General features: G+C 61.3%; 54 protein-coding genes and 1 pseudogene (1 of these 55 running past the window's edge). 24 read left to right on the forward strand and 31 right to left on the reverse strand.

Going from position 1 to position 56153, the window contains the following annotated elements; all coding sequences use genetic code 11:
- Positions 1 to 165: 165 nt before the first annotated feature.
- The gene (locus C6382_RS21445) at positions 166 to 1605 is read right to left on the reverse strand and encodes an aldehyde dehydrogenase family protein (protein ID WP_371919647.1); all 1440 of its coding nucleotides are present in this window, start codon (positions 1603 to 1605) and stop codon (positions 166 to 168) included.
- On the reverse strand, positions 1602 to 3239 hold the full coding sequence (locus C6382_RS21450) for a 5-guanidino-2-oxopentanoate decarboxylase (protein WP_107026328.1): 1638 nt from the start codon (positions 3237 to 3239) through the stop codon (positions 1602 to 1604). Before C6382_RS21450 ends, C6382_RS21445 begins: the two co-directional genes overlap by 4 nt.
- Positions 3240 to 3353: 114 nt before the next feature.
- Between C6382_RS21450 and C6382_RS21455 the strand changes: the two genes are divergently transcribed.
- A complete protein-coding gene (locus tag C6382_RS21455; RefSeq protein WP_107026329.1) occupies positions 3354 to 4241 on the forward strand; it encodes a LysR substrate-binding domain-containing protein in 888 nt (295 codons plus the stop codon).
- Here C6382_RS21455 and C6382_RS21460 read toward each other — a convergent pair.
- Together C6382_RS21460 and C6382_RS21465 are read right to left on the reverse strand one after the other, a co-directional pair.
- Positions 4235 to 4849: an NAD(P)-dependent oxidoreductase gene (locus tag C6382_RS21460; protein WP_107026330.1), complete on the reverse strand. Its 615-nt coding sequence runs from the start codon at positions 4847 to 4849 to the stop codon at positions 4235 to 4237. The two genes, C6382_RS21455 and C6382_RS21460, sit on opposite strands and share 7 nt — an antisense overlap.
- A 30-nt stretch (positions 4850 to 4879) precedes the next feature.
- Positions 4880 to 5764, reverse strand: a complete 885-nt coding sequence (locus tag C6382_RS21465; protein ID WP_107026331.1) for an MBL fold metallo-hydrolase — start codon at positions 5762 to 5764, stop codon at positions 4880 to 4882.
- 105 nt (positions 5765 to 5869) lie between these two features.
- Here C6382_RS21465 and C6382_RS21470 point away from each other — a divergent pair, with 105 nt between their 5' ends.
- Both C6382_RS21470 and C6382_RS24180 read left to right on the forward strand, forming a co-directional pair.
- Complete coding sequence (locus C6382_RS21470) at positions 5870 to 6778, forward strand: LysR family transcriptional regulator (RefSeq protein WP_107026332.1); 909 nt, start codon at positions 5870 to 5872, stop codon at positions 6776 to 6778.
- 72 nt (positions 6779 to 6850) lie between these two features.
- The gene (locus tag C6382_RS24180; RefSeq protein ID WP_178082816.1) at positions 6851 to 7024 is read left to right on the forward strand and encodes a hypothetical protein; all 174 of its coding nucleotides are present in this window, start codon (positions 6851 to 6853) and stop codon (positions 7022 to 7024) included.
- A 224-nt stretch (positions 7025 to 7248) separates the two neighbouring features.
- Here C6382_RS24180 and C6382_RS21475 read toward each other — a convergent pair whose 3' ends face one another.
- Complete coding sequence (locus C6382_RS21475; RefSeq protein WP_107026333.1) at positions 7249 to 7881, reverse strand: TetR family transcriptional regulator; 633 nt, start codon at positions 7879 to 7881, stop codon at positions 7249 to 7251.
- A 261-nt stretch (positions 7882 to 8142) separates the two neighbouring features.
- Here C6382_RS21475 and C6382_RS21480 point away from each other — a divergent pair, with 261 nt between their 5' ends.
- From C6382_RS21480 to C6382_RS21495, 4 genes are all read left to right on the forward strand, one after another.
- On the forward strand, positions 8143 to 9294 hold the full coding sequence (locus C6382_RS21480; protein ID WP_107026334.1) for an efflux RND transporter periplasmic adaptor subunit: 1152 nt from the start codon (positions 8143 to 8145) through the stop codon (positions 9292 to 9294).
- Positions 9295 to 9297: 3 nt separating this feature from the next.
- Positions 9298 to 12453: an efflux RND transporter permease subunit gene (locus C6382_RS21485; RefSeq protein ID WP_107026335.1), complete on the forward strand. Its 3156-nt coding sequence runs from the start codon at positions 9298 to 9300 to the stop codon at positions 12451 to 12453.
- Positions 12450 to 13904, forward strand: a complete 1455-nt coding sequence (locus tag C6382_RS21490) for an AdeC/AdeK/OprM family multidrug efflux complex outer membrane factor (protein WP_107026336.1) — start codon at positions 12450 to 12452, stop codon at positions 13902 to 13904. The genes C6382_RS21485 and C6382_RS21490 overlap by 4 nt, the downstream gene beginning before the upstream one ends.
- A gap of 250 nt (positions 13905 to 14154) precedes the next feature.
- Positions 14155 to 15408 carry an OprD family porin gene (locus tag C6382_RS21495; protein WP_107026337.1) on the forward strand — a complete coding sequence of 418 codons (1254 nt, stop codon included), beginning with the start codon at positions 14155 to 14157 and terminating at the stop codon, positions 15406 to 15408.
- A gap of 4 nt (positions 15409 to 15412) precedes the next feature.
- Here C6382_RS21495 and C6382_RS21500 read toward each other — a convergent pair whose 3' ends face one another.
- Positions 15413 to 16108 carry a Crp/Fnr family transcriptional regulator gene (locus tag C6382_RS21500; RefSeq protein ID WP_107026338.1) on the reverse strand — a complete coding sequence of 232 codons (696 nt, stop codon included), beginning with the start codon at positions 16106 to 16108 and terminating at the stop codon, positions 15413 to 15415.
- Positions 16109 to 16198: 90 nt separating this feature from the next.
- Here C6382_RS21500 and C6382_RS21505 point away from each other — a divergent pair, with 90 nt between their 5' ends.
- The gene (locus C6382_RS21505; protein WP_107026339.1) at positions 16199 to 16705 is read left to right on the forward strand and encodes a DUF962 domain-containing protein; all 507 of its coding nucleotides are present in this window, start codon (positions 16199 to 16201) and stop codon (positions 16703 to 16705) included.
- 68 nt (positions 16706 to 16773) lie between these two features.
- Here C6382_RS21505 and pcaC read toward each other — a convergent pair whose 3' ends face one another.
- The 8 genes from pcaC to pcaR form a co-directional block, all read right to left on the reverse strand.
- Entirely contained in the window at positions 16774 to 17166 is a 393-nt protein-coding gene (gene pcaC, locus C6382_RS21510) for a 4-carboxymuconolactone decarboxylase (protein ID WP_038607433.1), read from the reverse strand.
- A 10-nt stretch (positions 17167 to 17176) separates the two neighbouring features.
- On the reverse strand, positions 17177 to 17968 hold the full coding sequence (gene pcaD, locus C6382_RS21515; RefSeq protein ID WP_107026340.1) for a 3-oxoadipate enol-lactonase: 792 nt from the start codon (positions 17966 to 17968) through the stop codon (positions 17177 to 17179).
- An 11-nt stretch (positions 17969 to 17979) separates the two neighbouring features.
- Positions 17980 to 19344, reverse strand: coding sequence for a 3-carboxy-cis,cis-muconate cycloisomerase (locus C6382_RS21520; RefSeq protein WP_107026341.1), 1365 nt, complete (start codon positions 19342 to 19344; stop codon positions 17980 to 17982).
- 160 nt (positions 19345 to 19504) lie between these two features.
- Positions 19505 to 20710 (reverse strand): 3-oxoadipyl-CoA thiolase, encoded by a 1206-nt coding sequence (gene pcaF / locus C6382_RS21525; protein ID WP_178082819.1) that lies wholly within the window; start codon positions 20708 to 20710, stop codon positions 19505 to 19507.
- Positions 20707 to 21486, reverse strand: a complete 780-nt coding sequence (locus C6382_RS21530; RefSeq protein ID WP_107026343.1) for a CoA-transferase subunit beta — start codon at positions 21484 to 21486, stop codon at positions 20707 to 20709. The genes pcaF and C6382_RS21530 overlap by 4 nt, the downstream gene beginning before the upstream one ends.
- On the reverse strand, positions 21483 to 22343 hold the full coding sequence (locus C6382_RS21535) for a CoA transferase subunit A (protein ID WP_107026344.1): 861 nt from the start codon (positions 22341 to 22343) through the stop codon (positions 21483 to 21485). Before C6382_RS21535 ends, C6382_RS21530 begins: the two co-directional genes overlap by 4 nt.
- A 234-nt stretch (positions 22344 to 22577) precedes the next feature.
- The gene (locus C6382_RS21540; RefSeq protein ID WP_107026345.1) at positions 22578 to 23924 is read right to left on the reverse strand and encodes an MFS transporter; all 1347 of its coding nucleotides are present in this window, start codon (positions 23922 to 23924) and stop codon (positions 22578 to 22580) included.
- A 160-nt stretch (positions 23925 to 24084) separates the two neighbouring features.
- Positions 24085 to 24960, reverse strand: a complete 876-nt coding sequence (gene pcaR, locus C6382_RS21545; protein WP_178082817.1) for a pca regulon transcriptional regulator PcaR — start codon at positions 24958 to 24960, stop codon at positions 24085 to 24087.
- Between the two features lie 609 nt (positions 24961 to 25569).
- Here pcaR and C6382_RS21550 point away from each other — a divergent pair.
- Together C6382_RS21550 and C6382_RS21555 are read left to right on the forward strand one after the other, a co-directional pair.
- The gene (locus C6382_RS21550) at positions 25570 to 25770 is read left to right on the forward strand and encodes a hypothetical protein (RefSeq protein ID WP_107026347.1); all 201 of its coding nucleotides are present in this window, start codon (positions 25570 to 25572) and stop codon (positions 25768 to 25770) included.
- A gap of 333 nt (positions 25771 to 26103) precedes the next feature.
- A complete protein-coding gene (locus tag C6382_RS21555) occupies positions 26104 to 27576 on the forward strand; it encodes an inorganic phosphate transporter (protein ID WP_107026348.1) in 1473 nt (490 codons plus the stop codon).
- Positions 27577 to 27640: 64 nt separating this feature from the next.
- On the opposite strand, the gene C6382_RS21560 is transcribed toward C6382_RS21555, so the two are convergent.
- The gene (locus C6382_RS21560) at positions 27641 to 29119 is read right to left on the reverse strand and encodes a helicase HerA-like domain-containing protein (RefSeq protein ID WP_107026349.1); all 1479 of its coding nucleotides are present in this window, start codon (positions 29117 to 29119) and stop codon (positions 27641 to 27643) included.
- 226 nt (positions 29120 to 29345) lie between these two features.
- On the opposite strand from C6382_RS21560, the pseudogene C6382_RS24785 reads away from it, so the two are divergent.
- From C6382_RS24785 to C6382_RS21575, 4 genes and pseudogenes are all read left to right on the forward strand, one after another.
- Positions 29346 to 30311 (forward strand): annotated as a pseudogene (locus tag C6382_RS24785) (cache domain-containing protein); the annotation flags it as partial.
- A gap of 93 nt (positions 30312 to 30404) precedes the next feature.
- Positions 30405 to 31169 (forward strand): methyl-accepting chemotaxis protein, encoded by a 765-nt coding sequence (locus tag C6382_RS24790; protein WP_371919649.1) that lies wholly within the window; start codon positions 30405 to 30407, stop codon positions 31167 to 31169.
- A gap of 144 nt (positions 31170 to 31313) precedes the next feature.
- Entirely contained in the window at positions 31314 to 32435 is a 1122-nt protein-coding gene (locus tag C6382_RS21570; RefSeq protein ID WP_107026351.1) for a glycosyltransferase family 1 protein, read from the forward strand.
- Complete coding sequence (locus C6382_RS21575) at positions 32428 to 33195, forward strand: DUF2334 domain-containing protein (protein WP_107026352.1); 768 nt, start codon at positions 32428 to 32430, stop codon at positions 33193 to 33195. The genes C6382_RS21570 and C6382_RS21575 overlap by 8 nt, the downstream gene beginning before the upstream one ends.
- A gap of 83 nt (positions 33196 to 33278) precedes the next feature.
- Here C6382_RS21575 and C6382_RS24185 read toward each other — a convergent pair whose 3' ends face one another.
- Both C6382_RS24185 and purU read right to left on the reverse strand, forming a co-directional pair.
- The gene (locus C6382_RS24185; protein ID WP_178082818.1) at positions 33279 to 33452 is read right to left on the reverse strand and encodes a hypothetical protein; all 174 of its coding nucleotides are present in this window, start codon (positions 33450 to 33452) and stop codon (positions 33279 to 33281) included.
- Between the two features lie 26 nt (positions 33453 to 33478).
- Complete coding sequence (gene purU / locus C6382_RS21580) at positions 33479 to 34330, reverse strand: formyltetrahydrofolate deformylase (RefSeq protein WP_107026353.1); 852 nt, start codon at positions 34328 to 34330, stop codon at positions 33479 to 33481.
- A gap of 314 nt (positions 34331 to 34644) precedes the next feature.
- Here purU and mvaT point away from each other — a divergent pair, with 314 nt between their 5' ends.
- Entirely contained in the window at positions 34645 to 35022 is a 378-nt protein-coding gene (mvaT, locus tag C6382_RS21585) for a histone-like nucleoid-structuring protein MvaT (RefSeq protein ID WP_107026354.1), read from the forward strand.
- An 82-nt stretch (positions 35023 to 35104) separates the two neighbouring features.
- Here the strand turns inward: mvaT and sbcB are convergent, their stop codons facing one another.
- The 3 genes from sbcB to C6382_RS21600 all read right to left on the reverse strand — a co-directional run bounded on the left by sbcB (position 35105) and on the right by C6382_RS21600 (position 37468).
- The gene (gene sbcB, locus C6382_RS21590) at positions 35105 to 36535 is read right to left on the reverse strand and encodes an exodeoxyribonuclease I (RefSeq protein ID WP_107026355.1); all 1431 of its coding nucleotides are present in this window, start codon (positions 36533 to 36535) and stop codon (positions 35105 to 35107) included.
- Between the two features lie 61 nt (positions 36536 to 36596).
- Positions 36597 to 36956, reverse strand: coding sequence for a PilZ domain-containing protein (locus C6382_RS21595; protein WP_107026356.1), 360 nt, complete (start codon positions 36954 to 36956; stop codon positions 36597 to 36599).
- 125 nt (positions 36957 to 37081) lie between these two features.
- A complete protein-coding gene (locus tag C6382_RS21600) occupies positions 37082 to 37468 on the reverse strand; it encodes a hypothetical protein (protein WP_107026357.1) in 387 nt (128 codons plus the stop codon).
- A 233-nt stretch (positions 37469 to 37701) separates the two neighbouring features.
- On the opposite strand from C6382_RS21600, the gene pyk reads away from it, so the two are divergent.
- Complete coding sequence (gene pyk / locus C6382_RS21605) at positions 37702 to 39153, forward strand: pyruvate kinase (RefSeq protein ID WP_107026358.1); 1452 nt, start codon at positions 37702 to 37704, stop codon at positions 39151 to 39153.
- A gap of 43 nt (positions 39154 to 39196) precedes the next feature.
- On the opposite strand, the gene C6382_RS21610 is transcribed toward pyk, so the two are convergent.
- A complete protein-coding gene (locus tag C6382_RS21610; RefSeq protein ID WP_107026359.1) occupies positions 39197 to 40135 on the reverse strand; it encodes an iron-sulfur-binding ferredoxin reductase in 939 nt (312 codons plus the stop codon).
- Between the two features lie 251 nt (positions 40136 to 40386).
- Between C6382_RS21610 and C6382_RS21615 the strand changes: the two genes are divergently transcribed.
- Positions 40387 to 41910: a fumarate hydratase gene (locus tag C6382_RS21615; RefSeq protein ID WP_107026360.1), complete on the forward strand. Its 1524-nt coding sequence runs from the start codon at positions 40387 to 40389 to the stop codon at positions 41908 to 41910.
- Positions 41911 to 41982: 72 nt separating this feature from the next.
- On the opposite strand, the gene C6382_RS21620 is transcribed toward C6382_RS21615, so the two are convergent.
- From C6382_RS21620 to C6382_RS21645, 6 genes are all read right to left on the reverse strand, one after another.
- Positions 41983 to 42564, reverse strand: a complete 582-nt coding sequence (locus C6382_RS21620) for a DJ-1/PfpI family protein (protein ID WP_107026361.1) — start codon at positions 42562 to 42564, stop codon at positions 41983 to 41985.
- A 66-nt stretch (positions 42565 to 42630) separates the two neighbouring features.
- Entirely contained in the window at positions 42631 to 43788 is a 1158-nt protein-coding gene (locus C6382_RS21625; protein WP_107026362.1) for a phosphatidylserine/phosphatidylglycerophosphate/cardiolipin synthase family protein, read from the reverse strand.
- 1 nt (position 43789) lies between these two features.
- Positions 43790 to 44371: a YceI family protein gene (locus tag C6382_RS21630; RefSeq protein ID WP_107026363.1), complete on the reverse strand. Its 582-nt coding sequence runs from the start codon at positions 44369 to 44371 to the stop codon at positions 43790 to 43792.
- Between the two features lie 45 nt (positions 44372 to 44416).
- Complete coding sequence (locus tag C6382_RS21635) at positions 44417 to 44713, reverse strand: amidase (RefSeq protein ID WP_107026364.1); 297 nt, start codon at positions 44711 to 44713, stop codon at positions 44417 to 44419.
- Positions 44710 to 45810, reverse strand: a complete 1101-nt coding sequence (locus tag C6382_RS21640) for a serine hydrolase (RefSeq protein ID WP_107026365.1) — start codon at positions 45808 to 45810, stop codon at positions 44710 to 44712. The genes C6382_RS21635 and C6382_RS21640 overlap by 4 nt, the downstream gene beginning before the upstream one ends.
- 43 nt (positions 45811 to 45853) lie before the next feature.
- Positions 45854 to 46741 (reverse strand): acyl-CoA dehydrogenase, encoded by an 888-nt coding sequence (locus C6382_RS21645; protein WP_107026366.1) that lies wholly within the window; start codon positions 46739 to 46741, stop codon positions 45854 to 45856.
- Positions 46742 to 46874: 133 nt separating this feature from the next.
- Here C6382_RS21645 and olsB point away from each other — a divergent pair, with 133 nt between their 5' ends.
- A complete protein-coding gene (olsB, locus tag C6382_RS21650) occupies positions 46875 to 47630 on the forward strand; it encodes an L-ornithine N(alpha)-acyltransferase (RefSeq protein WP_107026367.1) in 756 nt (251 codons plus the stop codon).
- Positions 47630 to 48418 carry a 1-acyl-sn-glycerol-3-phosphate acyltransferase gene (locus C6382_RS21655; RefSeq protein ID WP_107026368.1) on the forward strand — a complete coding sequence of 263 codons (789 nt, stop codon included), beginning with the start codon at positions 47630 to 47632 and terminating at the stop codon, positions 48416 to 48418. Before olsB ends, C6382_RS21655 begins: the two co-directional genes overlap by 1 nt.
- Here the strand turns inward: C6382_RS21655 and C6382_RS21660 are convergent.
- Positions 48415 to 48996 carry an ACP phosphodiesterase gene (locus tag C6382_RS21660; RefSeq protein WP_107026369.1) on the reverse strand — a complete coding sequence of 194 codons (582 nt, stop codon included), beginning with the start codon at positions 48994 to 48996 and terminating at the stop codon, positions 48415 to 48417. The genes C6382_RS21655 and C6382_RS21660 overlap by 4 nt on opposite strands.
- A gap of 153 nt (positions 48997 to 49149) precedes the next feature.
- Here C6382_RS21660 and C6382_RS21665 point away from each other — a divergent pair, with 153 nt between their 5' ends.
- The 3 genes from C6382_RS21665 to C6382_RS21675 are packed head-to-tail and all read left to right on the forward strand — an operon-like array spanning position 49150 to position 51702.
- The gene (locus C6382_RS21665) at positions 49150 to 49452 is read left to right on the forward strand and encodes a helix-turn-helix transcriptional regulator (protein WP_038607345.1); all 303 of its coding nucleotides are present in this window, start codon (positions 49150 to 49152) and stop codon (positions 49450 to 49452) included.
- Between the two features lie 13 nt (positions 49453 to 49465).
- Positions 49466 to 50635, forward strand: a complete 1170-nt coding sequence (locus C6382_RS21670; RefSeq protein ID WP_107026370.1) for an MFS transporter — start codon at positions 49466 to 49468, stop codon at positions 50633 to 50635.
- Between the two features lie 17 nt (positions 50636 to 50652).
- Positions 50653 to 51702: an alkene reductase gene (locus tag C6382_RS21675; RefSeq protein ID WP_107026371.1), complete on the forward strand. Its 1050-nt coding sequence runs from the start codon at positions 50653 to 50655 to the stop codon at positions 51700 to 51702.
- An 85-nt stretch (positions 51703 to 51787) separates the two neighbouring features.
- Here the strand turns inward: C6382_RS21675 and C6382_RS21680 are convergent, their stop codons facing one another.
- From C6382_RS21680 to C6382_RS21690, 3 genes are all read right to left on the reverse strand, one after another.
- Positions 51788 to 52630: an ATPase gene (locus tag C6382_RS21680; protein ID WP_107026372.1), complete on the reverse strand. Its 843-nt coding sequence runs from the start codon at positions 52628 to 52630 to the stop codon at positions 51788 to 51790.
- Positions 52631 to 52718: 88 nt separating this feature from the next.
- Positions 52719 to 53714 carry an NAD(P)-dependent oxidoreductase gene (locus tag C6382_RS21685; RefSeq protein WP_107026373.1) on the reverse strand — a complete coding sequence of 332 codons (996 nt, stop codon included), beginning with the start codon at positions 53712 to 53714 and terminating at the stop codon, positions 52719 to 52721.
- A 49-nt stretch (positions 53715 to 53763) separates the two neighbouring features.
- Positions 53764 to 54654, reverse strand: a complete 891-nt coding sequence (locus tag C6382_RS21690; protein ID WP_107026374.1) for a LysR family transcriptional regulator ArgP — start codon at positions 54652 to 54654, stop codon at positions 53764 to 53766.
- A 123-nt stretch (positions 54655 to 54777) separates the two neighbouring features.
- Here C6382_RS21690 and C6382_RS21695 point away from each other — a divergent pair, with 123 nt between their 5' ends.
- Entirely contained in the window at positions 54778 to 55377 is a 600-nt protein-coding gene (locus C6382_RS21695; RefSeq protein ID WP_107026375.1) for a LysE/ArgO family amino acid transporter, read from the forward strand.
- A 188-nt stretch (positions 55378 to 55565) separates the two neighbouring features.
- Positions 55566 to 56153: the 5' portion of a superoxide dismutase gene (locus tag C6382_RS21700; RefSeq protein WP_107026376.1), read on the forward strand. It continues 9 nt past the right edge of the window; the window shows 588 of its 597 coding nt (coding positions 1–588); its start codon is at positions 55566 to 55568; the stop codon falls past the right edge of the window.

Consider the following 56153-nt stretch of genomic DNA (forward strand, 5'->3'; position numbering starts at 1 on the left):
CAGAACGCGATGTCCAGGCGAACGCCTGGGCACGCTCAAATTTCAGCGCACGCTACCAAGGCAGCAAAGGATTTGATGCAGGAAGCATCCCAAGCAATCGTGGGAATTTTCGTTTTCTCGCACGATCAGTGACCAGCGACGAGTGAGCTTGCCCCGCGAAAAGGGCTATACCGCCCTCACCACATGCTTGATCTCTTGAAAGGCACTCAAGCCCCAAGGCCCGAGCTCGCGCCCGATGCTGCTCTGCTTGTAACCACCCCAGGCCGTCTGCGGGAAGATCACCTGCGGGGCATTGATCCACACCAGCCCGGCCTCAAGGGCGTTGGCCACGCGCTCGGCGGCGCTCAAGTCGCGACTGACCACACTGGCCACCAGACCGAATTCGCTGTCGTTAGCCAAAGCCACCGCTTCTGCTTCGCTGGCCACCGGCCGCACGCACAGCACCGGCCCAAAGATTTCCTCACGCCATAGCGCACTGTCCAACGGCACTTCAGTGAATACCGTGGGGCTAATGAAATACCCGCACGGCAGCTGCGCTGGCCGTGAACCACCGCACAGCAGTCGTGCGCCGGCTTTCAGACCTGCAGCGATGTGATTGTGCACACGCTGGTACTGCGTCTGGTTGACCAGTGCGCCCATTTCACTGTCGCCAGCAAACGGATCGCCGACGCGGATCGCCTCGGCCCGGGTCTTCAGTCGCGCGATGAAGTCCGGATACAAGGCTTCAGCAACCAGTACCCGGCTGGTCGCCGAGCACATCTGCCCGGCATTGAAGAAACCGCCCATACAGGCCAGTTCCACAGCCAGTTCCAGGTCTGCCGCTTCCAGCACCAGCAAGGAGGATTTGCCGCCCAGCTCCAGGCTCACGCCTTTGACGGTTTCCGCCGCCCGCTGCATGACCTGCACACCCACCGCATTGCTGCCGGTGAAGGACACCTTGGCGATGCGTGGATCGGCCGCCAGGGCGGCGCCCACTGCAATCCCGGTACCGCAGACCAGGTTGAACACCCCCTCCGGCAATCCGGCCTCGGCAATCACGCAGGCCAGCTCCAGCTCCGCCAGCGGCGTCACTTCCGAAGGCTTGAGCACCACACAACAGCCGGCGGCCAATGCTGGCGCCAGTTTCCACGCGGTGGTGACCATGGGGAAATTCCACGGCACGATCAGCCCGACCACGCCACAAGGCTCACGCCGCAGCCGCGCGACGAAATCGTCAATGGGCAGTGCCACCGGGCAGTCCTGCCCGGCATCCAGCTGATCGGCAAGCTCGGCGTAATAGCGAAAGGTAGCGATGACATCGTCCACATCCATTTGCGCTTCGGCGAGCGGCTTGCCGTTGTTGCTGGCCTGCAGGAAGACCAGGCGCTCGCGACGCGCCTCGACCCCCTCGGCAATTGTCCGCAGTACTGATGCACGCTCGGCACCGGTGGTGTTCGACCAGCCCGCCAATGCAGCCCGCGCCGCCAGGGTCGCACGCTCTACCGCCGCACCGTCGCCACCGGCCACTTGCGCCAGTTGCTGCTCATTGCTGGGATTGACCACCATCAGCGCTTGTGGACCGTGCTGCCAAACGCCTGCAATGTAGACACCAGGAAGTTTCATCATGCTGGCACCGCCTGCATCCAGCGATGCTGATCGATTTCGATCAGGCTTGGACCTTGGCGGTCGCACGCCTGGCGCAGCGCCTCACGCAATTGCTCGACATTGCCTACGGCCTCGGCTGCACAGCCCAGGGCCTTGGCCACGCCGATGAAGTCCGGAGTGTGAATGTCCACACCCACCGGCTCGATGGCACGGTTGACCATGTATTTCTTGATTTCTTCGTAGCCCTGGTTGTTCCACAGCAAAACGATCAGCGGCACCTGCGCCTCGGTAGCGCTGGCCAGCTCCGGGAGGGTGAACTGCAGGCCACCGTCACCGATCAGGCAGATCACTGGTGCGCGCGCCTCGATGGCTTCGGCGCTGCCCAACCAGGCGCCCATGGCGGCAGGCAAGGCGTAACCGAGGGTGCCGTAACCGGTGGAGGCGTTGAACCAGCGCCGCGGCTGATCCATGTCCAAGGTCAGGTTGCCGGTGTACACCGGTTGTGTCGAGTCGCCAACCAACACCGCATTCGGCAAGGTCTCAAGCAGGGTTTTGAGCATGCGCGTCTGGCTGTGCATCGGCAGATCCCAGTCGGCCAGCAGCCGCTCACGCAAGCGTACGGCGCGGCTGGCGCCCCATTCGCCAGCGCGTACCGGTGCAGGCTGTTCGGCCAGGGCTACCAGCAGGGCTTCGGTTGCCACTGTGGCGTCGGCCACCAGGGCAATCTCTGGCGGATAGTTGCGCACAGTCTGGTCCGGGTCGATATCGATGCGCAGCAAACGCCCCGGAATCTCGAAGCCACCTTTGAAGGTTACGTCGTAGTCGGTTTCGGCAAGCTCAGTACCGATCGCCAGCACCACGTCGGCTTCGGCTACCAGCTCTCGGGTCGCCACCAGCGACTGGGTCGAACCGATCTGCAGCACATGGCTGGCAGGCAGCACGCCTTTGGCGTTGATGGTCAGCGCCACCGGTGCCTGCAGGTACTCGGCCAGGCGGGTCAGCACGGCACTGGCAGCAATCGCCCCACCACCGGCAAGAATCAGCGGACGCCGGGCGCTGGCCAGCAACGCGGCCATTTGCGCCACCGGTGCCGGAGCGGCGCCAGCACGGGCAATACGTACAGGGGCACTGGCCAGCAGGTGATCGGCGTCTTCAACCAATACATCCAGCGGAATCTCGATATGCACCGGACGTGGCCGCGCACCGTCGAATACAGCGAAAGCACGGGCCAGGACCATCGGCAGGTCATCGGCACTCATCAGGGTATGAGAGAACGCCGCCACCCCGGCTACCAGGCTACCCTGGGCCGGCAACTCATGCAGCTTGCCGCGCCCGCCACCGAGCTGATTGCGGGACTGCACACTGGAGATCACTAGCATCGGAATCGAGTCGGCATAGGCCTGGCCCATGGCGGTGGTGATGTTGGTCATCCCCGGGCCGGTAATGATGAAGCAGACGCCCGGCTTGCCACGGGTACGCGCATAGCCATCAGCCATGAAGCCTGCGCCTTGCTCGTGACGTGGGGTGATGTGCCGGATAGAGGAACGCGCCAGCCCGCGGTAAAGCTCGACGGTATGCACGCCGGGAATCCCGAAAACATGATCGACGCCGTAGCCTTCAAGGAGTTTGACCAGTACTTCACCGCAAGTTGCCATGTTCGTCTGCCTGTTATTGTGCTGAAAACAGGCTTTATTGGACCGCTGCCCCGCTACCGGCACAATGCAAAAAAGCTCATACTAGCCATGTCTACAGATCATGGCTGATGCTCGATGAAACGCCTGCCGCCGCTGCCCGCCCTGCATACTTTTCTGGTCACCGCCCAGTGCTGCAACTTCACCCGTGCGGCGCAGCTGCTGCACATTACCCAGGGTGCGGTCAGTCGGCAGATTGCCGGCCTCGAGGATCATCTCGGTTATCCCCTGTTCCTGCGCCAGGCCCGTGGCTTGAGCCTGACCCGTGAAGGCCAGGACTGGCTGCCACGGGTGCAGCAGGTGTTCGCCCTGATCGAGGAAGGTGTTCAGCAAGTCGGGGCGCGCAGCACTACCCTGCAACTCAAGGCGCCCACCTGCGTGATGCGCTGGTTGCTACCGCGGCTGATGGAGTGGCAGGCATTGCGCCCGGATGTGCCGGTGGAGTTGACCACTACGGTGCAGCACGGGGTGGACTTTCGGCGCGAAGTGTTTGATGCGGCGGTGGTCTATGGCGCCGCCCCCAACCATGGATTGCACAGGCTCAAGTTGTTCGATGAACAGCTGACACCGGTGTGTGCCCCACAATTGCAAGCGGGCCCGCAGCCCTTGCGCCAGCTGGCGGATCTGGAGCAGCACATGCTGCTGCACCCGACCCGCGACCAGCACGACTGGAACACCTGGCTCAGTGCTGCGGGCGCCAGCCTTCCCCGGCAAGGCAAAGGCCAGCATTTCGAAACCCTGGACATGGCCATGTCGATGGCCTCCCAGGGAACCGGGGTAGCGATCGGTGACTGGTCGCTGATCGGTGATGACCTCAGCTGCGGACGGCTGGTGACACCCTTCCCGCTCAAGGTCAGCACCGGTCAGGGGTATTACCTGGTCCGGCCGCTGGGGGCGACCTCAGCGGCTCTGCTGGAACTGCTCGACTGGTTGTGCGAGCAGGCCCAGGCCCGGGCGGCTCAGTAACCGACGGTAAAACGCTGACGTGAGTGGGCAGGCTTTTCCACTTCATCGAGCATGGCAATGGCGTAGTCGGCAAAGCTGATCCAGCTCTTGCCGTCGGCGCCGATCAACAGGTGATCTTTGCCGGTCTTGTAGCTGCCGCTGCGTGCCCCTTCAACAAACTCGGCCGAAGGTGACAGGAAGGTCCAGTCCAGCTCCTTTTCCTGACGCAGGGTATCGAGGTAATGCCCACCGGCAGTGGCTTCAGCCTTGTAGGCGTCGGGGAAGTCCGGACTGTCGATCACCTTGTGCCCCGACGGCAGCAGCAGGCTGCCCGCCCCGCCCACCACCAGCAGACGCTTGACCCCGGCTTTCTTCACCGGCTCGATAATGGCCTGCGGCTTGATGCTGGAAAAATGCGCCGCGCTGAGCACCACGTCATGCCCCTTCAGCGCATGCTCCAGAGCTGCAGCATCACTGACATCCAATGCCACGCTTGTCACACCTTCACGCCCCTGCAGCTTGGCCGGATTGCGGGCGATGGCGGTAACGCTGTGGCCACGACGCAGCGCTTCTTCCAACAACTGGCTACCGGCACGCCCGGTTGCTCCGATGATTGCGATCTTGCTCATGAAAAACCTCCAGTCAGGATTGAATGTCACTTACCACTTCATCTCGCCCTTGGCGACCTTGGCACTGAGTTCCAGCGAGCTCTCTTCGCCCAGGTCCGGATAGCGTTTTTTCATCGCCGCGATCAACTCGGCGGCGTTACCGGCCTTGGCGGTTTCCTCGTCGAAGGCGCGGATGTAGTCAGCAGTGAAGCGCACCGCTGCAAGCGACTCGCCGGCCTGGCCCAGGTAATGACCAGGCACCACGACCTGCGGCTCAAGCCGTTCGATGCGTTTGAGGGTGGCAAGCCAGTCCTGGTGTGATTGCGCCGTCTGGGTGTCGGCCATCCACACATGCAGGTTGTCCGCGACCACCACACCGCCGACCACCGCCTTGATCGAGGGAATCCAGACAAAACTGCGCTCCGCCTGAGGGCCATCAAGGCCGAGCACTTCCAGGCGCTGGCCTTCGAGGCTCAGCTGATTGCCTTCAAGCACCTGCGGGACCACCAGTTTGCCCGGCTTGTCGGCGCCCATCTGCGGCCCCCAGTAGGCCAGCTTGGCGTCCATGGTCTGCTTGATATGAGCGACCGTCGCCGCGGAAGCGAGCACCTTGGCGTGTGGATAGGCGTCGGTCAGGGTCTGCAGGCCAAAGTAATAATCCGGGTCACCATGGCTGATATAGATAGTGGTCAGTTGCTTACCACTGGCGCGCAATTTCGCCAGCACTTGCTCGGCCTGGGCTTTGCCGAACTGGGCATCGACCAGAATGGCCTCGTGCTTGCCGCTGACAATCACCGAGCTGACCGGAAACAGGGCTTCGGTGCCCGGGTTATAGACATCCAGGTGCAACGGCTGCTCGGCGGCCTGCGCCTGGGCCAGGACACCGAGGGTGGCAAAGGCCAGCAACAAACCGCGCAAGGAGAATGAACGACGCATCAAGGCAATTCCTGTGAGAGAGGCAATGAGCAACAGCTTAGTTGCACGAACCAATGCAAAAAATGCGATGCTTAGGATTAGTTTGTTTCTAAAATCGGTCAAATCATGGATCGTCTAACAGCAATGCGGGTCTTCGTCAGTGTGGTCGACCTGGGCAGCCAGTCGGCTGCCGCCGATCACCTGGACCTCTCGCGCCCGGTGGTATCCCGCTATCTGGCTGAACTGGAAGACTGGGTAGGTGCGCGCCTGATGCAACGCACCACGCGGCGTTTGAGCCTGACCGCTGCTGGTCAGGAAACCCTGCCGCGCTGTCGGCAGATGCTGGAGCTGGCCGGTGACTTGCAGGCGGCAGTCAGTACACCGGATGAGGCGCCAAGGGGGGAGCTGCGGATCAGCGTCAGCACCTCGTTCGGCCAGGCTCAGTTGATGGATGCCATGGCCGAGTACGTCAAGCGCTACCCGGGGGTGAAAATCGACCTGCAGATGCTCGATCGCACCGTCAACCTGGTGGATGAGCGCATCGACCTGGCCATCCGCACCAGCAATGACCTGGACCCCAACCTCATCGCCCGCCGCCTGACCGTCTGCCGCTCGGTGATCTGTGCCTCTCCCGCCTATCTGCGTGAACACCCCACGCCTTTGCAGGTCCAGGACCTGACGGGTCACAACTGCCTGACTCACTCCTATTTCGGCCGCAGCCTCTGGCACTTTGAGGTGCACGGAGAAACGGTCTCGGTCCCGGTGCAGGGCAATATCAGCGCCAATGAAGCCATGACCCTGCAACGCGCAGCCCTGGCCGGCGCCGGGATTGCCATGCTGCCGACCTACCAGGCGGCCCCCGCGCTGCACAGTGGCGAGCTGCTGCGCCTGCTGCCTCAGGCCAAGCCACGCGAACTCAACCTCAACGCCGTCTACACCTCGCGCAAGCACATGCCCGCGACCTTGCGCAGCATGCTCGATTTCCTCGCCGAGCGTTTCACTGCCGAGCCGGAATGGGACCGCGAGCTGCGCTAGCGCGGGCACCCCGCACAGGGCTGGCCTATGCTTTAAATAGCACCTGTGTGCGGCTAGAAAGAGGTGAGCACCATGGGCCTCAAATCCAGAAAATGCGCCATTGTCTGTGCCATCGCCGCTGTGCTCGGGCTTTATGCCGCAGCCGCCTACCGGGTCGAACAGATCCGTCACCAACCGTATTCGGCAGCCAGCTGCAGCCTGGCCCATTGCGTCCCGCACACCGCTACCCTGAGCGCCCTGAAATAATCTTCAGCCAAGCGCGGACAACTGCCACCGCCGATGGAGATCCCGAGTGTGCAGGCGCAGGCCTGGGTTGCTGAGGACCTTCCGCCATTTTTGCTTGGTAGTGCTATGGTGTCTCTATTCGGACTGACAGCCGCGCTGGCCTTACCGGATAGGCAACTGCACGGCCGTATGTAGGACGCTTACGAAGGCCGCGGAAACAATTAATCACAAACCTTCACAAAGTCTCATTTGCGCAAGGAGGGGCTCAAGCGCAGCATATCCAGCCCGGTATCGACCCACAGCTCGGCTTCAGCCAGCAGGTCGAAGCTTTCCGGCAAGAGCAACCAACGGCGAATCAGGCCATCTATATAGGCATAGATCGCCAGCGCCGCACGGTCGGGCTTCATATCCGCGGGCAATTGCCCGCGTTTGACTGCATTGCCCAGCGACAGCACGATGTTGGCGTGACACTCAACCGTAGAGGCTTGCCGTTGCTGGCGAATCTCGCACATATCATCGGTGAACTCGCATTTATGATGCAGTATTTCATTGATACGACGGGTTTTCGGATCAAGCACCATCTGGTGCATCAACTGGACCAGCAGCTTGCGAGTACAACCGAGCGGATCGAGTTCATCTTCGCTTTCACTGGCCCGGGCCAAGGCATCCAGCGGCTCATGCAAGCTTTCCAGCATGGCCTCGACCAGCTCGGCCTTGTCGTTGAAGTGCCAATAGATAGCGCCGCGGGTGACCCCCGCGAGCTTGGCGATATCCGCCAGGGTGGTACGCGCTACCCCGCGCTTATAGAAGGCCTTTTCCGCAGCTTCAAGAATTTGCGTGCGGGTTTCCTGGGCTTCTTCTTTGGTTCGACGGACCATGGCAGTACGACCTCATCAAAACCCGAGTGCACGTTCAGACACCCGGGGGCTGGGCCGGATCAACCTCTGACAGGTTGTTACCGGATGATTAAATTCAAGGCTTGTGGCGGCCTGAGGCTTCATCTGCAAGGTATTTACAAACAGCCATGAATGTAAGTATATTCCTTAGCAAGCTATTTATCCACTCGACAACATTTTTTCTATTCGCACCCTTTCCATTTATTCTTGAGCGTCTTCAGCTCTTGCGACCCGAGGATCTTCATGCAATTCAAGCCAGCTGTTACCGCTCTGGTATCCGCCGTCGCCCTGGCAACTCTGCTCAGTGGCTGTAAAAAGGAAGAGGCTGCGCCTGCTGCGCAAGCGCCTCAGGTCGGCGTAGTTACCCTGCAAACCCAAGCCTATACCCTGACCTCCGACCTGCCGGGGCGCACTACCGCCTACCGCATTGCCGAGGTCCGCCCACAGGTCAACGGCATCATTCTCAAGCGTCTGTTCAAAGAAGGCACCGAGGTCAAGGAAGGTCAGCAGCTGTACCAGATCGATCCTTCGGTGTACGAAGCGACCCTGGCCAGCGCCCAGGCCAACCTGCAGTCGACCCGTTCGCTGTCCGAGCGCTACAAACAGCTGGTCGCCGAGCAAGCTGTCAGCCGTCAGGAATACGACGACGCGCAAGCCAAACGTTTGCAGGCTGAAGCTGCGCTGCGCAGCGCCCAGATCGACCTGCGCTACACCAAGGTTCTGGCCCCACTGAGCGGCCGTATCGGTCGTTCTTCGGTTACCGAAGGCGCCCTGGTCAACAATGGCCAGGCCGACGCCATGGCAGTGATCCAGCAGCTCGACCCGATCTACGTCGACGTCACCCAGTCCTCGGCCGAGCTGCTCAAGCTGCGCCGCGAACTGGAAAGCGGCCAGCTGCAGAAGGTCGGCGACAATGCCGCCAAGGTCACCCTGACCCTGGAAGACGGCAGCACCTATCGCCAGGAAGGTCGCCTGGAGTTCTCCGAAGTCTCGGTTGACCCGACCACAGGCTCGGTAACCCTGCGCGCAGTGTTCCCGAACCCTGAGCACAACCTGCTGCCGGGCATGTTCGTCCACGCGCGGCTGAAGGCCGGGGTCAACGCCCAGGCGATCCTCGCGCCACAGCAAGGGGTCACCCGCGACCTCAAGGGCCAGCCAACTGCACTGGTGGTCACCCCGGACAACAAGGTCGAGCTGCGTCAGCTCAAGGCCAGCCGTACCGTCGGCAGCGACTGGCTGATCGAAGAAGGCCTGAACGCCGGTGACCGCGTGATCACCGAGGGCTTGCAGTTCGTCAAGCCGGGTATCGAGGTCAAGGTCAGCGCAGCCACCAACGTCAAGCCTGCTCAGCCAACCCAGGCCAATGCAACGACTGCAGGGGCCAAAGGGGAGTAAACCATGTCGAGATTCTTTATCGATCGCCCGATCTTTGCCTGGGTGATCGCCTTGGTGATCATGTTGGTCGGCGCTTTGTCGATCCTCAAGTTGCCAATCAACCAGTACCCGAGCATCGCACCGCCGGCCATCGCCATCGCCGTGACCTACCCGGGCGCCTCGGCGCAGACCGTGCAGGACACCGTGGTGCAGGTGATCGAGCAGCAGCTCAACGGTATCGACAACCTGCGTTATGTGTCCTCGGAAAGTAACTCCGACGGCACCATGACCATCACCGCGACCTTCGAGCAGGGGACCAACCCCGATACCGCGCAGGTCCAGGTGCAGAACAAGCTGAACCTGGCGACCCCGCTGCTGCCGCAAGAAGTGCAGCAGCAGGGTATCCGCGTGACCAAGGCAGTGAAGAACTTCCTGCTGGTGATCGGCCTGGTGTCTGAAGACGGCAGCATGACCAAGGACGACCTGGCCAACTATATCGTCTCCAACATGCAGGACCCGATCTCGCGCACCGCGGGTGTCGGTGACTTCCAGGTCTTCGGTGCCCAGTACGCGATGCGCATCTGGCTCGACCCGGCCAAGCTGAACAAGTACCAGTTGACCCCGATCGACGTGCGTACCGCTGTGGCGGCGCAGAACGTGCAGATCTCCTCCGGTCAGCTCGGCGGCTTGCCGGCCCTGCCCGGCCAGCAGCTGAACGCCACCATCATCGGCAAGACCCGCCTGCAGACTGCCGAGCAGTTCGAGAAGATCCTGCTCAAGGTCAACCGCGATGGCTCGCAGGTGCGCCTGAGCGATGTAGCCACCGTCGGCCTCGGCGGTGAGAACTACGCGGTCAGCGCCCAGTTCAACGGCAAGCCGGCCTCGGGCCTGGCGGTCAAGCTGGCAACCGGAGCCAACGCCCTGGACACTGCCAAGGCACTGCGCAAGACCATCACCGAGCTTGAGCCGTTCTTCCCGGAGGGCATGAAGGCAGTATTCCCGTATGACACCACGCCAGTGGTGACCGAATCGATCAGCGGGGTAATCCACACCCTGATCGAAGCGATCGTGCTGGTGTTCCTGGTGATGTACCTGTTCCTGCAGAACTTCCGCGCCACCATCATCACCACCATGACCGTGCCGGTGGTACTGCTTGGCACCTTCGGCATCCTCGCCGCAGCGGGCTTCAGCATCAACACCCTGACCATGTTCGGCATGGTGCTGGCCATCGGTCTATTGGTGGACGACGCCATCGTTGTGGTGGAAAACGTCGAGCGGGTGATGTCCGAAGAGGGCCTGTCCCCCAAGGAAGCCACCAAGAAGTCCATGGGCCAGATCCAGGGCGCGCTGGTCGGTATCGCCATGGTGCTCTCGGCGGTACTGCTGCCAATGGCATTCTTCGGTGGTTCCACCGGGGTGATCTACAAGCAGTTCTCGATCACCATCGTTTCGGCCATGGCGCTGTCGGTACTGGTTGCCTTGATCTTCACCCCGGCGCTGTGCGCGACCATGCTCAAGCCGCTTGCCAAGGGTGAACATCACGTTGCCAAGCGCGGCTTCTTCGGCTGGTTCAACCGCAACTTCGACCGCAGCGTACAGAGCTACGAGCGTGGCGTGGGCAACATCCTGCGCAACAAGGCACCGTACCTGCTGGCCTACCTGTTGATCATGGTCGGCATGATCTGGCTGTTCATGCGCATCCCTACCGCCTTCCTCCCCGAGGAAGACCAGGGCGTACTCTTCGCCCAGGTGCAGACCCCGGCCGGCTCCAGTGCCGAACGGACCCAGGTGGTGATCGACGAAATGCGCAGCTACCTGCTGGACAAGGAAGCCGATACCGTTGCCTCGGTGTTCACCGTCAACGGCTTCAACTTCGCCGGCCGCGGCCAGAGCTCGGGTATGGCTTTCATCATGCTCAAGCCGTGGGAAGAGCGTTCCGCCGAGAACAGCGTGTTCAACCTGGCGGCCCGCGCCCAGCAGCACTTCTTCACTTTCCGTGACGCGATGGTGTTTGCTTTTGCCCCGCCTGCGGTACTGGAACTGGGTAACGCCACCGGTTTCGACGTGTTCCTGCAAGACCGTGCCGGTGTCGGTCACGAAAAATTGATGCAAGCGCGGAACCAGTTCCTGGGTATGGCTGCGCAGAGCAAGATTCTTTCGGCGGTGCGCCCGAACGGCCTGAACGATGAACCGCAATACCAGCTGACCGTCGACGACGAGCGCGCCAGTGCCTTGGGCGTGACCATTGCCGACATCAACAGCACCTTGTCGATTGCCTTGGGTGCCAGCTACGTCAACGACTTCATCGACCGCGGTCGGGTCAAGAAGGTCTACATCCAGGGTGAGTCCGCTTCACGCATGAACCCGGAAGACCTGCAGAAGTGGTACGTGCGCAACAGTGTCGGCGAAATGGTGCCGTTCTCCTCCTTCGCCAAGGGCGAGTGGATCTACGGTGCGCCGAAGCTTTCGCGTTACAACGGTGTCGAGGCCATGGAAATTCTCGGTGCGCCAGCCCCTGGCTACAGTACCGGTGAAGCCATGCTCGAAGTCGAGCGCATCGCCGCACAGCTGCCCAAGGGCATTGGCTACTCCTGGACCGGTCTGTCGTACGAGGAGCGCCTGTCGGGCTCCCAGGCGCCAGCGTTGTATGCCCTGTCGCTGCTGATGGTGTTCCTGTGTCTGGCGGCCCTGTATGAAAGCTGGTCGATCCCGATCGCGGTCATGCTCGTGGTGCCGTTGGGGATCATCGGTGCGCTGCTGGCCACCAGCCTGCGCGGTCTGTCCAACGATGTGTACTTCCAGGTGGGTCTGTTGACCACCATCGGTCTGGCGGCGAAGAACGCGATTCTGATCGTCGAGTTCGCCAAGGAACTGCATGAGCAGGGCCGCAGCCTGATCGATGCCTCCATCGAGGCGTGCCGCATGCGTCTGCGCCCGATCATCATGACCTCGCTGGCGTTCATTCTCGGCGTGGTACCACTGGCGATCTCCACCGGTGCGGGCTCGGGCAGCCAGCACGCCATTGGTACCGGGGTAATCGGCGGGATGTTGACGGCCACCGTGCTGGCGATCTTCTGGGTACCGCTGTTCTTCGTTAGCGTGTCGTCGCTGTTCAGTAGCAAGAAAACTGAAGAACCAGACGCCACCCCTGAAACTCCACGCTATGAGGCCGGGCAATGAGTAAGTCCCTGTTGTCCCTGGCGGTCACCGCTTTCATTCTTGGCGGCTGCTCGCTGATCCCTGACTACCAGACCCCGGACTCACCGGTGGCTGCACAGTGGCCACAAGGCCCTGCCTATTCGCCGACCGAGTCGGCGAATGTGGCCGCCGCCGAGCAAGGCTGGCGTCAGTTCTTCCAAGACCCGGCGCTGCAGCAACTGATCCAGACCGCGCTGGTCAACAACCGCGACCTCAAGGTCGCGGCCTTGAACATCGATGCCTACCGGGCGCAGTACCGCATCCAGCGGGCCGATCTGTTCCCGGCGGTCAGCGCCAATGGCAGTGGCAGCCGCCAACGCCTGCCGGGTAACCTGTCGCAGACCGGCGATGCCGAGATCAGTAGCCAGTACTCGGCAACCCTCGGGGTGAGCGCCTATGAACTCGACCTGTTCGGTCGCGTGCGCAGCCTCACCGAGCAGCAACTGGAAATCTACCTGTCCAGCGAAGAAGCCCGGCGCTCGACCCAGATCGCTCTGGTCGCCAGTGTGGCCAACGCCTACTTCACCTGGCAGGCCGACCAGGACCTGCTCAAGCTGACCGAAGACACCCTCAAGACCTACGAGCAGAGCTACGCATTGACCTTGCGCAGCAATGAAGTGGGGGTCGCCTCGGCCCTGGACCTGAGCCAGGCACGGACATCGGTAGAAGGTGCCCGGGTCAAGCTGGCCCAGTACCAGCGCCTGGTTGCCCAGGACCAGAACAGCCTGGCCGTACTGCTCGGCACTGGCGTGCCGGACAACCTGCCAGCGGCCAAAGACCTCGACAGCGACTTGCTGGCCGAGGTGCCTGCGGGCCTGCCGTCCGACGTGCTGCACCGCCGTCCGGACATCCAGGAAGCCGAACACCTGCTCAAGGCCGCCAACGCCAACATCGGCGCCGCTCGGGCAGCGTTCTTCCCGAGCATCAGCCTGACCGCCAACGCCGGTACCATCAGCCCGGACATGGGTGGATTGTTCAAGGGCGGTTCTGGCACCTGGCTGTTCCAGCCGCAGATCAACCTGCCGATATTCAACGCCGGTGCCCTGCGTGCCAGCCTCGACTACTCGAAGATCCAGAAGGACATCAACGTCGCCAAGTACGAGAAAACCATCCAGACCGCCTTCCAGGAAGTCTCCGATGGCCTCGCCGCGCGCAAGACCTTCAACGAGCAGTTGCAAGCCCAGCGTGATCTGGTTTCTGCCAACCAGGACTACTACCGTCTGGCTGAGCGTCGCTACCGTATCGGTGTCGACAGCAACCTGACCTTCCTCGACGCCCAGCGTCAGTTGTTCAACAGCCAGCAGTCGTTGATCACTGACCGTCTGTCGCAGCTGGTCAGTGAAGTCAACCTGTACAAGGCCCTCGGTGGCGGCTGGTACGAGCAGAGCGCTCAGGCGCAGCAACAGGCTGCGGCACAATTGCCGAAAAGTTGAGTCTGATTCGCGGTTCAAAAGCCCACTCTTGCAGTGGGCTTTTTTATGCACGCGATATAAATTAACCATTCAGTTAACGTTCGATTATCGCCCAATTCCGCCTGTAACGAATTGATTCAACCCTGCTCGCCACCGCACCATCCCTTCGCAGCTTTTCCAAAGCACACCCCCAAAGACTGTGGCCCGACCTGCGACCCAGATTCGTTGCAGCGGATGGCTTCGGCTTGAATAAAAACAAGAGACACATCACATGAGCACACCCGCACCCGCACGACACCTGCTTCCCGGCCTGCTGGCCATGACGTTCACCTTACCGACCCTGGCGGCCGAAAGCGGCTTTGCCGAAGATGCCAAGGTCAACCTAAACCTGCGCAACTTCTACATCAACCGCAACTTCGTCGACCCGGCCAACCCGCAAGGCAAGGCCGAGGAATGGACCCAGAGTTTCATCCTCGACGCCCGCTCCGGGTTTACTCAAGGTATCGTCGGCTTCGGTGTCGATGTGCTCGGTCTGTATTCGGTCAAGCTCGATGGCGGCAAGGGCACGACGGGTACCCACCTGTTGCCGGTGCATGACGATGGGCGCCCGGCCGACGACTTTGGCCGCCTGGGTGTAGCGCTCAAGGCCAAAGTGTCGAACACCGAGCTGAAAGTCGGCGAATGGATGCCTGTGTTGCCGATTCTGCGTTCTGACGATGGCCGCTCACTGCCGCAGACCTTCCGCGGCGGACAGATCACTTCTCAGGAAATCGCCGGCCTGAGCCTGTATGCCGGGCAGTTCCGCGCTAACAGCCCGCGCAATGACGCGAGCATGGAAGACATGTCGATGAACGGCAAAGCCGCCTTCACCTCCGACCGCTTCAACTTTGCCGGTGGCGAATACAGCTTCAATGACAAACGTACCCTGATCGGCCTGTGGAATGCCGAACTGAAGGACATCTACAACCAGCAGTACCTCAACCTGGTACACAGCCAGCCCTTGGGTGACTGGACCCTGGGCGCCAACCTCGGCTACTTCATCGGCAAGGAAGACGGCGCTGAGCGGGCCGGCGAGCTGGACAACCGCACGGCCTCGGCACTGCTCTCGGCCAGGTATGGCAGCAGCACGTTCTATGTCGGTCTGCAGAAAGTCAGCGGTGACGATGGCTGGATGCGGGTTAATGGCACCAGCGGTGGCAGCCTGGCCAACGACAGCTACAACTCCAGCTTCGACAACGCCAAAGAGCGCTCCTGGCAACTACGCCACGACTTCAATTTTGCTGGTGTCGGCATTCCTGGCCTGACCCTGATGAACCGTTATATCAGCGGTGACAACGTGCATACCGCGACGGTCAGCGACGGGAAAGAGTGGGCGCGGGAATCGGAACTGGCCTACGTGATCCAGTCTGGCAGTCTGAAGAACCTGTCGTTCAAATGGCGTAATTCGACCATGCGTCGCGACTACAGCACTAACGCGTTTGACGAGAACCGCCTGATCACCAGTTATCCGATCAGCTTGCTCTGAACGATCACGGGCAAGTCCTGGCCAGGGTTTGCAGACGGGCGAGGTCGAGAATCTCGATCTCGCCATAGCCCAGACGTAGCGCCCCTTCCTGTTGCAGCGACTTGAGGATCTGGTTGGTGGTCTGGCGCGACAGCGCCAGCATCAACGCCAACTGCTCCTGGGACAGTTGCAACACGCGTCGGCAGTTGTCCATTTCGCCATAACCGTCGGCGATCTGCAGCAGTCGGTGGGCAACCCTGGGTGCCGCGGCTAACAGACTCTGGTGTTCCAGGGCGACGAATACCAAGCGTAATTTCTGGCTCATCAGCAAGGCGAAGTCGCGCCAGTGCTCTGGTTGTTGCGCCAATAACGAAAGCAGCGCAGCTTGAGGTATCCAAAGCAGGCGCACGCTACCTTCAGCCTGGGCATCATGGGTGCGTGGCTGGCCGTCGAACAGGCTGATTTCTCCGAACCACTGCGGCGCCTCCACCAGCGTCAGCAACGCCTCCTTGCCTTCACTACTGACCGCACCGACGCGCATGCTGCCTGCCAGTACCGCGTACAAGCCGCAGGGCGCATCACCGCGTTGAAACAGGTACTGCCCCGGCGCCAGCTCACGCAGCCGGGTCAATTGCACCAGACTATCCTGAAGGGACCGGGGCAGATGCTTGAACCAGTGGCCCTGAAGCAGGGTTTGGCGCCAGGTGGGGTCGATACTCATAACGCCTCGAAGGTCAACACTGTCAGCTAGCCGACAGACAGCCAGAATGGCTGCAGGGCATGCTCAAGCTACCCTACAGGAGCAACAATAATGAAAAACCTGGTCGAGCACCTCAGCCAATACGCGGCCTACCACCGTGACCCGCGCAATATCGCCACTCACTTCGTTGGTATCCCGATGATCGTGGTCGCCGTGACCGTGCTGCTGTCACGCCCGGGGCTGGACCTGACGGGGCTATGGCTGTCGCCGGCCTTGCTGGCGGCACTGGCTACGGGCTGGTTCTACCTGCGTCTGGACCAGCAGTTTGGATTGATCATGGCCCTGTTACTCGGCCTGTGCCTGTGGGCCGGGCAAGTGCTGGCAGTCCAAAGCACGCTGGTGTGGTTGAGTGCGGGGCTGGGGCTGTTCGTGGTCGGCTGGGTAATCCAGTTTGTCGGGCACTACTATGAAGGGCGCAAGCCGGCCTTTGTCGATGATCTCAGCGGGTTGATCATCGGGCCGTTGTTCGTGGTGGCGGAACTGGGGTTTCTGCTGGGTATGCGGCCGGAGCTGAAACTGGCCATCGAGCGTAATGCCGGGCCGTTGGCGATTCGTTGATCAGTCTATCGCGGGGCAAGCCCGCTCCCACAGCCATCGGTGGGAGCGGGCTTGCCCCGCGATTCAGCTCAACCTCGAGACTCAACCCCCAACTCGTCCCACACCGACTCGGCCAGGTGGAAGGTCGCATTGGCCGCCGGAATGCCGCAGTAGATCGCGCTCTGCATCAGCACTTCCTTGATCTCCTCACGGGTCACGCCATTGCTGGCCGCAGCGCGCAGGTGCAACTTGAGTTCTTCGTTGCGGTTCATGCCAATCAACATGGCGATGGTGATCAGGCTGCGGGTATGCCGTGGCAAACCTGGACGCGTCCATATATCACCCCAGGCATGGCGGGTGATCATTTCCTGAAACTCGCTGTTGAACGCCGTCAGATTATTCAGGCTGCGGTCGACGTGGGCGTCGCCGAGCACTGCGCGACGCACCTTCATGCCTTCTTCGTAACGCTGTTTTTCGTCCACGAACAGTTCCTCAGCGGGCCAGCAGAAAGTCGATCACCCGGCGGCTGAACGGCTCGCCGACTTCAACGTTGGACAGGTGCGCGGCATGGAACTCGGCGTATTCGGCGCCCTCCACGTTCTCCTGGATGAACAGCCCGCCCACAGGCGGGGTGACCGCGTCGTGACTGCCGGAGATCACCAGCAACGGGGTTTTAATCTCACCGAGTTGATCACGAAAATCGGCATCACGTACTGCACCACAGTTGGCCGCATAGCCTTGCGGCGAGGTGGCAGCGAGCATGTCGGTAATGCGCTTGGCCTGATCTGGGTTGGTCGAGGCATAGGCCGGAGTGAACCAGCGCTCGATCGACGCATCGCGCAGGCCGACCATCGCCTCTTTGCCATCGCGCAAGACCATCTCGATACGCGGGTTCCAGGTGTCCGGCGAGCCGATCTTGGCGGCGGTGTTGCAGACGATCAGCCGGTTCAGCCGCTCGCTGGCATTGATTCCCAGCCACTGACCGATCAGGCCGCCCATGGACAGGCCACAGAAATGCGCGCGTTCGATCTTCAAGGCATCGAGCAGCGCCAGTACGTCGTGGCCGAGTTGCTCAATGCTGTAGGGGCCTGCGGTGACCAGCGAGCCGCCATGACCACGGGTGTCGTAGCGCAGCACGCGAAAGTGCGCGGCAAAGGCCGGCACCTGGGTGTCCCACATATGCAGGTCAGTGCCCAGGGAGTTGGACAGCACCAACACCGGCGCGCCTTCAGGGCCGTCGAGTTGATAGTTGAGTGCGCCATCGGCGAGTTGTACCTGTGCCACTGCAGCCTCCTTCAGGCATTGAAACGATGATGTTCGGCCAGCGCCCGCTCGACCCAGACGCGGGCCTGACCGAGGTAGTGGGCCGGATCAAGCAAACGATCGAGTTCGTCTGCCGACAGTTCAGCGCTCACCTGTGGATCGTCGCCGAGCACGGCGCGCAGGTGGCGTTGTTCGGCTACTGCACGCTTGCAGCAGGTTTCCAGCAAATGATGCGCGGTATCGCGGCCCAGGCGTTGGGCCAGGACAATGCTGACCGCCTCCGCCAGCACCAGGCCCTGGGTCAGATCGAGGTTATCGCGCATACGCACGGCATCGACCTGCAGGCCATCGGCGATGATCTGCGCCTGGCGTAACGCACCGGAAACCAGGCAGCAGATTTCCGGCAGGGTCTCCCATTCGGCATGCCACAGACCCAAGCTGCGCTCATGCTCTTGCGGCATCGCTGCAAAGAGCGTCGACACCAGCCCCGGCACCCGCGTCGCCGCCCCGATCAGCGCTGCGGCGCCCACCGGGTTGCGTTTGTGCGGCATCGTCGATGAGCCACCTTTACCCGGCGCTGCGGGTTCGAATACTTCCGCCGCTTCGGTCTGCATCAGCAGGCTGATATCACGCCCGATCTTGCCGAGGCTGCCAGCGACCAGGCCAAGCGTTGCGGCGAATTCCACCAGGCGGTCGCGCTGGGTGTGCCAAGGCTGCTCTGGTAACTGCAGATTCAATTGCCCTGCCAGCGCTTCAGCCACCGGCAGGGCTTGCTCACCGAGCGCCGCCAGCGTCCCGGAGGCACCGCCGAACTGCAGGGTCAGCAGGCGTGGTTTGAGTTCCTGCAGGCGCTGACGGTGACGGGTCAAAGCACCCAGCCAGCCAGCGATCTTCATGCCCAGGGTGACCGGGGTTGCATGTTGCAGCCAGGTGCGCCCGGCCAACGGCGTGTCGGCATGGGCCTCGGCCTGATGCGCCAGTGATTCGCTCAGACGTTGCAGGTCGAGTTCGATCAGGCTCAGCGCTGCACGCAGTTGCAGGACCAGCCCGGTGTCCATCGCATCCTGGCTGGTGGCGCCCAGGTGGACATAACGCTCGGCTTCGGGCACGCCACTGGCGATCACCTTGCCCAGCGCCTTGACCAGTGGAATAGCCGAGTTGCCAGCAATACCGATAGCTTCAGCCAGCGCGGCAAAGTCGTAGCGTTCGGCCTGGCAGGCGGCCACGATGGGCGCCACCACTACCTGCGGAATCACGCCCACGGCGGCTTCGGCCCGCGCCAGGGCCGCTTCGAAATCAAGCATGCCCTGCACCCGGCCACGGTCGGAAAACACCTCGCGCATGGCGGGTGCAGTGAAGTAGGCATCGAACAGCTGATTGCCCGGTCGCGGGTTCATCTACACGTCCTTCAACAGGTCAATGATCGTGGTGCAGGTAAGCAACAGCAAATTGGAGGCTCTATGGAGTCTAGACGCAAGCTTTAACACGCTCGCCGCACAAAACAATCACCCCGAACGTAGGGCTCTGCGTGGGAGCCATCCGTCCGGGGCTATTGCTTTACACCCGCTCGATGGCCAGGGCCAGGCCCTGCCCTACCCCAACGCACATGGTTGCCAGGCCCTTGCGACCGCCAGACTTCTCCAGCTGATGCAAGGCGGTGAGGACCAACCGCGCACCGCTCATACCCAGCGGATGGCCAAGCGCGATGGCGCCACCATTGGGATTGACCTGCGGCGCATCGTCGGCCAGGCCCAGCTCGCGCAACACCGCCAGGCCCTGGCTGGCGAAGGCTTCATTGAGTTCGATGACATCGAAATCACTCACCGCCACACCCAAACGCTCGGTCAGTTTACGCACCGCTGGTACCGGACCGATGCCCATGACCCGTGGCGCGACGCCCGCGCTGGCCATGCCCAGCACCCGCGCGCGTGGCGTCAGACCGTGTTTTTTCACCGCTTCAGCCGAGGCCAGGATCAGAGCTGCGGCACCATCGTTGACGCCCGAGGCATTGCCTGCGGTGACCGTCTTGTCCGGGCCGTTGACCGGCTTCAGACGCGTCAGGGCCTCCAGGGTGGTATCGGCGCGAGGGTGCTCGTCGTGCTCGACGATGGTTTCGCCTTTTTTGTGGGCGATGCGCACCGGCACGATCTCTTCAGCAAAGAAACCTGCAGCTTGGGCCGCTGCAGTACGTTGCTGGCTACGCAGGGCGAAAGCGTCCTGATCGGCACGCGAGACCTGGTAATCGTCGGCGACGTTGTCGGCGGTCTGCGGCATGGCATCGACGCCGTACTGGGCTTTCATCAACGGGTTGATGAAGCGCCAGCCAATGGTGGTGTCTTCCAGTTTCATGTTGCGCGAATAGGCGTTGTCGGCCTTGCCCATGACGAACGGAGCACGCGACATCGACTCGACGCCACCGGCAATCGCCAGCTCCATCTCGCCACTGGCGATGGCGCGAAAGGCGGTGCCGACAGCATCCATGCCCGAAGCACAGAGGCGGTTGAGGGTCACCCCGGGCACGCTGTCCGGCAGCCCTGCCAACAGCAGCGCCATGCGCGCAACGTTGCGGTTGTCTTCGCCGGCCTGGTTGGCGCAGCCGAGGAATACTTCGTCCAGTTGATCCCACTGCACCTGTGGGTTGCGCTCGATCAGTGCCTTGATCGGCACTGCCGCCAGGTCATCGGCACGCACACCGGCCAGGGCGCCGCCGAAACGGCCAATCGGGGTGCGAATGGCATCGCAGATAAATACATCACGCATCAGGCTTCTCCTGGCGCTTGGCCGTGGGCCGCGGCGGTGCGCGCTTCGAGGTCACGCAGAGCACTGAGCTCGACTTCGCTTGGCTCGGCAGTGGTTTGCACGCTGTCGGCAAAGCGAATGGCCCAGCCAGTGGCAGCAATGATCTGCTCACGGGTCACGCCTGGGTGGATCGAAGTGACGACGAACTCGTGGGTGCCGTCTTCCGGCTCCATGATGCACAGGTCGGTGATGATCCCCACCGGCCCTTCACCCGGCAGCCCCAGGCGTTTGCGCGAATCACCACCCTCGCCGTGGCCGACCGAGGTGATGAAGTCGAGTTTGTCGACGAAGGCGCGGTTCGACTGCTTGAGGATGATCAGCACCTGCTTGGCGGAGCCGGCAATTTCCGGGGCGCCACCGGCACCGGGCAGGCGCACTTTCGGTTGATGGTAGTCACCGACCACCGTGGTGTTGATGTTGCCGAAACGGTCAACCTGGGCGGCGCCGAGGAAGCCGACGTCGATACGCCCGCCTTGCAGCCAGTAGCGGAAAATTTCGCCGGTCGGCACCACGGTGTCAGCGGTTTCAGCCAGCTCGCCGTCACCGATCGACAGCGGCAACACGCTTGGTTTGGCGCCGATAGGGCCGGATTCATAGATCAGCACCACGTCGGGTGAAGAGGTCAGGCGTGCCAGGTTGGCGGCCTTGGAAGGCAGGCCGATGCCGACGAAGCACACTGCACCGTTGCGCAGACGACGGGCTGCGGCGACGGTCATCATTTCATTGGTGGAGTAGCTCATTGTGCAGCCTCCGAAGCGCTGGCCAGTTTTGCCTTGAATTCATTGAAGTCGGCGGTGCCGCGAATGTATTCGTCGATCCAGGCACTGAAGGCTTCACGATTGCGGGCAATCGGATCCCAGGCCTGGTAGAAACGGTTGTCACGCTCGTAGTAACCATGGGCGTAGGACGGGTGCGCACCGCCGGGAACCAGGCACACCGCCGACAGTGCCCAGGTCGGCAACACACAGGCGTTCATCGGGGCATTGAGGTCGTCGACGATTTCTTCGACGGTGACGATGCAACGCTTGGCCGCCAGGGCTGCTTCTTTCTGCACGCCGAGAATGCCCCAGAGCAGCACGTTGCCCTTGCGGTCGGCTTTCTGCGCGTGAATCACGGTCACATCCGGGCGTACAGACGGCACGGCGGCCAGCACTTCACCGGTGAACGGGCACGTCACGCTCTTGATCAGCGGGTTGACCTTGGGCAAATCGGAACCGGCGTAGGCGCGCAACACCGCGAAAGGCAGGCCCGAGGCACCGGCAACATAGGCGTTGGCCAGGTCGGCGTGACTGTGCTCTTCGATCTCCATGGCCTGCGGCCATTGCTTCTCCACGGCATCGCGCAGACGGTGCAGCGATCCCACACCCGGGTTACCGCCCCAGGAGAAAATCAGTTTGCGGGCACAACCGGAGCCAATCAGTTGATCGTAGATCAGGTCTGGAGTCATACGTACCAGGGTCAGCTCTTTCTTGCCCTGACGAATGATTTCATGACCGGCGGCAGTCGGAATCAAGTGCGTGAAGCCTTCGAGGGCGACGCTGTCACCGTCGTGGACGAACTGCTTCACGGCATCGTGGAGCGAGAGGATTTCAGCCATTGCAGACTCCTGGATATGCTGAGTCGAGGTCGGTGTGCATAGCGCCTTGGGTAGCGCCGGTAGGACTTCAGATTAAGGCGGGGCAGAGGGCGGTACAATCCGATAATCGACTATCTGTTCGATTATCGAACCGATTGTTGTCATGCTAATGGCGTGAAACGATCGCGGGGCAAGCCCGCTCCCACAAGATCACCTCTGACCCTGTGGGAACGGGCTTGCCCCGCGATAAATCACTCAGGTTGCGTCTGCGTGGCTAACCATACCCTTGATCACCACCGCCACCGTAGCCAACCCGGCCGGGATCACCAGCGCCGTCAGCACCTGCTCGAAGCTCCAGCCCAGGCCCAACAGGGTGGCGCCCATCCAGGCCCCGAGAATGGCGCCAAAGCGGCCAATACCAAGCATCCACGACACGCCCGTGGCGCGGCCCTGAGTCGGGTAGAAACGCGCGGCCAGAGAAGGCATGGCCGACTGCGCACCGTTGACGCACATACCGGCAATCAGTACCAGGGTCGCCAGCACGGTAATGTTGCCCAGGCTCTGACCCACCGCGTAGGCAAATACCCCGGCCAGCAGATAGAAGGTGCCGATCACCTTGTGCGGGTTATAGCGGTCCATGGCCCAACCCACCACCACTGCGCTGAGTACTCCGCCAAACTGGAACAAGGCACCGATAAAGGCGGCCTGCTCCATGCTGGCGCCACTGTCGCGCATCAGGGTCGGCAGCCAGCTGGTCAGCAGATAGACAATCACCAAGCCCATAAAATAGGTCAGCCACAGCAACAAGGTGCCAACGCTGTAGGTGCCGGAAAAGATCACCGCAAAGACATTGCGCGCCTTCACCGTCTTTTGCTCCGGCACGCTGAAACTTGAGGCCTGGCCGACAATGGCCGGCTCGATCGGCGCCAGGGTCTGGCGCACTTTGTCTGTGCCGCGATTGCGCACCACCAGAAAGCGCGCCGACTCTGGCAACCACAACAGCAACACCACGGCCAGTACCAGCGGCAAAACGCCCCCGATCAACAGCAGGCTGTGCCAGCCGAACGCCGGGATCAGTTTGGCCGAGATAAAGCCACCACCAGCCATACCCAGGTTGAAGCCACAGAACATGCTGGTGACCAGCAACGACTTAAGCCGCTCCGGGGTGTACTCAGAGAGCAGCGTGGTGGCGTTGGGCATGCCGGCGCCAAGACCCAGGCCGGTCAGAAAGCGCAGGACCAGTAACTGATCGACGTTGGTGCTGTAGGCCGAAGCCAGGCTGAAAGCGCCAAACACCACCACAGCCCCCACCAGTACCACCTTGCGCCCGAAACGGTCGGCCAACGGTCCTGAACCCAGGGCACCGAAGACCATACCGATCAGCGCCGCGCTCATTACCGGGCCGAGGCTGGCGCGATCGATCCCCCAGTCCTGGGACAGCGCCGGGGCAATAAAGCCCATGGCAGCGGTATCCAGGCCATCAAGAAAGACAATCAGGAAACACAGGATCACTACGCGCCATTGATAGCGCGACAGCGGTTGGGCATTGATAAAGGACTGCACATCAAGGCAGTTCCCGACAGCAGCTTGCGGACTGTTCATTATTTTTATCCAGTAAGAGCGCGCTTATGTGCGGGGCGCGCGTGAGCAACACAATCGATCAGCGCAGATCGATCGGTGCGAAGGACATTAATAACAGGTCGAAAACTGCGCAATTCGATAAACGCAACACTGTGCGTTTATCGAACAGGAACGTGCAGGCTCAGGCAAACAGCTGGGCACTGAGGTCACGGCTGGCAGCGAGCATGATCGGCAAGAAGCGTTGCTCAAGCTCGGTGCGGCTGACCCGACCGGCATGGGTACTGACGTTCAGGGCAGCCAGCACCTGGCCGGAAGCATCGTAGACCGGCACGGCAATCGAGCGCAGGCCCTGCTCCAGCTCCTGATCGACCACACACCAGCCCTGCTCGCGAACCTGTTGCAGGCATTCGAGCAACGCCACCGGGTCGTGGATGGTCCGACTGGTCTTGGCTTGCAGGTCGGCATGCTCCAGGTACTCGTGCAAGGTCGCGTCGTCGAGCGCCGCCAGGAGGATCCTGCCCATGGAGGTGCAATAGGCCGGCAGCCGGCCGCCTACCGAGAGGTCAACCGAGATCAGGCGCTGCACCGTGGCTGAGCGGGCTATATAAAGGATGTCATCGCCTTCGAGGGTGGCCATGTTGCAGGCCTCGTGCAACTGATCGCTCATGCGGTCCAGGTATGGCTGGGCCGACACTGCCAGCGGTGTGGACGACAGGTAGGCATGGCCAAGTGTCAGCACCTTGGGCAACAGTGAATAGGTACGCCCGTCGGTGGTGGCGTAACCCAGCTTGATCAGGGTATGCAGACAACGGCGCACCGCAGCCCGGGGAATTTCCGTGCGATGGCTGATCTGCGCGATGGTCAGGTGACGCTTGCGCTCCTGGAACGCCTGGACCACCGCCAGGCCGCGGGCCAGCGAAGTCATGAAGTCGGGATCACCGGTGAAGGCCTGGATACGCCTGGCCGGTGAAGCGACGATGGGCGGTGCCAACGACGCAAACGAACTGCGCACCTGATCGTTCAATCCGGGCCCTTTGGGCGTTGTTTCTTCTGTCATGGTTCACCTCGGCAACACGGTCACTGGGGCGATTATCGAACCAACGACCGATAATCGCAATTGACCGCTACCCTCAATTGCTTATACCTTTCCTACCGCCACCATGTGGCTTCTTGGAGAGACTGGTCAGGTACCCACCGTAGAAGTCCCAGGCACGGCCTTGCCCACGAAGCGAGGCCGTTTTTTTCTTCCCCCTTGCCTGATCAACAACAGCTCCAATTGCTGAAGAACTTTTCGTCTTGAGCATGTGCTTAAGCGAAACGCCAAGCAAACTTAACAAGCCGGTAACAAAAGCCCATCTTTGTTGTCACTAGAGAAACAACAGAGTGGTACGCTGATGAAACTTGCTTGCTATAATCAAGTTCCGTTGCCGCTACCCAGCTGGCCTTTGCAGGATCCAATCCTCACTTGCCAGAAGTCGTAGGGCGCGGGCCTGAAGCAAGTGACACAAGATTGAACACCCCGTTGTTCGTATCGACTTGCCTAATCAGAATTTACTGTTGCTACGACAGTAATTACGCTCTGGCAGCGTAGCCACGTGCACGTTGCGCGATTGCGCAGCCCTCACGCGTTAACGCCAGAGTTTATTCACAACCAACAGGTAGCACTGTGACGAAAGACGAACTGCGCGCGGAACTTGAGCGTCAGGAACAACGTTACAAGGAAGTTTATGGCGGGGAAGTCACCACCTACGCCGCACAACCCGATCCAGAGCGCAAGCCCTGGCGCAAACGCGCCAGCATTCTTGACCAGGCATTCGCCCAGGAACTGCAAAAGATCGAGAAAGAACTCAAGACCGATGAGACCTGAGCATCACCCATGGCGCCAGCCTGGGCCCGGTCGGACGACTGGTACTTGAGAAAAGTCCGCGGGGCTGATCGTTACAGCCCCCAGCGTATGTCGTAACGGTTTCTGACAAATTTCATACAAACGTTTGAATTTTTAATGTGAGCTACCGCTTACTGTAAACCCTTATATTTTCTCGATTTTTAGCGATTTTAGCCGACATTTACTCAATCGTTCCCGGCACATAGCACCTCGGGAAAGCGCCTCGCCAGCCGGAACCGGTCAGCAGCAGGTGCATCGATTAGCAGGGATTTCTGGCATAATCGCGCCCCCTTATGACCGGGTCAGAAAACCTTCATGATCGATTTATTCAGCGGACTTGATGCCTGGGTACTGGTGAGCCTGTTGCTCGCTTTGACCTTCGTACTCGCCTTCGAGTTCATCAATGGCTTTCATGACACCGCTAACGCGGTTGCTACAGTCATTTATACCAAAGCCATGCCCCCGCACCTGGCGGTGTTCTTCTCCGGGGTATTCAACTTCCTTGGTGTGCTGCTCGGTGGTGTCGGGGTGGCCTATGCCATCGTTCACCTGTTGCCGGTGGAGCTGCTGATCAATGTGAACACCGGTCATGGATTGGCCATGGTCTTCTCCTTGCTCGCCGCCGCCATTGCCTGGAACCTGGGCACCTGGTACTTCGGTATTCCGGCCTCCAGCTCCCACACCCTGATCGGCTCAATCCTCGGCGTTGGCCTGGCCAACGCCCTGATCAGCGATATCCCGCTGGGTGAAGGGGTCAACTGGCAGAAGGCGATCGACATCGCCATGTCCCTGGTGCTCTCGCCCATGGCTGGCTTTGCTGTAGCGGCACTGGTGCTGCTGGGCCTGAAATGGTGGCGCCCGCTGTCGAAGATGCACAAGACGCCTGAGCAGCGCCGCAAGCTCGACGACAAGAAGCACCCGCCGTTCTGGAACCGCCTGGTACTGGTGATTTCGGCAATGGGCGTGAGCTTCGTGCACGGCTCCAACGATGGCCAGAAAGGTATCGGCCTGATCATGCTGGTGTTGATCGGTATCGTCCCGGCGCAGTTCGTACTCGACCTGAACAGCACCACCTACCAGATCGAGCGGACCCGCGACGCCACCCTGCACCTGAGCCAGTTCTACCAGCGCAACCAAGCAACACTGGGTGAGTTCCTGGCCCTGGGCAAAGCCAAAAATGGCGACCTTCCGGAGCAATTCAGCTGCAACCCGCAGCAGACCGAGCCGACCATCAATGCCTTGCTCGACTCTCTCAAGGGTGTAACCGAGTACCGCTCGCTGACCCCGGAAAAACGCATCGAAGTGCGTCGTTATCTGCTTTGCCTGGATGACACTGCCAAGAAAGTCGGCAAGCTGCCGGGCCTGCAGCCCCGCGAGAAGGCTGACCTGGACAAACTGCGCAAAGACCTGACTGCCACCACCGAGTACGCCCCGTTCTGGGTGATCCTCGCGGTTGCCCTGGCATTGGGTCTGGGTACCATGGTGGGCTGGAAGCGTGTGGTACTGACCATCGGTGAGAAAATCGGCAAGCAGGGTATGACCTATGCCCAAGGCATGTCGGCACAGATCACCGCAGCCTGCGCCATCGGCATGGCCAACATCTTCAGCCTGCCGGTATCGACTACCCACGTGCTGTCGTCGGGTGTGGCCGGCACGATGGTGGCGAACAAGAGCGGCCTGCAAGGCGGTACCGTCAAGACCATCCTGATGGCCTGGGTCCTGACCCTGCCGGCAACCGTGGGCCTGTCGGCCGGGTTGTTCTGGCTGGCGACCCAGTTCATCGGTTGATCCCTGCTGCATTGAAAAAGGCGCCTTCGGCGCCTTTTTTGTAGCATACTGTGGGAGCCGTCAGTTACCGACGCTTGCTACCACCGAGCAACGAGCCCATCAGGCCGCGCACCAACTGGCGTCCGAACTGGTTGGCGGCCTGCCGTACCGCCGACTTGATCGCCTGCCCCGCAGCGCTCTGGAGGAATTCACCAGCCTGGTCAGCAAAGCTTTGCTCGGCAGTTGCGGGCGCCTGCTCAGGCTGCGCGACCCCGCCTTTGCGGGCATTGAGCATTTCGTAGGCCGACTCGCGATCCACCGGTTTGTCGTAGCGCCCGGCCAGTGGTGAGGCGGCAATCAGTGCGGCACGCTCTGTGTCGCTCAACGGCCCGATGCGCGATTGTGGCGGCGCGATCAACACCCGCTGGACCATGCCTGGCGTGCCCTTATCCTGCAGGGTACCGACCAACGCTTCGCCAATCCCGAGCTCGGTCAACACGCTCAGGGTGTCAATGTCAGGATTGGGACGGAAGCCATCGGCCACCGCCTTCAAAGACTTCTGTTCCTTGGCCGTAAAAGCGCGCAGGCCGTGCTGGATACGCAAACCCAGTTGCGCCAGGACATCATCCGGCAAATCGCTCGGCGACTGGGTGACGAAATACACCCCGACCCCCTTGGAGCGAATCAACCGAACCACTTGCTCCAGACGATCCTGCAACGCCTTCGGCGTGCCGCTGAACAACAGATGCGCCTCATCGAAAAACAATGCCAGCAGCGGTTTGTCGGCATCGCCACGCTCGGGCAACTGCTCGAACAACTCGGCCAGCAACCACAGCAGGAAGGTCGCATAGACCTTGGGTGCCTCGTGCACCAGGCGGCTGGCGTCCAGCAGATGGATACGCCCGCGACCGTCGGCATCCGGACGTAGCAGATCTTCCAGTTGCACCGCCGGCTCACCGAACAACGCCTCGGCGCCCTGCTGCTCCAGGGTGGCCAGGCGCCGCAACAGCGCCTGACTGGAACCAGTGGTCATCAGTGCGCTGTCTTCTCCGAGCAATTGCGGGTTGTCCTTGAGGTGTGCCAACAGCGCCTTGAGGTCCTTGATATCGAGCAGCAGCAGGCCTTCACGGTCGGCCACTTTGAACGCGGCATACAGTGCGGCCTGCTGACTGTCGGTCAGCTCCAGCAGGTTGCCCAGCAATAACGGACCCATTTCACTGAGGGTGGTGCGCAATGGATGGCCAGATTGCCCATGGACATCCCACAGACTGACCGGATACGCGTGCGCACGATGCCCGAGCCAGGACATTCCGGCGATACGCTCGGCGACTTTGCCCTGAGGGTTGCCCACCGCGCCCAGGCCACACAGGTCGCCTTTGACGTCAGCGGCGAACACCGCCACTCCGGCATCGCTGAATGCTTCTGCCATATGCTGCAGGGTTACGGTCTTGCCGGTTCCGGTAGCCCCCGCAACCAGGCCATGACGGTTGGTCAGGCGCATGGCCTGGGTTACGGCTTGCCCGGCCAGATCGGCACCGAGAATGAACTGCGAAGAGTCAGGCATGTTTTTTCACCCTCTGTTTAAGCTTTGGCTCGAATCGGCCGATATCTCATTAGCGATAGACCATCAGAAAGACAGGAAAAGCCCGACAAGGAAAGGGGACCTGCACTGCTTTCAAACTGTTCTTTGTGCGAACGACCCGGATAACAAAACCTTAGCGGACCGACACGTTATGAACAAAAGCCTCCGATTCAGCCACAAGATACTTCTGGCCGCTTCTCTGATCGTCATGATCGCCTTCACGTTGTTCACTTTGTACAACGATTTCCTGCAGCGCAATGCGATCCGTGAAGATCTGGAAAGTTATCTCACGCAAATGGGCGATAGCACATCAACCAATATCAAAAACCTGTTTGATGGACGCATTCTGCTCGTACAAAACGCGGCTCAGAATATTGCCGCGTTTCCCGACGCCGAGAACGCCGGCACCCTGTTGGGTCAACAAGCCCTGATATCAAGCTTTCTGACGGTCTACCTGGGGGACATCAATGGTGGCTTCACTATTCGCCCGCAGACCAAGATGCCCGACGGCTATGACCCGCGTGTTCGCCCCTGGTACAAGGACGGGCTGGCCGCCAACGGCCCGATCCTGACCGAACCCTATATTGACGCCAGCACCGGTAAAATGGTGATTTCAGTCGTCACCACTGCCGCGCGCAACATCGGTGTGGTCGGCGGCGATCTGGCTCTGGACGGCCTGAGCGACATCGTCAACTCACTGAACTTCGGCGGGATGGGTTATGCCTTTCTGGTCAATGACCAAGGCAAGATCCTCGTACACCCTGACAACAACCTGGTGATGAAGTCGCTGTCAGACCTGTTCCCGCAGAACACCCCGCGGTTGAGCAAAGAACTGAGCGAAGTTCAGCTCAACGGCGAAACCCGCCTGTTGAGCTTCACCCCGGTCAAGGGTCTGCCATCGGCCAACTGGTACATCGGCCTGTCCGTCGACAAGGACAAGGCTTACTCGATGCTGAGCAAATTCCGCACCTCGGCAGTGATCGCCACACTGGTTGCCGTGGTGATCATCATCGCCCTGCTCGGCGTGTTGATCCGCATCCTGCTGCAGCCGCTGCACACCATGACCCGGGCCATGGAAGACATCGCCGAAGGCGAAGGTGACCTGACCAAGCGTCTGACCCTGCACAGCCACGACGAATTCGGCATCCTCGGCACCGCGTTCAACCGTTTCGTCGAACGTATTCATACTTCGATCCGTGAGGTGTCTTCGGCTACCGAACAGGTCAACGAAGTGGCATTGCGGGTGGTGAGCGCGTCCAATTCGTCGATGGTCAACTCCGACGAGCAGTCCAACCGCACCAACAGCGTCGCGGCCGCCATCAATCAGCTCGGCGCCGCTGCTCAGGAGATCGCCCATAACGCCGCCCAGGCCTCGCAGCAGGCAAGCTCGGCACGCCATCTGGCCGAAGAAGGCCAGCAAGTGGTCGATCGCAGCATTGCCGCAATGAACCGTCTGTCGGATCTGATCTGCACCTCCAGCTCGCACATTGAGACGCTCAACAGCAAGACCGTGAACATCGGCCAGATTCTCGAAGTGATCACCAGCATCTCGCAGCAGACCAACCTGCTGGCGCTCAACGCAGCAATCGAAGCCGCCCGCGCCGGTGAAGCCGGGCGCGGTTTCGCCGTGGTCGCCGATGAGGTGCGCAACCTTGCTCACCGTACCCAGGAGTCGGCACAGCAGGTGCAGAACATGATCGAGGAGCTGCAGGTCGGCGCCCGCGAATCTGTCGACACCATGGGCCAGAGTCAGCGCCACAGCCAGGACAGCGTCGAGATCGCCAACCAAGCCGGTGAGCGCCTGGGCAGCGTGACCCTGCGCATCGGCGAGATCGACGGCATGAACCAGTCGGTAGCCACCGCTACCGAGGAGCAGACCGCCGTGGTTGACTCGATCAACATGGACATCAACGAGATCAACATGCTCAACCAGGAAGGCGTCGAGAATCTGCAATCGACCCTGCGCGCCTGCGCCGATCTGGAGCAACAGGCCAGCCGCCTGAAACACCTGGTCGGCAGCTTCCGCATCTGACTGACAGCGGGCAGCGGCGCACGCCGCTGCCCCTCCCCTCGTAACGCGATCGAACAAACTATCCTTTAAAGAGGTCAACCTTAGGGCGCGTCATCCGCTACTAGCCAAAGCCGCAAGACACACTCGCAAGTCGATTTCGGAGGGATGCTGATCGTGCACATCGCCGACATCACCATGTTCTACGCCCCCGCCAGTGGCGGCGTGCGTACCTATCTTGATGCCAAACATCGCCGCCTGGGGCGCACCCCCGGTGTCCGCCACAGCCTGTTGATACCCGGTGCCAGCCCCCAGCATGCCAACGGCATCTACCAGGTGCCGGCACCCGCCCTGCCGTTCGGCAATGGCTATCGCTTTCCGTTGCGCCTGGCACCCTGGCGCAACGTACTGGAAGAACTGCAACCGGACCTGATCGAAGTCGGCGACCCTTACCTGACCGCCTGGGCAGCTCTGGATGCCCGCCGCCAGCGCGATGTACCGGTCATCGGTTTCTATCACTCTGACCTGCCATTGCTGGTCAGCAATCGCATGGGCAACTGGTTCACCCCTAATGTCGAGGCCTATGTCAGCAAGCTGTATGGCAATTTCGACCGGGTCCTGACGCCAAGCCTGGTGATGGCCAACAAACTGCGCCGCCTGGGTATCGGCAATGTGCATGTTCAACGTCTTGGCGTCGATCTCACCACCTTTCATCCGCAGCACCGTGACCTGGCGCTACGTCGGCAATTGCACATCGCCGACAGTACCCACTTGCTGGTGTTCGCCGGCCGCGGCTCGCGAGAGAAAAACCTGCCGGTGCTGCTCGACTGCATGCAACACCTGGGCAGGCACTATCACCTGTTGCTGGTGGGCTCGCACATGCCCGGCTATGTACCGGTCAATGTCACGGTGATTAATCACTTCTGCCCGCCCCACGAAGTCGCCCGCCTGCTGGCCAGCGCCGACGCCCTGGTGCATGCGGGTGATCAGGAGACCTTCGGCCTGGTCATCCTTGAAGCCATGGCCAGTGCGATTCCAGTCGTTGCCGTCGCCGCAGGCGCTTTCGAGGAAATCCTCGACCAGCGCTTTGGCCGCCTGTGTCCGCCCAATGACGGCCCGGCAATGGCCAGGGCCGTGCGCGAAGTGTTCGAAGAAGGGGCTACGCAGCTCGGTTGGCAGGCGCGTCGGCATGTCGAGCAGCGCTATTCCTGGGACAGCGTAGTCAATGGCCTGCTGACCCACTACCGGGCAGTGCTTGGCCATGAGCTGCCGGTACGGGCTCATGCCTGAGCCCAGCGTCAATCTATGCAACGGGCAAAGTCTGCTGCTGGTATTGCATGACGTAGCCCCGCACACCTGGCCGGACTACCAACCGTTCGTCAAGGCAGTCGATGCTCTGGGCGAGATTCCCATGACCTGGCTGGTGGTACCGGACTTCCACAAGCAGCATCCACTGGCCTCGGCAAAGGGCTTTCGGCACATGCTCGACCAGCGCCTGCGCCGTGGCGACGAGTTGGTGCTGCACGGCTACTACCACGTCGATGACAGCCCGCCGCCACACTCGGCGCGGGACTACTTTCTACGCCGTGTCTACACCTTGGAAGGTGAGTTCTGCAGCCTAGATCAAGGCTGCGCGCTAGAGCGCCTGGAGGCGGGTATGGCAGCGTTTCGGCGCTTCGACTGGCCGCTGGCGGGCTTCGTCGCACCGGCCTGGTTGATGAGCGAAGGCACCCGTCAGGCGTTGAGCACCCTGCCCTTGCAGTACACCAGCGATCCACGGCACTTCTATCGCCTGCCCGACTTTACCCCGGTCGCTGCCCCCAGCCTGGTCTGGAGCGCACGCAGTGCCTGGCGCCGGGGCCTGTCAAAGCTCGTCTGCGAGCTGCAGGCTGCCCGCCTGCAACAGACGCCAGTAATACGCCTGGGCTTGCATCCGGTGGATATGCGCCATGATTTTTCTCGCAACTACTGGATGCAAACCTTGCAACAGCTGCTGCGCCAGGGCCACGTGCCCTTGACCAAATCCGCCTGGCTGAACAGCAGGCGATAACGTGCTGCACAGCCTCAAACGCAGCCTGGAAGGCATGCTGCTGAGCAATATCGCGCTTTCCGGGGGGCCGTTACTGGCGCGCTTCAATCAGGCTCGGGCACGTCGCAAGGGCGCTGCCACTGCTTCCAGAGTTCGGCGGCACCAGGGAAATCGGTACCATCCTCACTGCCCAGTGCTTCTGGGTCGTAACGGCTCAGGCAGCCTTCTCCGAGGGTTCGCGGGGCTTTGGAGGTTGCCTTGTCGAGGGGATCGGCCATGCTACAACCTCCTGCCTTGCGCGTGGTTAGTTGAAGACCACGGTTTTGTTGCCATGCACCAGCACACGGTCTTCCAGGTGATAGCGCAAGCCACGCGCCAGCACCATCTTTTCGACGTCACGGCCGAACCGGACCATGTCTTCAATACTGTCACTGTGGCTGACCCGCACCACGTCCTGCTCGATGATCGGCCCGGCGTCCAGCTCTTCGGTTACATAGTGGCAGGTCGCACCGATCAGCTTCACACCCCGCAACGAGGCCTGGTGATAAGGTTTGGCGCCGACGAACGAAGGCAGGAAGCTGTGGTGAATGTTGATCACCTGCTGGGCGTATTCCTGGCACAGCTGCGGTGGCAGGATCTGCATGTAACGCGCCAGCACCACGACGTCGGCACCGTGTTCCTTGACCAGGCGCGAAACTTCGGCAAACGCCGGTTGCTTGTCCTGCGGATCGACCGGTACATGGAAGAACGGAATGCCATGCCACTCGACCATGCTGCGCAGATCGTTGTGGTTGGAAATCACACAAGGAATGTCGCAATCAAGTTCCTTGGCGTGCCAGCGGTGCAACAGGTCAGCCAGACAGTGAGACTCTCGGCTGGCCATCAGTACCACACGTTTTTTCTGGTCGGTATCGGTGATACGCCAGACCATGGAAAATTCTTCAGCAATCGGTGCGAACGCTTCGCGCAAAGCCTCAATGCCGAATGGCAGCGTATCTGCGCGGATTTCGTGACGCATGAAGAACCAACCGCTCTGCTCATCGGAATGATGGCTCGCTTCGTTGATCCAGCCGTTATGGGACGCCAGGAAATTACTGACTTTGGCGACGATGCCAACGCGGTCGGGGCAAGCAATCACCAGCCGGTAGGTGCGCATGAAAGGGACTCCAGATACTTCGCAAAGGCGCTTATTCTAACGAGTGCCCGGAAAAACTGCAGTAGGCAATGCACACATCCTGCCACCCGGATCTGCAGTACCTGAAAACAGGACAACGCTACGCGACACATGGCGTGGCGCCCAATTAACGCTTTCTGCCACTCTTAGTTTGTAAAATTTTTTTAATAAAATTTATCGGTTCGATTTAACCACGCCCGCATTTATTGCCAAGTTTAATGTTTACTTGGCAGTAAGCTCTGACTATTATTGCCCCACTGTCTACCTGATTCCCCCCCATTTCCAAGGATCACCCAATGTCCCTGATTAACGAATACCGCGCCACCGAAGAAGCCATCAAAGAATTGCAGGCTCGCCTGACCAGCCTGTCGAATGACGACAAGCTGAAGAAAGAGCTGGAGTTCGAAGGCAAACTGCGCAACCTGATGGGCGAATATCAGAAGTCGCTGCGCGATATCATTGCACTGCTCGACCCTGAAGCCAAATCGAGCAAAACCCCACGTGGCGCGGTTAAAACCACCGGCACCAAGCGCGCGCGCAAGGTCAAGCAATACAAGAACCCGCACAACGGTGAAGTCATCGAAACCAAAGGCGGCAACCACAAAACCCTGAAAGAGTGGAAAGCCAAGTGGGGTGGCGATGTGGTTGAAGGCTGGGCAACCCTGCTGGGTTAATTGCCAGTCACTGCAATTCGTTTGCACTGATGAAAAAACGCCAGCTCGCTGGCGTTTTTTTTTGACCCTCGTTTAGCGCCACTTATAATCCCAACTGCAATTTCAACGCCTGGACATGGGCTTGCCACTGCCCGAGTAATTCTCGCTGTGCGGCGTCGGCCTGGTCCCAGCAGCCCTGCACCGCCTGTTCGAAATCCCCAACGGTATTCGGCGCGCCCATTTGCGGATCGCTCAGTCGCTGCTTGCAGAACAACTGCCAGCGTTGCAACTCCTGCTCATTCAGGGTTTCAATGAAATTACGGGCGCGATAGCGAAACAGCAACTCAGGCAAACGCTCATCATCAAACATCCAGTGCCCCTGCCCCAACTGTCGAGGCTCGACACTGCGTACTTGCTCGCACAGGCGCCTGTCGCGATCACCGATAAAACCGTCATACAATTGCTGCTCCGGATCTTCGCAAGGGGCAAACGCTTCCTCGCTGTAGAGGGCGTGTAATTTATTTTGCCAGATCGCCTGAGCCGCTATCAGGCTTGATGCCCGCGCTTGCAACAAGGACATATCCAGTCCCAGGCGTTGCTGATCATACGCCCGTAATACACTGAGCGGAGCAACCACCGGGCAACGATTGATATGCACCAATTTCAAAGGAACAGGTAACTGCCCTTCAGGCATGTCTTCGCGCCGCATGTATAAACGCTGGCGTAACGACTCGCCTTGCTCTTGCAGCAAGGGCTGGGGATCCATGCCCAGGTCACAGACAATCAAGGCATTACGGTTACGCGGATGCCAGGCAAGTGGCAGGACAACACCCAGATAATTGCGCGCCGCCGAAAAGCGTCCGGAAATATGTACCAGGGGCTGCAACAAGCGAATTTGATCCAGCACTTTGTGTTTACTACGTAGTTGAAACAGCCAGTCATACAGCTTTGGCTGTTTCTCCCGAATCAAGCGTGCAAGCGCAATAGTGGCCCGCACATCACTGAGGGCCTCATGGGCCTGACCGTGATCGATACCATTAGCCGCCGTCAGCAGTTCCAGGCGCAAACTGACCCGTCCCTCCTGCTGCGGCCAGACAATGCCATCCGGGCGCAGTGCATAAGCGGCGCGCACTACGTCAATCAAATCCCAGCGACTGTTGCCACCTTGCCACTCCCGGGCATACGGATCGAAGAAGTTGCGATACAGGCTGTAGCGGGTGACTTCATCGTCAAAACGCAGGCTGTTGTAGCCGGCGCCACAGGTGCCCGGGCGGGCGAGTTCGGCGTGCACACGGGTCATGAACTCGGCTTCAAGCAGGCCCTTGCTGGCCAGCTGCGCCGGGGTGATGCCGGTGACCAGGCAAGCCGCCGGGTGCGGCAGGATGTCATCACTGGGTTGGCAGTAGAAATTGATCGGTGCTTCGATCTCATTGAGGTCGAGATCGGTGCGCACGCCCGCTACCTGCAAGGGCCGGTCATTGCGCGGGTTGATGCCGGTGGTTTCGTAATCGTGCCAGAAAATGCTGGTGCTCACGGGGTCGTCCTGAACATAAGATCGACCAGAGTCTAGGGCTACTGGCGCGCCACGGCCAGCCTCAGACCGAAGCCTCCAACGGATGGAAGCTGAAATAGTTGCGCAGGGCGCGCACCAGTTGTTCGTATTCCTGTGGCGCCTGCAACAGCATGAACCCGGAGTCGTAATGCCCCGGCGTCTGATCTTCATGGCACCACAGGCAACTGGCGGTCAGGTTGATCAAGTGCATGCCGCCACTGCGGCCGACGACTTTCAATTGCAACTCGAAATCCGGACCGACCAGCATCGGCAGCTGGCTGATCAGCATCAGGCCGTCTTCGGACACATTGCCCAGGTAGCCGATCGGCTGATCGGTATGGCGGTTGAAGACTTTGAGGAAGTAAGGGAGCTGATGACGCTCGATGCGGCGCTCGTCAAACATGATCGGAATCGCTGTCGGAGACCCTTGAGCAGGGCCGCGCTAGTGCTGCTGATTTGCGTGTGCCTCAGCATCAAGATTAGCGCAGCCTGACCCTCGCGTCACAATCAGACCCGAACACTTTAGTATTAACGCCAAGGCGTGGTGGTGGCCGGGCGGGCAATGGCGGTTTCGCCGCTGCGGTAGTGACCCAGTTGTTCCAGGGTCTGCAGACGGGCGCGGGCACGGTAGGCATATTCGTTCTGCGGGTAGCGCGCAATCAGGTACTGGTAGGTCTGTGCCGCATCGACGTAGAGCTTCTGGCGCTCCAGGCACTGACCACGCAGCATCGACACTTCCGGATGGATGAATGGCCGTGCGCGGCTGGTCCGGTCGACCTGCGACAGCTCAAGCATGACCTTCGAGCAGTCGCCGCGATCATAGGCGCGGTAGGCATTGTTCAGATGATGGTCCATCGACCAACGGGTGCAGCCGACGACACTGGTCGCCAGGGCTAGAACGATCAAGGCTCGCATGGGGAATCTCCTGTATTGCGCAGCTTATCGGCATTGTCGGGGAAATCTGTAGGTAGGAGCGGGCTTGCCCCGCGATACGTTGTGACTGACAAATCGCAATCGCGGGGCAAGCCGGCTCCTACCGCCCCGTTCAAACGCTACCCCTATCCCGGGGCTAGGTAGTGCAAAGGAACAATGACTACAGCGAAATTCCAGAGTAGCCTTTCGCTGCGCTTCACTATAGGAGTCTGTGCATGACCATCCGCCGTACCAAAATCGTCGCCACCCTTGGCCCCGCCAGCAACTCGCCGGAAGTTATCGAACAACTGATTCTTGCCGGCCTGGATGTCGCTCGCCTGAACTTCTCCCACGGCACGCCCGATGAGCATAAAGCCCGCGCGCGCCTGATCCGTGAGATCGCGGCAAAGCTGGGTCGCCATGTAGCACTGCTCGGCGACCTGCAAGGTCCGAAGATTCGTATCGCCAAATTCGCCAACAAGCGCATCGAACTGAAAGTCGGTGATCGCTTCACCTTCTCCACCGCCCACCCGCTGACCGAAGGCACCCAGGACATCGTCGGTATCGACTACCCGGACCTGGTCAAGGATTGCGGCGTCGGTGACGAGTTGCTGCTCGATGACGGCCGCGTAGTAATGCGCGTCGAAACCGCCACCAGCGACTCCCTGCACTGCTCGGTACTGATCGGCGGCCCGCTGTCCGACCATAAAGGCATCAACCGCAAAGGCGGCGGCCTGACCGCCCCGGCCCTGACCGAAAAAGACAAGGCTGACATCAAGCTGGCAGCCGAGATGGACCTGGACTACCTGGCCGTGTCGTTCCCACGTGACGCCAGCGACATGGAATACGCCCGTCGCCTGCGTGACGAAGCCGGCGGCAGCGCCTGGTTGGTGGCCAAGATCGAACGCGCCGAAGCCGTGGCCGACGACGAAACCCTCGACGGCCTGATCGCCGCCAGTGACGCGGTAATGGTTGCCCGTGGTGACCTGGGTGTGGAAATCGGCGATGCCGAGCTGATCGCGATCCAGAAAAAGATCATCCAGCACGCCCGTCGCAACAACAAGGCCGTGATCGTCGCCACCCAGATGATGGAGTCGATGATCCAGAATCCGATGCCGACCCGTGCCGAAGTTTCCGACGTGGCCAACGCTGTGCTCGACAACACCGACGCGGTCATGCTGTCGGCCGAGAGCGCCGCCGGTGCCTACCCGATCGAAGCGGTCCAGGCCATGGCGCGCATCTGCCAGGGTGCGGAAAAGCATCCGACCAGCCAGAAGTCCAGCCACCGTCTGCACACCACCTTCGAGCGCTGCGACGAGAGCATCGCCCTGGCGGCCATGTACACCGCCAACCACTTCCCGGGCGTCAAGGCGATCATCGCCCTCACCGAGAGTGGCTACACCCCGCTGATCATGTCGCGCCTGCGTTCCTCGGTGCCTATCTTCGCGCTGTCTCCGCACCGCGCCACCCAGGCCCGTGCCTCGATGTTCCGCGGTGTCTACCCGATTGCCTTCGACCCGGCGGCCCTGGCACCGGAAAAAGTCAGCCAGGCAGCAGTCGACGAGTTGCTCAAGCGTGGCCTGGTAGAACCGGGTGACTGGGTGATCCTGACCAAAGGCGACAGCTACCACACCATCGGTGGCACTAACGGCATGAAGATCCTGCATGTCGGTGATTCGCTGGTCTGATCCTGACCTGCAATGAAAAACCGCAGCTTATGCTGCGGTTTTTTTATGCGTGCCCGGTGAAGATATCGGCAAACAGCTGATTGCGCGGTAATCCAGCCAGAAACAATCGGCGGGAAAACTGCTCGACGCTGGCAGCTGAGCCGCAGGCCAGGGCAATCGTCTGGCGTGACTGCAAGCGCAGCGCGGCCAGTGCCTGAGCCAATGCCTGCGGGGTCAGCAGCTCGACCTGAAGGTGCGGATGACGCTCGGCAAGCACGGCCAATTCGCCGGCCAGGTAGTGCTCCTGACTGTCATGGGCCAGGTGCAACACACGAATCGGGCCCTGGTGCTCCTGACGCAAGGCTTCACGCAGAATGCCCCATAGGGGCGCCAGCCCCGTGCCTGCCGCCAGCAACCACAACGGGCGCGCCTGCCAGTCAGCATCATAGTGCAGCGCCCCGCCACGCAACTCGCCCAAGCGCAGGGCGTCACCCAATTGCAGCTGGCGTGCCGCATCGCAGAAGGCGCCCGCCTGACGACAGTCGAGGTGAAATTCGAGAAAACGCTCCTCGTCGGGCAGGCTGGCCAACGAATAGGGGCGAGCCACACCGCTGCGGCTCCACAGCACCAGGTGCTGACCTGCCTGGTAACGCAACCTGTGCTCGGCGTGCAGGCGCAAGCGCAGCACCGTAGGGCTCAGCCAGTCGAGGCCGAGCACTGATGCGGCGATACCGTCCTGCTGCGGATCGAACAGGGCAACCTGCAAATCCTCTTCGACCCGACACTGGCAAGACAACCGCCAACCCAGCTGGCGCTGCTCCGCACTCAGGGCATCGGGCAGTGAATCCTGTGGTTGCCCATGCAGGCAACGCACCAGACAGGCATGACAACTGCCAGTGCGGCAACTGTATGGCACTGACAAACCCGCCTCATTGAGCACATCCAGCAAATTACTGCCCGGTGCCACCGTCCACTGCTGCTCACCTACCCGCATTTCAGGCATCGAGGGTCTCCCAGGCTTTCAAGCAGCCAGTTTTGCACAAACCAGCGCTACGCAAAAACAATGCCCACCGCTTACCGACCTTCGTCAGACCACTGATACGTGTACCCAAGGCCGATGCACGCTATACTGCCGCGCCTTTTTGCGCCGCCAGCCAGACCGTCGGCGCGCCGTGAAAGGTCGTTTCGACACCTCGGCCTGTCCGCGTCGGAATACCTTATTGAATGTTCCCGTCTTTAAGAGGAGCGCGCTGCATGACCGTGATCAAGCAAGACGACCTGATTCAGAGCGTTGCCGACGCCCTGCAGTTCATTTCGTACTACCACCCCGTTGACTTCATCCAGGCCATGCATGAGGCCTATCTGCGTGAAGAGTCGCCTGCTGCACGTGACTCCATCGCCCAGATCCTGATCAACTCGCGCATGTGCGCCACTGGCCACCGCCCGATCTGCCAGGACACCGGTATCGTTACCGTGTTCGTGCGCGTCGGTATGGATGTGCGCTGGGATGGCGCGACCATGAGCCTGGACGACATGATCAACGAAGGCGTGCGCCGCGCCTACAACCTGCCGGAAAACGTCCTGCGTGCCTCGATCCTGGCCGACCCGGCAGGCGCGCGTAAAAACACCAAGGACAACACCCCTGCGGTCATCCACTACTCCATCGTCCCGGGCAACACCGTGGAAGTGGACGTGGCGGCCAAAGGCGGCGGCTCCGAGAACAAGTCGAAAATGGCCATGCTCAACCCGTCCGACTCGATCGTTGACTGGGTACTGAAGACCGTTCCGACCATGGGCGCTGGCTGGTGCCCGCCTGGCATGCTCGGCATCGGCATCGGCGGTACCGCCGAGAAGGCCGCAGTGATGGCCAAGGAAGTGTTGATGGAGTCCATCGACATCCACGAACTCAAGGCTCGCGGCCCGCAGAACCGCATCGAAGAGATCCGCCTGGAACTGTTCGAGAAGGTCAACCAGCTGGGCATCGGTGCCCAGGGGCTGGGCGGTCTGACCACCGTGCTCGACGTCAAGATCATGGATTACCCGACCCATGCCGCCTCTTTGCCGGTGTGCATGATCCCGAACTGCGCCGCTACCCGTCACGCGCACTTCGTGCTCGACGGTTCCGGCCCTGCCGACCTCGAAGCGCCGTCGCTGGACGCTTACCCGGAAATCGTCTGGGAAGCCGGCCCATCGGCCCGCCGTGTCGACCTCGACACCCTGACCCCGGAAGACGTGCAGAGCTGGAAGCCGGGCGAGACCATCCTGCTCAACGGCAAGATGCTCACCGGCCGCGACGCCGCGCACAAGCGCATGGTCGAAATGCTCAACCGTGGCGAAGAGCTGCCAGTCGATCTGAAAGGCCGTTTCATCTACTACGTCGGCCCGGTTGATCCGGTGCGCGAAGAAGTGGTTGGCCCGGCCGGCCCGACCACCGCAACGCGGATGGACAAGTTCACCCGTCAGATCCTCGAGCAAACCGGTCTGCTGGGCATGATCGGCAAGTCCGAGCGTGGCCCGACCGCGATCGACGCGATCAAGGACAACAAGGCCGTGTACCTGATGGCTGTCGGTGGTGCCGCCTACCTGGTGGCCCAGGCGATCAAGAAGTCCAAGGTCCTGGCCTTTGCCGAACTGGGCATGGAAGCGATCTACGAGTTCGAGGTCAAGGACATGCCAGTCACCGTTGCAGTCGACAGCAATGGCGAGTCGGTGCATATCACAGGTCCCGCCCTGTGGCAGAGCAAGATCGCTGAAAGCTTGGCGGTGGAAGTTAAGTAAGCCTCTAAGGCTTGCTGGTACAAAAAGCGGCAGGGGGTCTTCTCCTGCCGCTTTTTTATTGCCCATGATTGCCTACGGAGTAATGCGGGTACCCAACAGTTGCAGAAAGCCCGCCAACCATGCCGGGTGCGCCGGCCAAGCTGGAGCCGAAGCAAGGTTGCCTTGCACATGGGCCTGATCGACGCCGATCTCGACAAATTGCCCACCAGCCAACCGCACCTCCGGCGCACACGCTGGGTAAGCACTGCACTCACGCCCTTCCAGCACCCCGGCGGCCGCCAGCAATTGCGCACCATGGCACACGGCAGCAATCGGCTTGCCGGCCTTATCAATGGCCTTGACCAACGCCAGTACCCGTTCGTCGAGACGCAGGTATTCCGGCGCACGGCCACCTGGGATGACCAGTGCGTCGTAACCTTCGGCCCGGACCTGCTCAAAATCGAAGTTGAGGGCAAAGTTGTGCCCCGGCTTTTCGCTATAGGTCTGGTCACCTTCAAAGTCATGAATCGCCGTACGCACCGTCTGCCCAGCAGTTTTGCCCGGGCACACCGCATGAACGGTATGCCCCACCATCTGCAAGGCCTGGAACGGCACCATCACTTCGTAGTCTTCGACGTAATCGCCCACCAGCATCAGAATCTTCTTCGCGGCCATGTCAGCAACTCCTCAGTGGCAATGAAAGACACCAGACACAATAGACCGTCCTGCCCGCTCTGCAGCTCAATCCCGCCGATCCAGCAGATTAACCACCAATCGATCCAGCCAGCCCCACAGCCGCTGCTGCACACGCTTCCACAACGGTCGGGCATGCCAATGGTCAAGGTCGATACACAGGCTCTGGGCAAAATCGCGCTCGAAGCTCGCGGCCACAGCCGCAGTCAGCAGTGGATCAAGAGCCTCAACGTTGGCTTCAAGGTTGAAACGCAGGTTCCAGTGGTCGAAATTGCACGAGCCGATACTCACCCAATCGTCAACCAGCACCATCTTCAGGTGCAGAAAACACGGCTGATACTCGTAGATTTTCACCCCGGCACGCATCAGCCTCGGGTAATAGCGATGCCCGGCATAGCGCACCGAAGGATGATCGGTACGCGGACCGGTCAGCAGCAGGCGCACATCAACACCCTTGGCCGCCGCCCGGCGCAGGGAGCGGCGCACTTTCCAGGTCGGTAAAAAGTACGGGGTGGCCAGCCAGATCCGGTTCTGACCGCTGTTCAAGGCGCGTACCAATGAGTGCAGAATGTCCCGGTGCTGACGGGCATCGGCATAAGCCACCCGCCCCACGCCCTCGCCACTATCGGGCACATGAGGCAGGCGCGGCAGACCAAAATGAGTCGGTGGCCGCCAGGCCGTACGACGCAGGTTGGCGCGCCACTGGCGATCGAATAGCATCTGCCAGTCGGCCACCAACGGCCCTTGCATCTGCACCATCACCTCATGCCATTCGCTGACGTCTTGGTCAGGCACCCAGAACTGATCGGTGACACCGGTACCGCCGACCACCGCCCAGGTCTGGTCGACCACCAGCAATTTGCGGTGGTCGCGGTACAGGTTGCGAAATCCCCGGCGCCAGCGCAGGCGGTTGTACCAGCGCAGTTCGACGCCAGCGGCGATCAGGCGCTGGCGCAGGTTCAGGGTGAACGCCAGCGAACCGTAGTCGTCGAACAGGCAGCGCACCTGCACACCCCGTCCGGCGGCCTGCACCAGCGCCTGGACCATGGCTTCGGCGCAGGCGCCCGCCTCCACCAGATACAGCTCCAGGTCGACCTGCTGCTCAGCACGCACAATGGCCGTGAGCATGCGCGGGAAAAACTCGGGGCCGTCGATCAATAACTCGAACCGGTTGCCATCTCGCCAGGGAAAGACCGGTCCGGCCATATCAGCGCGCCGTGAAGATCAGCACCGCAGACACCGGCACCGACGGGCTGATGGACTTGAGCCCGGCGGCTTTGCGCAAGGTCTCCAGGCCCGGCACCAGGTCAAACTCTTCGGCACGCAACATCAACGGCTCCAGGGTCACTACCTGGAAGCGGCGTTCGTCCAGGCGCGTGGCCAGCAACAAGGCGTCGTAGCTGTGCTCCTTGCCGTGCAGCTCGACCGTCAACGGCAGGCGCAACTCGACCTGGGCGCCATTGGCCAGGTCGTTGATCGGCCGCAGATCGATCTGGGCACGCACCTTGGCTTCGGCAAAGCGGGCGTACTCGAACAGGTCTTTGCGCATGCGTTCATCGCGCAACGGCACACCACTGCTGTTCGAGTCCATCTCGATCATCAGCTCGGCCGCGCCCTTGCGGTCGACCTTGCCATGCAACACCAGGAAACGATGGATTTCGGCGGTATCGCCATTTTTGCTGGAAATGAAGGACAGTCGTGATGACTCGCCATCAAGGTGCCAGTTGGCCTGGGCGGAAAAGCTCAGCAGCGCGAGCAAGGCCAGTAGAAGACGGGGCAGAGAGAACATGAGAAATCCTGTAACACAGAAGCCGTCAACCTTACCCGGCTGCCTTCACGGCAGCAAGCCACAGCCCTCACGTACGCCCTGCCAGCGCGCACGACGTTCAACGCCCAGCCCCACGGCAGTGACCTGACGGGTTTGGGAATTTTCCTCAAGCCGGCTCAGGGGCAGGTATTGGCGCACGTAGGCCTGACAGTAAGACACGTCAAAGCCCATGACAAAACGACAAGAACAGTACTCCTTGGCCGAATAGGCACTGAGAATGCCGGTGAAGTCCGCCAGAGCCTGGCGCTCGTACCAGCTCCACCCGCCCGCCAGCATCAGCAGCATCAGCAGCAAGCGCTTCATGGCCGCCCCTCGGCCTGCGCGGCCAGCACCCGTTTGAGCAGTTCGTTGTGCTGGAACTGGCCATCACGATCATCGGCGTAGCGCACCACCACCAGTTGCTCACCGGGCAGCACATACAAGGCCTGGCCCCAGTGTCCCAAGGCCGCATAGGTGTCGCCCGGCGCATCGGGCCAAGGCCGCCCTGCTCCGGGCAACGGTTGGTTGAGCCACCAATGCCCGCCGGGATTGGCCTCGCCGGGTTGCGCGGCAGCCTTGGCAAACAGGCTGCGGTTGAACGCCACCCAGTCCCTGGGCAGCAACTGCCGGGACTGCCAGCGACCGTCACGCAGCATCAGCAAGCCGATGCGCGCCAGGTCGCGGGCGCTCATGTAGAGATAGGAGGAGCCAACCAGCGCACCGCTGGCATCCCGCTCCCAGACCGCCGAGGTAATGCCCAACGGCGTGAACAGCACATCCCAGGGATATTGCGCATAACGCTGTGGCCCGACCATCCCACGCAAGGCCGCCGCCAGCAGGTTGCTGTCGCCGCTGGAATAGAGAAACTGCCGCCCCGGCTCAACCGCCGCCGGGCGAGCGGCTGTGTAGGCGGCCATATCAGTGCGCCCGCGGGTGTAGAGCATGGCCACCACCGAGGAATGCAGCGGCGCGTATTCATAGTCTTCCTGCCAGTCCAGACCGCTGGCCCAGTGCAGCAGGTCTTGCAGACGAACCTGTGGATGAGTCTGCATGGGCGGGTAAAAGCGCGCGACCGGGTCATTGAGGGCAAAACGTCCTTCACCGTGGGCCACACCTAATAGCGTGGCCAACACGCTTTTGCTGATTGACCAGGTCAGGTGCGATGTCCGTACGGTCGTCGGGGCGGCGTAATGCTCATAAACAATACGCCCTGCCTTGATCACCAGCAGGGCGTCGGTGCGCACGCCCTCACGGCTGTTGTCATCTCGCGGAGCAAAGGCGTAGGCCTGTACCTGGTGCCAGGCCGGGCTGTTGATATCAGCTGCCTGCGGCCAGTCTGGATCTGGCCTGGCCTCCTGACCAAAGGCTGGCACACCGGTGAAAACCAGGCTGAACAACACCCCCAGCAGCACGTTATTCATCCGGCGTCTCTCAAGGCCAACGTCTGCCTAGACTAGCGGTGTTTCATGACAATCCGGCGCTGGCCCAGGCCTTGGCCAGGCGCTTGGCCCTCGCTGCGCTGGCGATCTCCAGCAATCCCTGGTCACGCTGCCACAGCGTCGCCCACTCGCCGGAACTGTTGCTCAATGCCTGGTTGATTTCGTCCTTGAGCGCGGCGAACTGGGCAAACAGGCCGCCGAGCAGCAAATGACACGCCATGGAATCGGCACATTGCCGACTACCTTCGGCGCAGCCACCGAGCAAACCGATCAGGCGCAACTGCAAGCCCTGGGGCCAGGCGTTGTCCTGACCGACACCATACAACCAAGCACACAGGGCGCTAAGCACATAGAGGTCTTCAAGGGTGCGGAACGGTTTGACGTAAGCATCCCAGCCATCGCCGGCCAAGCGCTCGCACAATGCCTGATCCAGATGCAAGCGGGCGTGACCGACTTCCGGCATCAGCGGCAAGGCCGGCAATGGCTCCAGTCGTACGCCCGGCTCACCGGGATAGACCACCGCCAGACTCAATTGCGGCGCCTCACCTACAGCCTCACTGCGCGCAGCCACCAACAGCCAGTCGGCATCCAGCCCGGCGGTGACGAAATCCTTGCTGCCGGTCAGGCGCAAGTCATCCAGGCGCACCTGCATGTCGGCCGGGCGCACGCTACGCCGCTCACTGGCACACAAGGCGCCAATACTTGCCGGGGCACTCGGCCAGAGCATGCGTAAGGCCGCCTGGTAACCGACCAGAAACGCCAGCCCCGGGGTCGGCATGGCGCGCCCGCCGAGTACCGCCAGCTCGAACGGGCTGACCGTGCCCAAGCGCGCCAGCAGGCTGCTGTAGGTCTCGCCCAGATCACCTGACAGGGGCTGTCTCTGTGGGTCGTTGAGTCGTTGCAGCCAGGCCATCGTCGTGCTCCTTGAGGGCTGTCATACAAGCATCACCAAAGATTCATGGGGGTGACACCGCGTCTACCTAGGCTGAGCTTGCACAACAAAGCCGACCGGCCGCAACCCCATGGCTGGCTTATGGAGACTCGCAATGACTCGGATCGCGCCCCCTGGCGACAACAGCACTGAACGCCGTCTGCACGCCGAACGCCTGGTCGGGCCAAGCGCCCTGCAGGAAGCGCAGGCCCTTCGTTTCAGCGTCTTCAGCGGTGAACTCAAGGCCAAGCTCAAAGGTGCAGAGATGGGCCTGGACATGGATGACTACGACATTCACTGCCGCCACATCGGCGTGCGCGACCTCAATAGCGGTCGTCTGGTCGCCACCACACGCCTGCTCGACCACCAGGCCGCCAGCAGCCTGGGACGTTTCTACAGTGAAGAAGAATTCAGCCTGCATGGCCTCGGCCACCTGCAGGGGCCGATCCTTGAGCTCGGCCGCACCTGTGTCGATCCGGCCTATCGTAATGGCGGCACCATCGCCGTGCTCTGGGCGGAACTGGCCGAAGTGCTCAATGAAGGGCGTTACAGCTATCTGATGGGCTGCGCCAGCATTCCCATGCAAGACGGTGGCGTCCAGGCTCATGCAATCATGCAACGTCTGCGCGAACGCTACCTGTGTACCGAACACCTGCGTGCCGAACCGAAGAAGCCGCTGCCCAGCCTGGCTCTGACCGGCAATGTCATCGCCGAAATGCCGCCGCTGCTCAAGGCCTATATGCGCCTGGGCGCGAAGATCTGCGGCGAGCCGTGCTGGGATGAGGACTTCCAGGTCGCCGATGTGTTCATCCTGCTCAAGCGCGACGAACTCTGCCCGCGCTACGCCCGCCACTTCAAGGCGGCGGTTTGATGCGTGGCCTGCGCGTCTTCGCACGCGTCCTGCGGGTAGTGCTGGTGGTGCTGTTCGGCTTGGGCATGGCGGCACTGTTCAGCCTTTATCAACGCCTGGGCATTCCGGCCTCGACCGAGCGCCGTCAGCGCTGGTCGCAACTGTTCATGCGCCAGCTGAGTAACGCCCTGCCCTTCAAGGTCCGGGTGCTTGGCCAGGTGCCGCAACAGCCCATGCTCTGGGTCAGCAACCATGTGTCGTGGACCGACATTCCGCTGCTGGGCATGCTCACCCCGCTGTCGTTCCTGTCCAAGGCCGAAGTTCGCAGCTGGCCGGTGGCCGGCTGGCTGGCGCTCAAGGCCGGTACCCTGTTCATCCGCCGTGGCGGCAACGACAGTCAGTTGCTGCGCAATCAGATCAGCCAGCACCTGCAACAGGCCTGCGCGTTGTTGATCTTTCCGGAAGGCACCACCACCGATGGCCGCAGCCTGCGCACCTTCCACGGTCGCCTGCTGGCCAGCGCCATCGATACCCAGGTGCCGCTGCAACCGGTGGCCGTGCGTTACCTGCGTGATGGCCAGGTCGATGCAATCGCGCCTTTCATTGGTGACGACGACCTGCTCTCACACCTGATGCGGCTGTTTTCCAATGATTGTGCCGAAGTGGAAATCAAGCTGTTGCAGCCGATCCCAAGTGCTGGCGAAGAACGCGCAGCACTGGCGTTCAAGGCCCAGCAAGCTATTCAAGTGGCCCTGTTTGGCGCCGATCAGCCGGTCGCGCAACCGCAACGCCGGGCAAAAGCCGCCTAACCCTGAGACAGGGCTTTGCCGGCGAAGGCCTGCAGCTCGGGATAAAAGCTGCGAAAGTCATCGTTCAACGGCGCATACAGCGCATCGACCAGCTCAAGGGCACCGTCCATCCCTTCGGGGCGTGACAAGCGCCTGGCGATCCCGCGGAACACCTGCCCCAGCACCGTAAAATCACGGTACGAGCCCAGCCAGTCATCCGCCGCCATGTAGGGCGCGATCTGCGCCAGCCGACCGGGCAGGTCCGGTTGCGCCGCGAGCACTTGATAGACACGACCGGTGAACTGCTCCAGAGGCTGTTCGGCATAGTCCTGCCAATGCGCCGCCAGGCAATGGTCGAAGAACACATCAAGGATGATCCCGGCATAGCGCCGCCGCTCCCGGGGGAAACGCCCGAGCGACTGCAACACCAGTGGATGGCTGTCGGTGAACACATCGATCTGCCGGTGCAGGCGGATCGCCGCTTCCAGCGGTAATGGAAAACGCCCGGCCAACGGCCCTTTGACAAAATCCCCATAGAGGCTGCCGAGTAGTTGCTCGGGTTGTTGGCCGCCCAGATGGAGGTGTGCAAGGTAGTTCATCAGCGCAGTCTAGCACCGGTCATGATCATATCGTTATAACCCGATATGACGATTTGCGCTGAGCTAAGAACCTCTTCATATTTGTATATCGCGAAATACCGATTTATAGTTCGCCTCATCGCGATATACCGTTACATAACCATGAGCCCAACCATGCCTCTCGATCTCGACGAAATAATAAAAGCCCTGGCCCACCCAGTACGGCGAGAAATCCTCAACTGGCTGAAAGACCCCGACGTGCAATTCCCTGACCAGCACCACAGCACCGAACACGGTGTCTGCGCCGGGCAGATCGACCAACGCTGCGGCCTCTCGCAGTCCACGGTCTCGGCCCACCTGGCCACCTTGCAACGCGCGGGCCTGATCAGCAGCCAGAAGATCGGGCAGTGGCATTTTTTCAAGCGCAATGAGGAAACCATCCAGGCCTTCCTCAAGCAGATGAGCCAAGAGCTCTGACAAGGACCTTGCAATGCCCCTTTCGCTAATCATCCTGGCGCTGAGCGCCTTCGCCATCGGCACCACCGAGTTCGTCATCATGGGCCTGTTGCCTGATGTGGCGGCGGACCTCGGGGTGTCGATTCCCGGCGCCGGCTGGCTGGTCACCGGTTACGCCCTGGGCGTGGCCATCGGTGCGCCATTCATGGCCCTGGCCACTTCACGGCTGCCACGCAAAGCGGCGTTGATCGCGCTGGTGGGTGTGTTCATCGTCGGTAACCTGCTGTGTGCAGTGGCCAGCGACTACAACCTGCTGATGTTCGCCCGGGTAGTTACAGCCCTGTGTCACGGCGCCTTCTTCGGCATCGGCTCGGTAGTTGCCGCCAGCCTGGTGCCGGCCAATCGCCGTGCTTCGGCGGTGGCCCTGATGTTCACCGGCCTGACCCTGGCCAACGTGCTCGGTGTACCGCTGGGCACTGCCCTGGGTCAGGAGTACGGCTGGCGCTCGACCTTCTGGGCAGTGACGGTGATCGGTGTCATCGCCTTGATCGGCCTGATCCGTTTCCTGCCGTTTCGCCATGACGAGGAAAAACTCGACATGCGCGCCGAACTGGCGGCGCTCAAAGGCGCTGGAATCTGGCTGTCGCTGTCGATGACCGTGCTGTTCTCGGCCTCGATGTTTGCCCTGTTCACCTACGTCGCACCGCTGCTCGGCGATGTCACCGGGGTTTCGCCGCGGGGCGTGACCTGGACCCTGCTGTTGATCGGGGTTGGCCTGACCCTGGGCAACATCGGCGGCGGCAAGCTCGCGGACAAACGCCTGGGCGCCACGCTGGTCGGCGTGTTCGCCAGCATGGCGGTGATCTCCACCGTGCTGAGCTGGACCAGTGCTGCCTTGATCCCGGCTGAAATCACTCTATTCCTCTGGGCCACTGCCGCCTTTGCTGCGGTACCGGCCCTGCAAGTCAATGTGGTGACCTTCGGCAAGGCCGCACCGAACCTGGTGTCAACCCTGAACATCGGTGCTTTCAACCTGGGCAACGCCTTGGGTGCCTGGGTCGGCGGCACTGTCATCGCTCAAGGGCTAGGCCTGACTCGCGTCCCCCTGGCCGCCGCCGCACTGGCCGTGCTGGCCCTGATCGTCACCCTGATTACCTTCAGCCAGCGCGGCAACAACGCCGAACTGGCACCTGCCACTCACTGATAAGCCTTGAGGTTCATATGACGACTATTTTCGATCCGATCACCCTCGGCGACCTCGAACTGCCGAATCGCATCATCATGGCTCCGCTGACCCGCTGCCGCGCCGATGAAGGCCGGGTACCCAACGCGTTGATGGCCGAGTACTACGTGCAACGTGCCAGCGCCGGCCTGATCCTCAGCGAAGCCACTTCGGTGACGCCAATGGGTGTCGGTTACCCCGACACTCCGGGTATCTGGTCCGATGACCAGGTGCGTGGCTGGACCAACGTCACCAAGGCTATCCATGGCGCTGGCGGGCGGATCTTCCTGCAACTGTGGCATGTCGGGCGCATCTCGCACCCGCTCTACCTCAACGGTGAAACTCCGGTAGCACCGAGCGCGATCCAGCCAAAAGGCCACGTCAGCCTGGTGCGTCCGCTGGCCGACTACCCGACGCCGCGGGCCCTTGAAACCGAGGAAATCGCCGACATCGTCGAGGCCTACCGCAGCGCTGCCGAGAACGCCAAAGCCGCCGGTTTTGACGGTGTGGAAGTGCATGCCGCCAACGGCTATCTGCTCGATCAGTTCCTGCAGAGCAGCACCAACCAGCGCACGGACCAGTATGGGGGATCGCTGGAAAACCGTGCACGACTGCTGCTGGAAGTGACCGATGCGGTAATCGACGTGTGGGGCGCGCAACGCGTGGGCGTACACCTGGCGCCACGCGCCGATTCCCATGACATGGGTGACGCCAATCGCGCCGAAACCTTTACTTATGTGGCCCGTGAACTGGGCAAGCGCGGGATTGCCTTTATCTGCTCGCGGGAGAAGGAAGCTGACGACAGCATCGGGCCGTTGATCAAGGAAGCCTTCGGTGGCCCTTACATCGTCAACGAGCGCTTCACCAAGGCCAGTGCCAATGCTTCGCTGGCCAGCGGCCGGGCGGATGCAGTGGCCTTCGGTGTGCCATTCATCGCCAACCCTGACCTGCCGGCCCGCCTGGCAGCGGATGCGCCGTTGAACGAAGCGCGTCCTGAGACCTTCTATGCCAAAGGGCCGGTCGGTTACATCGACTATCCGCGGATGTAGAAACATCGCGGGGCAAGCCCGCTCCCACAGGTTTATTTAATCCACCTGGGGGAGCGGGCTTGCCCCGCGATAGGTTCACCATCAATCAAGGCCGCGCATTGATCTGCTGTTGCAGGTTCTGCACCTGACTTTGCAAGGTATTGAGACTGCGCGTCATCTGCCGGCGAAACGCATCGAACTCGGCAACCGAAGCACCACTCGCAGCAGGCGCCGCCGGACGATTTTCCTGCTCGCTCTTGAGCACCAGCAGGTCCTGCTCCAGACGCTCTATAGCCGCGCTTGGATTGCCCTGCTTCTTCAGTGCGGCAACCTCGCCAGTAAGGCTGTTGATCCGAGTGTCGAGCTTGCCGCCGTCCACCTGAGCCGCTTTCAAAGCCGCCAACTCACTGTTCACCACTTTCAGTTGGGCCTGCAATTCAGCCTGCAGCCTGGCAGTCGCCGCCTGCTGTTCAGTGGCCTGCGCCAACACTTGCTCCAGACGCTTGCCCAGATCCCCCGCCTGCCCGGCGACGCCCTGTTGCTGCTTGTTCTGCTCGACAAGGCTGGCCTGCAGCTGCTTGATCTGCAGTTTCAAAGCCTCGCTGCCACTGTTGACACTGGACTCGCTGGCATCGACCTTGCCACTGATGGCCTGCAGGCGTCCCGCGGCCTCTTCGCTAATCCGGGCAAAACTCTCCTGGGTCGCTACCAACTGCTGCTCCATCAATGACACCTGCTGGAAACTCCACCAGCCAAGCCCGGCCAGAGCGATGAAGGACGCGCCCAACAGCGCCCACAACGGCCCGGTGCTGGCCGCCCGAGGGGCCTTGTGCGCGCCACCGGCAATAGGACCTGCGCCTGGCGGCAAGGGGTCAAAATCATCGTCATCCCGGGTACCGGCACGCAGGGTCGGGACATTGTCGAAATCGTCTTGAGCATCGTTACGCATGAGAGCCTTCAACCGCCGCAATAGCAAATGGGCACTAGTATAAACCGCTTACACGGCGCACTGATCGACCGTAAACCGGCTTGCGGGTTCACTGCTGCGGGTCTTGAGCCTTCCACCAGCCACAGAACTCGTCCAGCGCCGTCCACAGGCTGACCGTGGGTCGGTAGTCCAATAACTGCCGGGCACGGTTGATGTCCAGGGTGAAATCCTTGCTCATCACCTGCATGCCCAGACGCGACAAGGTCGGCTGCGGGCGCCCAGGCCAGAGCATGCAGGCTCCTTCGTTGAGCGCGGCCAGGCTGTAGGCCAGGCCAAAAGACCGGTAGCGGGTGACTTGCGGCAACTGCATCTGGCGCATCACATAGTTGACCACATCCCACAACGGCAGCGGATGACCATTGCTAATGTTGTAGGCCTGGCCCAAAGCCTGCTCATCGGCGAGCAAGGCACTCAACAACGCTTCGTTGAGATTCTGCACACTGGTGAAATCGACCTTGTTCAGACCGTTGCCGATGATGGCCAGACGGCGTTTGCGCTGCATCTGCAACAAACGCGGGAAAATGCTGACGTCCCCGGCCCCGGTGACAAAGCGCGGACGCAAGGCCAGGACTTCGAGGCCGAACTCCTGGGCACCGAAGACTTTCTGCTCGGCCAGGTACTTGGTGGCCCCATAGTGATCATAAAAGCGCCGCGGCACCTGCTCTTCATGGATGTTCTGCTGCGAACGCCCGTTGAAGTAGATCGACGGTGACGACAGGTGCACCAGGCGCCGCACATGCTCTTTAAGGCACGCTTCGACCACATTCTCAGTGACCACCACATTGCCCTGGTAGAAATCCTGGTAGCGCCCCCAGTTACCCACAGCCCCTGCGCAGTGCACCACGGCATCGACGCCCTGGCACAGGCGCCTGGCCAGTTCCGCGTCGCCGAGGTCGCCAGGGATGAACTGTGCCCCACGCCGCACCAGGTGCTCGACGCCTTCGGCGCGTCGGCCGTTGACCCGAACCTCAAGGCCCTGCTCCAGGGCAAAGCGCGCAAAGCGCCCGCCAATGAAGCCGCTTGCGCCGGTGACCAGAATTCGCATGTACCACTCCGCCTTACCAATTTTCAGATGCTGCTGACGCCGCCCGGTCTTACAACGGCACTAGCCATTGCCGGGCGGTCTGGCGCAGGTGCTCGGTCAATTGCCCGAGCAGTTGTCCGCCATTGCGCCAATGATGCCAGTACAAAGGCACATCGATGGGTTTATCCGCTGAAATTTCTACCAGACGTCCGCTGGCCAGTTGCTCGCGCACCTGCAGCTCCGGTACCAGTCCCCAGCCCAGACCGGCTTCAGTCATGCGCAAAAAACCCTCGGAAGAAGGGCACAGGTGATGAAGGAAACCATCTTCGATTCCCAGTGATGCCAGATAGCGATGCTGGAGAAAATCATCCGGCCCGAACACCAGTGCCGGCGTGCGCGGTAAACGCTTGGCATCGAAGCCCTCGGCAAAGTAACGGGCCATGAACGCCGGGCTGGCCAGGGCACGGTAACGCATGGCCCCTAACAGAATACTGCGCGCACCCGCGACCGGACGCTCGCTACCACACAGACACGCGGCCACCTCACCCGCCCGCATGCGCTTGAGACCGACCTCCTGATCTTCGACCACCAAGTCCAGTAAAACCTGTTGATCGGCGCAAAACGTACCGACCGCCCCTGCCCACCAGGTGGCCAGGCTGTCGGCATTGAGGGCGATGCGCAAACGTTCGGGCATGCCCTCCTCGTCCAGCGCCGGCACCTGGCTTTGCAGGTCACGCTCCAGCAGCCGCACCTGCTGTACATGGTTGAGCAAGCGCCGACCGATATCCGTCGGGCTGGGCGGATTGGCCCGTATCAGTACCGGTTGCCCGACCCGCGCTTCAAGCAGCTTGATGCGTTGGGAGATCGCCGATTGCGACAAGCCCAACACCTGCGCTGCACGTTCGAAACCGGCCTGTTCGATTACCGCCGCGAGGGCCGAAAGAAGTTTGTAGTCGAACATTATTTTTCCTAATGCCAGATCAGGTTTATTTGTTTTTCTTATACATATACGCCCCCCAGAATAGCCAGCATCTTCTTTGGTTTTATCCGCCAGCGTCCTGCTGGTGCCTGTGGAGCGTCCCCTATGTGGCAAAGCTACCTGAACGGCCTGCTGGTCGCCTTCGGCCTGATCATGGCGATCGGCACCCAGAACGCCTTCGTCCTGGCGCAAAGCCTGCGCCGTGAACATCATTTACCGGTAGCCGCACTCTGTGTGTTCTGCGATGCCATCCTGGTGGCGGCCGGGGTATTCGGCCTGGCCACGGTGCTGGCGCAGAACCCGACCTTGCTGGCGGTGGCACGCTGGGGCGGCGCGGTGTTCCTGATCTGGTACGGCAGCAAGGCTTTGCTGCGCGCCTGCTCGCAGCAAAGCCTGCAACAGGGTGAAGGCCAGGGGCTGCGCTCGCGTCGCGCGGTGCTGCTCAGCGCCCTGGCGGTAACCCTGCTCAACCCCCATGTGTACCTGGACACGGTGCTGCTGATCGGCTCGCTGGGTGCCCAACAGACCGTGCCCGGAGCGTACGTGGCTGGTGCGGCCAGCGCCTCGCTGCTGTGGTTCTTCACCCTCGCCCTCGGCGCCGCCTGGCTTGCGCCCTGGCTGGCACGCCCCGGCACCTGGCGCCTGTTGGACCTGATGGTGGCGGTGATGATGTTCGCCGTGGCGGCGCAGCTGATCTTCACTTGAGCACCACGAGTCTGCCGCTGGCAAAGGCCCTGGAACCTCTTTCCCGTACACTTGTTGCGTGGTTATGCACCGGGCCCGGTGCTATGATCCAGCCCTTGCGTCGCAAAGAGTACAGACTCCCCGACGCACACCGGCCGCCCGTGATCGGCCTTGCGCTCACCGCAACAGACCTGATTAGGAGAATCACCATGGCTTTTGAATTGCCGCCGCTGCCTTATGCACACGACGCCCTGCAGCCGCACATTTCCAAGGAAACCTTGGAGTACCACCACGACAAGCACCACAACACCTATGTCGTGAACCTGAACAACCTGGTGCCAGGCACCGAGTTTGAAGGCAAAACCCTGGAAGAGATCGTCAAGTCCTCTTCGGGCGGTATCTTCAACAACGCCGCTCAGGTCTGGAACCACACCTTCTACTGGAACTGCCTGGCGCCAAACGCCGGCGGCCAACCTACCGGCGCCCTGGCTGATGCCATCAACGCTGCGTTCGGCTCCTTCGACAAGTTCAAGGAAGAGTTCACCAAGACTTCCGTCGGCACCTTCGGCTCCGGCTGGGGCTGGCTGGTGAAAAAGGCTGACGGTTCCCTGGCTCTGGCCAGCACCATCGGCGCCGGCTGCCCGCTGACCAGCGGCGATACCCCGCTGCTGACCTGCGACGTCTGGGAGCACGCCTACTACATCGACTACCGCAACCTGCGTCCAAAATACGTCGAGGCGTTCTGGAACCTGGTCAACTGGAAGTTCGTTGCCGAGCAGTTCGAAGGCAAGACCTTC

The sequence above is a fragment of the Pseudomonas sp. BBP2017 genome (genome assembly GCF_003024385.1).
Lineage (GTDB): Bacteria > Pseudomonadota > Gammaproteobacteria > Pseudomonadales > Pseudomonadaceae > Aquipseudomonas.

Excerpts from the sequence above, each read along its gene's own strand:
- C6382_RS21445 (WP_371919647.1), bottom strand. The coding sequence starts at position 1,605 with ATGATGAAACTTCCTGGTGTCTACATTGCAGGCGTTTGGCAGCACGGT.
- C6382_RS21450 (WP_107026328.1), bottom strand. The coding sequence starts at position 3,239 with ATGGCAACTTGCGGTGAAGTACTGGTCAAACTCCTTGAAGGCTACGGC.
- C6382_RS21455 (WP_107026329.1), top strand. The coding sequence starts at position 3,354 with ATGAAACGCCTGCCGCCGCTGCCCGCCCTGCATACTTTTCTGGTCACC.
- C6382_RS21460 (WP_107026330.1), bottom strand. The coding sequence starts at position 4,849 with ATGAGCAAGATCGCAATCATCGGAGCAACCGGGCGTGCCGGTAGCCAG.
- C6382_RS21465 (WP_107026331.1), bottom strand. The coding sequence starts at position 5,764 with ATGCGTCGTTCATTCTCCTTGCGCGGTTTGTTGCTGGCCTTTGCCACC.
- C6382_RS21470 (WP_107026332.1), top strand. The coding sequence starts at position 5,870 with ATGGATCGTCTAACAGCAATGCGGGTCTTCGTCAGTGTGGTCGACCTG.
- C6382_RS24180 (WP_178082816.1), top strand. The coding sequence starts at position 6,851 with ATGGGCCTCAAATCCAGAAAATGCGCCATTGTCTGTGCCATCGCCGCT.
- C6382_RS21475 (WP_107026333.1), bottom strand. The coding sequence starts at position 7,881 with ATGGTCCGTCGAACCAAAGAAGAAGCCCAGGAAACCCGCACGCAAATT.
- C6382_RS21480 (WP_107026334.1), top strand. The coding sequence starts at position 8,143 with ATGCAATTCAAGCCAGCTGTTACCGCTCTGGTATCCGCCGTCGCCCTG.
- C6382_RS21485 (WP_107026335.1), top strand. The coding sequence starts at position 9,298 with ATGTCGAGATTCTTTATCGATCGCCCGATCTTTGCCTGGGTGATCGCC.
- C6382_RS21490 (WP_107026336.1), top strand. The coding sequence starts at position 12,450 with ATGAGTAAGTCCCTGTTGTCCCTGGCGGTCACCGCTTTCATTCTTGGC.
- C6382_RS21495 (WP_107026337.1), top strand. The coding sequence starts at position 14,155 with ATGAGCACACCCGCACCCGCACGACACCTGCTTCCCGGCCTGCTGGCC.
- C6382_RS21500 (WP_107026338.1), bottom strand. The coding sequence starts at position 16,108 with ATGAGTATCGACCCCACCTGGCGCCAAACCCTGCTTCAGGGCCACTGG.
- C6382_RS21505 (WP_107026339.1), top strand. The coding sequence starts at position 16,199 with ATGAAAAACCTGGTCGAGCACCTCAGCCAATACGCGGCCTACCACCGT.
- C6382_RS21520 (WP_107026341.1), bottom strand. The coding sequence starts at position 19,344 with ATGAACCCGCGACCGGGCAATCAGCTGTTCGATGCCTACTTCACTGCA.
- C6382_RS21530 (WP_107026343.1), bottom strand. The coding sequence starts at position 21,486 with ATGAGCTACTCCACCAATGAAATGATGACCGTCGCCGCAGCCCGTCGT.
- C6382_RS21535 (WP_107026344.1), bottom strand. The coding sequence starts at position 22,343 with ATGGCTGAAATCCTCTCGCTCCACGATGCCGTGAAGCAGTTCGTCCAC.
- C6382_RS21540 (WP_107026345.1), bottom strand. The coding sequence starts at position 23,924 with ATGAACAGTCCGCAAGCTGCTGTCGGGAACTGCCTTGATGTGCAGTCC.
- pcaR (WP_178082817.1), bottom strand. The coding sequence starts at position 24,960 with ATGACAGAAGAAACAACGCCCAAAGGGCCCGGATTGAACGATCAGGTG.
- C6382_RS21555 (WP_107026348.1), top strand. The coding sequence starts at position 26,104 with ATGATCGATTTATTCAGCGGACTTGATGCCTGGGTACTGGTGAGCCTG.
- C6382_RS21560 (WP_107026349.1), bottom strand. The coding sequence starts at position 29,119 with ATGCCTGACTCTTCGCAGTTCATTCTCGGTGCCGATCTGGCCGGGCAA.
- C6382_RS24790 (WP_371919649.1), top strand. The coding sequence starts at position 30,405 with ATGGTCAACTCCGACGAGCAGTCCAACCGCACCAACAGCGTCGCGGCC.
- C6382_RS21570 (WP_107026351.1), top strand. The coding sequence starts at position 31,314 with ATGCTGATCGTGCACATCGCCGACATCACCATGTTCTACGCCCCCGCC.
- C6382_RS21575 (WP_107026352.1), top strand. The coding sequence starts at position 32,428 with ATGCCTGAGCCCAGCGTCAATCTATGCAACGGGCAAAGTCTGCTGCTG.
- C6382_RS24185 (WP_178082818.1), bottom strand. The coding sequence starts at position 33,452 with ATGGCCGATCCCCTCGACAAGGCAACCTCCAAAGCCCCGCGAACCCTC.
- purU (WP_107026353.1), bottom strand. The coding sequence starts at position 34,330 with ATGCGCACCTACCGGCTGGTGATTGCTTGCCCCGACCGCGTTGGCATC.
- mvaT (WP_107026354.1), top strand. The coding sequence starts at position 34,645 with ATGTCCCTGATTAACGAATACCGCGCCACCGAAGAAGCCATCAAAGAA.
- C6382_RS21595 (WP_107026356.1), bottom strand. The coding sequence starts at position 36,956 with ATGTTTGACGAGCGCCGCATCGAGCGTCATCAGCTCCCTTACTTCCTC.
- C6382_RS21600 (WP_107026357.1), bottom strand. The coding sequence starts at position 37,468 with ATGCGAGCCTTGATCGTTCTAGCCCTGGCGACCAGTGTCGTCGGCTGC.
- pyk (WP_107026358.1), top strand. The coding sequence starts at position 37,702 with ATGACCATCCGCCGTACCAAAATCGTCGCCACCCTTGGCCCCGCCAGC.
- C6382_RS21610 (WP_107026359.1), bottom strand. The coding sequence starts at position 40,135 with ATGCCTGAAATGCGGGTAGGTGAGCAGCAGTGGACGGTGGCACCGGGC.
- C6382_RS21615 (WP_107026360.1), top strand. The coding sequence starts at position 40,387 with ATGACCGTGATCAAGCAAGACGACCTGATTCAGAGCGTTGCCGACGCC.
- C6382_RS21620 (WP_107026361.1), bottom strand. The coding sequence starts at position 42,564 with ATGGCCGCGAAGAAGATTCTGATGCTGGTGGGCGATTACGTCGAAGAC.
- C6382_RS21625 (WP_107026362.1), bottom strand. The coding sequence starts at position 43,788 with ATGGCCGGACCGGTCTTTCCCTGGCGAGATGGCAACCGGTTCGAGTTA.
- C6382_RS21630 (WP_107026363.1), bottom strand. The coding sequence starts at position 44,371 with ATGTTCTCTCTGCCCCGTCTTCTACTGGCCTTGCTCGCGCTGCTGAGC.
- C6382_RS21635 (WP_107026364.1), bottom strand. The coding sequence starts at position 44,713 with ATGAAGCGCTTGCTGCTGATGCTGCTGATGCTGGCGGGCGGGTGGAGC.
- C6382_RS21640 (WP_107026365.1), bottom strand. The coding sequence starts at position 45,810 with ATGAATAACGTGCTGCTGGGGGTGTTGTTCAGCCTGGTTTTCACCGGT.
- C6382_RS21645 (WP_107026366.1), bottom strand. The coding sequence starts at position 46,741 with ATGGCCTGGCTGCAACGACTCAACGACCCACAGAGACAGCCCCTGTCA.
- olsB (WP_107026367.1), top strand. The coding sequence starts at position 46,875 with ATGACTCGGATCGCGCCCCCTGGCGACAACAGCACTGAACGCCGTCTG.
- C6382_RS21655 (WP_107026368.1), top strand. The coding sequence starts at position 47,630 with ATGCGTGGCCTGCGCGTCTTCGCACGCGTCCTGCGGGTAGTGCTGGTG.
- C6382_RS21660 (WP_107026369.1), bottom strand. The coding sequence starts at position 48,996 with ATGAACTACCTTGCACACCTCCATCTGGGCGGCCAACAACCCGAGCAA.
- C6382_RS21665 (WP_038607345.1), top strand. The coding sequence starts at position 49,150 with ATGCCTCTCGATCTCGACGAAATAATAAAAGCCCTGGCCCACCCAGTA.
- C6382_RS21670 (WP_107026370.1), top strand. The coding sequence starts at position 49,466 with ATGCCCCTTTCGCTAATCATCCTGGCGCTGAGCGCCTTCGCCATCGGC.
- C6382_RS21675 (WP_107026371.1), top strand. The coding sequence starts at position 50,653 with ATGACGACTATTTTCGATCCGATCACCCTCGGCGACCTCGAACTGCCG.
- C6382_RS21680 (WP_107026372.1), bottom strand. The coding sequence starts at position 52,630 with ATGCGTAACGATGCTCAAGACGATTTCGACAATGTCCCGACCCTGCGT.
- C6382_RS21685 (WP_107026373.1), bottom strand. The coding sequence starts at position 53,714 with ATGCGAATTCTGGTCACCGGCGCAAGCGGCTTCATTGGCGGGCGCTTT.
- C6382_RS21690 (WP_107026374.1), bottom strand. The coding sequence starts at position 54,654 with ATGTTCGACTACAAACTTCTTTCGGCCCTCGCGGCGGTAATCGAACAG.
- C6382_RS21695 (WP_107026375.1), top strand. The coding sequence starts at position 54,778 with ATGTGGCAAAGCTACCTGAACGGCCTGCTGGTCGCCTTCGGCCTGATC.